35 protein-coding genes (1 of these 35 cut by a window edge) are annotated in these 41,076 nt (G+C 67.9%); 18 read left to right on the top strand and 17 right to left on the bottom strand.

Translation table 11 applies throughout. The features are described from left to right. Window positions 1–380: 380 nt before the first annotated feature. Window positions 381–989, bottom strand: a complete 609-nt coding sequence (locus IHV25_RS08070; protein WP_192534600.1) for a DUF2975 domain-containing protein — start codon at window positions 987–989, stop codon at window positions 381–383. A gap of 632 nt (window positions 990–1,621) precedes the next feature. Further along, complete coding sequence (locus IHV25_RS08065) at window positions 1,622–2,086, bottom strand: hypothetical protein (RefSeq protein ID WP_192534599.1); 465 nt, start codon at window positions 2,084–2,086, stop codon at window positions 1,622–1,624. A gap of 173 nt (window positions 2,087–2,259) precedes the next feature. On the opposite strand from IHV25_RS08065, the gene IHV25_RS08060 reads away from it, so the two are divergent. The 3 genes from IHV25_RS08060 (at window position 2,260) to IHV25_RS08050 (ending at window position 4,894) form a co-directional block, all read left to right on the top strand. After that, complete coding sequence (locus tag IHV25_RS08060) at window positions 2,260–2,967, top strand: DsbA family oxidoreductase (protein ID WP_192534598.1); 708 nt, start codon at window positions 2,260–2,262, stop codon at window positions 2,965–2,967. A gap of 253 nt (window positions 2,968–3,220) precedes the next feature. Continuing rightward, window positions 3,221–3,646, top strand: coding sequence for a DUF4870 family protein (locus IHV25_RS08055; RefSeq protein ID WP_192534597.1), 426 nt, complete (start codon window positions 3,221–3,223; stop codon window positions 3,644–3,646). A 147-nt stretch (window positions 3,647–3,793) separates the two neighbouring features. Further along, the gene (locus tag IHV25_RS08050) at window positions 3,794–4,894 is read left to right on the top strand and encodes a hypothetical protein (RefSeq protein WP_192534596.1); all 1,101 of its coding nucleotides are present in this window, start codon (window positions 3,794–3,796) and stop codon (window positions 4,892–4,894) included. 226 nt (window positions 4,895–5,120) lie between these two features. On the opposite strand, the gene scpB is transcribed toward IHV25_RS08050, so the two are convergent. From scpB to IHV25_RS08005, 9 genes are all read right to left on the bottom strand, one after another. Next, complete coding sequence (gene scpB / locus IHV25_RS10665; RefSeq protein ID WP_338048607.1) at window positions 5,121–6,335, bottom strand: SMC-Scp complex subunit ScpB; 1,215 nt, start codon at window positions 6,333–6,335, stop codon at window positions 5,121–5,123. Further along, window positions 6,332–7,342: a segregation and condensation protein A gene (locus IHV25_RS08040; protein ID WP_192534595.1), complete on the bottom strand. Its 1,011-nt coding sequence runs from the start codon at window positions 7,340–7,342 to the stop codon at window positions 6,332–6,334. Before IHV25_RS08040 ends, scpB begins: the two co-directional genes overlap by 4 nt. A 556-nt stretch (window positions 7,343–7,898) precedes the next feature. Next, complete coding sequence (locus IHV25_RS08035; protein ID WP_192534594.1) at window positions 7,899–8,594, bottom strand: site-2 protease family protein; 696 nt, start codon at window positions 8,592–8,594, stop codon at window positions 7,899–7,901. Then, window positions 8,591–9,628, bottom strand: a complete 1,038-nt coding sequence (gene nagZ / locus IHV25_RS08030; RefSeq protein ID WP_192534593.1) for a beta-N-acetylhexosaminidase — start codon at window positions 9,626–9,628, stop codon at window positions 8,591–8,593. Before nagZ ends, IHV25_RS08035 begins: the two co-directional genes overlap by 4 nt. Window positions 9,629–9,680: 52 nt before the next feature. After that, a complete protein-coding gene (locus IHV25_RS08025) occupies window positions 9,681–11,090 on the bottom strand; it encodes an SPOR domain-containing protein (RefSeq protein WP_192534592.1) in 1,410 nt (469 codons plus the stop codon). Beyond that, window positions 11,090–12,868 (bottom strand): arginine--tRNA ligase, encoded by a 1,779-nt coding sequence (gene argS / locus IHV25_RS08020; RefSeq protein ID WP_192534591.1) that lies wholly within the window; start codon window positions 12,866–12,868, stop codon window positions 11,090–11,092. The genes IHV25_RS08025 and argS overlap by 1 nt, the downstream gene beginning before the upstream one ends. 65 nt (window positions 12,869–12,933) lie before the next feature. Further along, a complete protein-coding gene (locus IHV25_RS08015) occupies window positions 12,934–14,127 on the bottom strand; it encodes a deoxyguanosinetriphosphate triphosphohydrolase (protein WP_192534590.1) in 1,194 nt (397 codons plus the stop codon). Between the two features lie 511 nt (window positions 14,128–14,638). Next, window positions 14,639–15,058 carry an RNA polymerase-binding protein DksA gene (gene dksA / locus IHV25_RS08010; RefSeq protein ID WP_192534589.1) on the bottom strand — a complete coding sequence of 140 codons (420 nt, stop codon included), beginning with the start codon at window positions 15,056–15,058 and terminating at the stop codon, window positions 14,639–14,641. Window positions 15,059–15,312: 254 nt separating this feature from the next. After that, window positions 15,313–15,759, bottom strand: coding sequence for a flagellar assembly protein FliX (locus IHV25_RS08005; RefSeq protein ID WP_192534588.1), 447 nt, complete (start codon window positions 15,757–15,759; stop codon window positions 15,313–15,315). Between the two features lie 322 nt (window positions 15,760–16,081). Between IHV25_RS08005 and IHV25_RS08000 the strand changes: the two genes are divergently transcribed. From IHV25_RS08000 to IHV25_RS07980, 5 genes are read left to right on the top strand one after another with little or no spacing between them, the layout of a single operon-like run. After that, a complete protein-coding gene (locus IHV25_RS08000) occupies window positions 16,082–17,257 on the top strand; it encodes a flagellar basal body P-ring protein FlgI (RefSeq protein ID WP_192534587.1) in 1,176 nt (391 codons plus the stop codon). A gap of 10 nt (window positions 17,258–17,267) precedes the next feature. Beyond that, window positions 17,268–17,825, top strand: a complete 558-nt coding sequence (locus IHV25_RS10570) for a rod-binding protein (protein WP_274605262.1) — start codon at window positions 17,268–17,270, stop codon at window positions 17,823–17,825. A 4-nt stretch (window positions 17,826–17,829) separates the two neighbouring features. Then, window positions 17,830–18,753 (top strand): hypothetical protein, encoded by a 924-nt coding sequence (locus IHV25_RS07990; protein WP_192534586.1) that lies wholly within the window; start codon window positions 17,830–17,832, stop codon window positions 18,751–18,753. 50 nt (window positions 18,754–18,803) lie between these two features. Next, the gene (gene flgK, locus IHV25_RS07985) at window positions 18,804–21,059 is read left to right on the top strand and encodes a flagellar hook-associated protein FlgK (RefSeq protein WP_192534585.1); all 2,256 of its coding nucleotides are present in this window, start codon (window positions 18,804–18,806) and stop codon (window positions 21,057–21,059) included. Between the two features lie 14 nt (window positions 21,060–21,073). Next, on the top strand, window positions 21,074–22,642 hold the full coding sequence (locus IHV25_RS07980) for a flagellin (RefSeq protein ID WP_192534584.1): 1,569 nt from the start codon (window positions 21,074–21,076) through the stop codon (window positions 22,640–22,642). Window positions 22,643–22,855: 213 nt separating this feature from the next. Here IHV25_RS07980 and IHV25_RS07975 read toward each other — a convergent pair whose 3' ends face one another. The 3 genes from IHV25_RS07975 to IHV25_RS07965 form a co-directional block, all read right to left on the bottom strand. Then, entirely contained in the window at window positions 22,856–23,686 is an 831-nt protein-coding gene (locus IHV25_RS07975; RefSeq protein WP_192534583.1) for a hypothetical protein, read from the bottom strand. 152 nt (window positions 23,687–23,838) lie between these two features. Next, window positions 23,839–25,326 (bottom strand): ATP-binding protein, encoded by a 1,488-nt coding sequence (locus tag IHV25_RS07970; protein ID WP_192534582.1) that lies wholly within the window; start codon window positions 25,324–25,326, stop codon window positions 23,839–23,841. 22 nt (window positions 25,327–25,348) lie between these two features. Then, window positions 25,349–26,122 carry a response regulator gene (locus IHV25_RS07965; RefSeq protein ID WP_192534581.1) on the bottom strand — a complete coding sequence of 258 codons (774 nt, stop codon included), beginning with the start codon at window positions 26,120–26,122 and terminating at the stop codon, window positions 25,349–25,351. A gap of 425 nt (window positions 26,123–26,547) precedes the next feature. On the opposite strand from IHV25_RS07965, the gene IHV25_RS07960 reads away from it, so the two are divergent. Next, window positions 26,548–27,441: a branched-chain amino acid aminotransferase gene (locus IHV25_RS07960; RefSeq protein WP_192534580.1), complete on the top strand. Its 894-nt coding sequence runs from the start codon at window positions 26,548–26,550 to the stop codon at window positions 27,439–27,441. A 108-nt stretch (window positions 27,442–27,549) separates the two neighbouring features. On the opposite strand, the gene IHV25_RS07955 is transcribed toward IHV25_RS07960, so the two are convergent. After that, window positions 27,550–28,503, bottom strand: coding sequence for a LysR family transcriptional regulator (locus IHV25_RS07955; protein ID WP_192534579.1), 954 nt, complete (start codon window positions 28,501–28,503; stop codon window positions 27,550–27,552). A gap of 474 nt (window positions 28,504–28,977) precedes the next feature. Here IHV25_RS07955 and IHV25_RS07950 point away from each other — a divergent pair, with 474 nt between their 5' ends. From IHV25_RS07950 to IHV25_RS07935, 4 genes are all read left to right on the top strand, one after another. Next, complete coding sequence (locus tag IHV25_RS07950; protein ID WP_338048606.1) at window positions 28,978–30,168, top strand: aldo/keto reductase; 1,191 nt, start codon at window positions 28,978–28,980, stop codon at window positions 30,166–30,168. Window positions 30,169–30,296: 128 nt separating this feature from the next. Continuing rightward, the gene (locus tag IHV25_RS10330; protein ID WP_197974997.1) at window positions 30,297–30,881 is read left to right on the top strand and encodes a cyclophilin-like fold protein; all 585 of its coding nucleotides are present in this window, start codon (window positions 30,297–30,299) and stop codon (window positions 30,879–30,881) included. A 98-nt stretch (window positions 30,882–30,979) separates the two neighbouring features. Beyond that, the gene (locus IHV25_RS07940; RefSeq protein WP_192534578.1) at window positions 30,980–31,711 is read left to right on the top strand and encodes a dihydrofolate reductase family protein; all 732 of its coding nucleotides are present in this window, start codon (window positions 30,980–30,982) and stop codon (window positions 31,709–31,711) included. Between the two features lie 135 nt (window positions 31,712–31,846). Beyond that, a complete protein-coding gene (locus IHV25_RS07935; protein WP_192534577.1) occupies window positions 31,847–32,590 on the top strand; it encodes an SDR family oxidoreductase in 744 nt (247 codons plus the stop codon). 323 nt (window positions 32,591–32,913) lie between these two features. Here the strand turns inward: IHV25_RS07935 and IHV25_RS07930 are convergent, their stop codons facing one another. Together IHV25_RS07930 and tyrS are read right to left on the bottom strand one after the other, a co-directional pair. Further along, entirely contained in the window at window positions 32,914–33,966 is a 1,053-nt protein-coding gene (locus IHV25_RS07930; protein ID WP_192534576.1) for a glycosyltransferase family 9 protein, read from the bottom strand. 11 nt (window positions 33,967–33,977) lie between these two features. After that, on the bottom strand, window positions 33,978–35,228 hold the full coding sequence (tyrS, locus tag IHV25_RS07925) for a tyrosine--tRNA ligase (RefSeq protein WP_192534575.1): 1,251 nt from the start codon (window positions 35,226–35,228) through the stop codon (window positions 33,978–33,980). Between the two features lie 342 nt (window positions 35,229–35,570). On the opposite strand from tyrS, the gene IHV25_RS07920 reads away from it, so the two are divergent. From IHV25_RS07920 to IHV25_RS07900, 5 genes are all read left to right on the top strand, one after another. After that, entirely contained in the window at window positions 35,571–36,155 is a 585-nt protein-coding gene (locus tag IHV25_RS07920; RefSeq protein WP_242018878.1) for a DUF3576 domain-containing protein, read from the top strand. Window positions 36,156–36,375: 220 nt separating this feature from the next. Then, a complete protein-coding gene (gene leuS / locus IHV25_RS07915; protein ID WP_192534574.1) occupies window positions 36,376–39,024 on the top strand; it encodes a leucine--tRNA ligase in 2,649 nt (882 codons plus the stop codon). Then, window positions 39,011–39,580, top strand: coding sequence for a hypothetical protein (locus tag IHV25_RS07910; RefSeq protein ID WP_192534573.1), 570 nt, complete (start codon window positions 39,011–39,013; stop codon window positions 39,578–39,580). The genes leuS and IHV25_RS07910 overlap by 14 nt, the downstream gene beginning before the upstream one ends. 2 nt (window positions 39,581–39,582) lie before the next feature. Then, window positions 39,583–40,617 (top strand): DNA polymerase III subunit delta, encoded by a 1,035-nt coding sequence (holA, locus tag IHV25_RS07905; RefSeq protein ID WP_192534572.1) that lies wholly within the window; start codon window positions 39,583–39,585, stop codon window positions 40,615–40,617. 366 nt (window positions 40,618–40,983) lie between these two features. After that, on the top strand, window positions 40,984–41,076 hold the 5' portion of the coding sequence (locus tag IHV25_RS07900) for a TerC/Alx family metal homeostasis membrane protein (RefSeq protein ID WP_274605261.1). Its footprint extends 981 nt past the window's final position; 93 of the gene's 1,074 nt are visible here — the first part of the coding sequence; it begins with the start codon at window positions 40,984–40,986; its stop codon lies beyond the right edge, outside the window.

Raw genomic sequence — 41,076 nt, 5'->3', positions numbered from 1 at the left:
TGCGGCGATCGCGCACGTTGCGGCGGGTCTGGCGATGGTGGGGACGTCGTGGTGGCACCACGTCCTGTATCCGCCCGCGAAGAAATAGGCCCCTGATCTGGGGCGCCTGTCCGGGCCGGTGCGTCCGGCCTGTCTCCCGCGGCGGCTCCCCCGTCCGGACAGCTGGCGTGACGGGGGGCGGTGTCAGCGAATATTAACGCGAGGGGCAGCGTGTCCGGACAGGGCGCTGCGCCCCTTCGCACATCCGGGGGCTTGCCGATCCCGGGTTCCTGGCGTGTGCTCACGGGGCCTGGGAGGTCCGACCGGGCGACGGGGAGGCCCGACGCTCCCGGGGCGCGGCCCGCTCAGAGGGTAGCCCGGTCACGGAGCCGGGGCCTGTCTCAGACGGGTGACGACCCGGCAGTCCGCTGTGCCCGGGCGAGTCCGGGGTGTCGTGCGGGTGCCGTTTGCACGGAGGCCCGCAGGGCCCGGGCCAGAACAACCAGGCAGACTCCGGCAAAAAGGGCGGCCAGATCCGAGGGGCCAACACTCAGGGACAGGAGCCGTTCCTCGTCCTGGAGGGTTGTCCAGGTCGACAGGAGCGGTTCACAGACAAACGTCGTCAGGGCCCAGAGCAGAAGCGCCGTCCCGAGCCTCATAAGCTGGGAGGGCGCCGCAAGCGACATGTGGCCGGTGCGTGCGATGTGCCGGAAGAGGCGTCTCAGGTGCAGAAGCCCTGAGGCCAGGACCAGAAGTGGCAGGCTGGAGATCACGACCGCTCCGGCGGTCTGCCACCAGGACAGGGAGGCCGGATCGACGGCACCCGAGGCAATCAGGCGGTCCGACAGGGCAAAGGAGAGGCCGTATCTCGCGTCGGCGGAAGCCAGGTCCGGAAGGGTCCAGGTGGCGGCGTTGAGCAGCAGCATGCCGGCAATGAGCACAGGAATCAGCAGGGACAGGAGAGCGGAGGCCAGGACGGGCCCGCGCGCGGGGCTGTGGGGGTGGGGCATGGCGTTTCGTTCCCGGTATGGAAGACGTCGGTGCCGGGGCAGTATGCTCGCCGGGGTTGTTCGTGTCCAGTTTCCGGGCCGGGAGACCGGGAGCCCCCGCGCGGCGGGCTCCCGGACTGTGGGGCGGCCTGCCATCTCTCAGGGCGTGGCGGGATCGAAAATGGCGGGCAGGCCCGGGGGACAGGCAGGCGGCAAGCCGTTTGGGGTGATCGTGGTCGGGTTGCGGGGACGGCGGGGTGGCCGTTCGGTACCGCAGGCAGGCAGGGTGACCGCTCAGGATCGCGGGGGGAGGGCGCAGACATCGGGCAGGATGCGGCCTTTTAGGACCGCGGGCGGGCACGGCGCGGACAGGGACACCAGGCGGACGGGGTCGGCATCGGGACCGCGGGCGACCTCGGCGGCACTGTCTTCGGAGCTGTGGGCGGCGGCGTGTCGCGGGCGTTGGCGACCCCGGCGGGGGCGTGTTGCTCCGACGCGTCGGGGTTCGGTGTTCTGCGAGTGCAGGCCCGCCGGTGGGTGCGTGTTGCTCCGACGCGTCGGGGTTCGGTGTTCTGCGAGCGCTGGCCCGCCGGTGGGGCCACTCTCCGGAGCCTCCGGCGGCGTGTCGCGGGCGTTGGCGACCCCGGCGGGGGCTAGAGCATGCGCATGGCCGAGAAGCCCGCCGGGTGCAGTCCCACAAAGGCCGCCTGCAGGGTTCGGGCATTTTTCTCGTAGGTGTCGCTTGCCCGCTGGAATCGGAGGTTCCTGGGGAACACATCGTTGGCCGGAGGCGCTGACGCCTCCGCCTGGGCCAGGTGGGCGTTGAACAGGGTCCGGGCGTCGGCGTTGCACAGGAAGACCGTGTCCACATAGACCCGCCCGTCCCGGGCCGGGATCTCGGGGGACACGGGCGCGGACTGGTTCTGTTTCCAGGCGCCCCAGTTGTCGTTGCGGAGGCCCTGGTCGCGCAGGGAGATGTCGCGGGAGCCCTCTGCGGCCGTAACAGGCGTGAACTCCACACTGGCGGAGGACGCGCGGACGCCGTCTCCGAAACGTGTGTTTGCTGTGTTGGCGAACCCGGTCGATGCGGGTACGATGCGCTGGGCTGCAACTGCCATGGCTCGGCCCTTTCTTCTCTGGACAGGCCGTTCCGGAGAATCTACAAAAGATCCGGTTTATTCAATTATAAATGGCAACATGTTGGGTGTCGACCGAAATTGTCGGCCCGTGTCTGTCCGGTCCGGATGTTGCGTCCTGATCGGCCGGCCACGTCAACAGGTGGGGGGTGGTCATGCTGGTTGAGTACGTTTTTGATACCGGGTGTCCCTGGTGTCTTATTGGAAAGCGCCGCTTTCAGCGGGCTCTGAAAAAGCGGCCGTCCCTTGTGGAGACGGTCAAGCTGCGGCCGTTTGTTCTCAGTCCCAACCTGCCCCGGGGCGGGCAGAGCTGGGAGAGCTTCCTTGAGGGGAAGTTCGGGGAGCCCGGGAAGGTGGCCCGTGTTCTCCAAGCGGTTGGCGAGGCGGCGGCCGAGGTGGGCGTGCACATGCGCTTTGATCTCATCACCCGGGTTCCGAACACGGTGGATTCGCACCGCCTTGTGCGCCTGGGCGAGACGCCCGAGCAGCGCGACGCGTTGGTGGAGGCCCTGTTTCGAGCGTTTTTCGAGGAGGGGCGGGATCTGACCCTCACCGGAACCCTGGTGGACATCGGCGAGGAGCAGGGGCTCGAGCGGGACGTCGTGGAGAAGCGCCTGCGCAGCGCCGACGATGTGGTCGCGGTGCTCATGGAAAGCAACCAGTGCCAGAGCCGGGGAGTCCGGGGCGTTCCCGGCTTCATCTTCAACCGCAGTGTTGCGATCTCCGGTGCCCAGGAAGAGGAGGTCTTCCTCCGGATGCTGGACACGGCCTCGGACCTGTCCGGGGTCGGCGACCCGGCGGCGGAAGGCCCCGGCCCGACGGCGGGAGGCGGCGGCCCGGGGTGCCCGGGCCACCACAGGTGAGGGGCAAACCGGCCCTGACACTCCGCGGCCCTGCGTTACCGTGACGGGCGCACGGTGTGCCCGTGCCGGAGCCCTGTGGTGGTCCGGCGTTGGGTCTGGCGGTGGGTCTGGCGCTGTCGCCTGCCTTCTGCACCGCCCAGCCCGGCTGCCCGCCCGCGGATCCGTCAGAAACGTGCGGTTGCCCCCTTTCTTCCCGGGCGATTTGTGGTACGGTTCCAGACCCTCGACACCCTTTTGCGGAAGGCCGGTTGACATGACGACACCCAGGGATCCTGAAACCCCCTCGACTTCCAACCCCGGAACGGTGAGGGGCTATGTTCTCATAGCCTATGGCCTGTTTCTGATCGGGATGCTGACAGGCGTCCTGCTGAACCTTGTCGGGCCCTGGGGCCTGGTCCTGAACCTGAGCGCCGTGGCGGGCGTCGGTGTCCTTCTGATGGCCCGGGAGGCCTCCAGGGGCACGGTCTACGAGAGCCACTCCTCCTGGCTGGTGCGCACCTTCGTGATCACCCTGTGCGGCTTCCTGGTCGCTGTGGTCCTGGCGGGCTATGAAACCACCAATGCGCTGGCGTCCCTTCTGTTCCTGCTGGTTGGGCTTTACTACATTTTTCGAGTTTTCAAGGGGTTCCGGGTTTTCATGCAGGCACGGCCCATGACCAGTCCCCGGGGCTGGATCTAGCCCGTGGTGCAGGCTGTCCCTGATCCCCTGGCGGATCGTGTGCGCCGGGCCCCTCGCCTGTCCCGGTGTGGTGGGCCCCTCCGGTCTTTTGGAGCGCCCCTCCGGTCCTTTCGGGCACCCCTCCGGTCCCTGGGCCTGTGCGGCCTTGTGGCGGCTCTTGTTGCGGGCCCGGGCGGCGAGGTGCGGGCCCAAAACGTGGCGGCCTCTCCGGCCCCCGAGGCCCAGTCCCAGTCGCGCCCACAAGCCCAGTCACAGAATCCGGCCCGGGCCCAGGTCCCGGCACGGACCCAGGCGCCCGCACGGTCCCAGGCCCGTGAGGAGATCCGGGAGATGGTGCAGGTGGAGGGCTGGTTCATTTCCGTCGAGACCGACGCCGCCGGCCGCTACTCCCACTGCCAGATGATGAACCCCTACTTTTCAAAGAAGGGCTCGGTGCTGCTGACCTTCACCCTGTCGCGGGATCTTCGCGCCCTTGCGGTGGTGGTGGATACGCCCGCGGCACCGGGGGCCGCAGCGGGGGGGACGGCGGAAAAACCTCCGGCAGCGGGGCCCGTGGCCTCGGCGATGGCGGACCCCCGGCAGGGTACCTACGCCTTTGACAAGGGGCGGGCGGTGTCCGTTCCGGCCCTGTCCCGGGGGGACGTGCTGCGTCTGGAGCTTCCGGACTGGCCGGCCTTCCGCGCGGGTCTTGCGGGGGCCAGCCGTGTTGTGTTCTCGGGTGGGGGCCGGGAGAGGACATTCAACCTTTACGGGGTTCCCGAGGCGCTCGACGCTCTGGAGGACTGCGCCAAACGCGGCGGTCTGCCTCCGCGGGTTCCCGTGCCCAAGCCGGGGACGCCGAGGGCCGCCCAGGCCGGTTCGGCGGACGTTCCCTCGGGCGCTGCGGCCGCGGCCGGTGTCGGGCCTGCGCCCGCGGCCGGTGCCGCGTCCGGGTCCGGAACCAGCGGGGGAGCGTTCCCCCCCGCCGGCGGCAAGGGACGCGGGGTGGTCCCCGGTGCCGTGACCAGCCCATCTGGCGATGCGCCCAAGGGGGCCGAGCCCCCGGTGAGTGCGGCGCCCGAGGCTGCCGGGACACCGTCCCGGGAGAGTGGGGCGGTTGCGACACCAGCCGACGGGTCTGCCGCGACCGACGGATCTGCAGCGCCCCCTTCGGAGGACAGTGCGGTGTCTTCGGGGTCCGAGGGCGGAGCCTCCGGCAGCACCCCGGCTGTGTCTCCGCCGGGCTTTGGAAAACGCCGGGGCCTCTAGTCCGGGACCTGGGGCGCCTCTGTCCCAGAACCTGCGTCGTTCCAGACCCGGAAGCTGCGGCGCGGGTCTGGGGGAGGGGTTCTCCGGTGGCCAGGGGGGGCAGCCCCAAAACCTGCGGCGCCTCTGCCCCGGAACCTGCTCAGCTTCAGCCCGGTAGCCCGGTAGCCCCCCTCTGCGACCGGCATGGGACCGGCAGGCGCGGGGCCCCCGGCGCGCGGCCGGGCGCTCAGTGTTCCTCGCTCTCCGGCACCTCGGCGTCCGCGTCCGGTCCCGATCCCGATGCCCCGGCCTTTGTGAAGCCCCGGTCCCTGGGGTCCAGGAATCCGTCGTCCTCCAGAATCAGAAGATCGTCCTCGTCCCCGTCGCGGGGACGGAGCGCGGGTGCGTCGTCGTCCGGGGCCCCGGCGCGGGCGGTATCCCTGTCCCGGAACCCGTCATCTTTGGGGTCCAGGAATCCGTCATCCTCCAGAATCAGGAGATCGTCCTCGTCCCCGTCGCCGGGACGGAGCGCGGGTGCGCCGTCGTCCGGGGCCCCGGCGCGGGCGGCCTCCCTGTCCCGGAACCCGTCATCTTTGGGGTTCAGGAACCCGTCGTCCTCCAAAATCAGGAGATCGTCCTCGTCCGGGTCCACCGGCGGCGGGCGCAGAAGGTCCAGCTGGACCGGGTCGCCGTCCGCCCCGGCCTGACCGGTCAGCACGCCGTGCTTTTCCACATCCTCCAGGGCATCGTCCGCGGACAGGGCGCCGCGCGCGCCGTAGGCGGCGAGGGCCGGGCGAACGTCGAGAAGCCCCGCAGCCCGGAGATCCTCGATCCCCGGCAGATCCTCCAGGGACTCCAGGGAGAAGTGGTCCAGGAAGGCCTCGGTCGTGCCCCACATGAGGGGCCGTCCCACGGTCTGGCGGCGTCCGCAGGGCCGGATCCAGCCGGCCTCCAGAAGCGTGTCCAGGGTTCCCTTCGAGAGGGCCACGCCTCGGATTTCCTCGATGTCGGCCCGGGTGACGGGCTGGTGGTAGGCGATGACGGCCAGGGTCTCCACGCCCGCGCGGGAGAGCTTCCGGACCTCCTCGCGCTCCTCCCTCAGCCAGCACGAGAGATCGGGGCTGGTGCGAAAGGACCAGCGCTCCCCGATGGCGACCAGTTCGACGCCCCGGCCCCGGTAGTGGTCCTGCAACTCGGTCAGCAGGCCGCCGATGTCCGTGCCCTCGGGGAACCGGGTCGCCAGGTCCGCCGGTGTGAGGGGCACGCGGGAGGCAAACAGCATGGCCTCGATGATCCGCAGGCGGGTGGCGTCGTCTGTTTCCGAAGGGACGGTGCCCGGGGCGGCGGGCGCCCCGCCCGAGGCGGCAGCGGTTATCCCCGGGGCGGGGGGCATGCCCGCGGAGGCGGGGCCAGCCGTGCCTGCGGCGGTGCGGGTGTCCGGGAGCGGGGTCTCGGGGCTCATGTCCGGGTCTCCTCGAAGGACAGGGGACGGGCGGGGTTGCGGATCTGGAGCGGGGCCCCGAAGCCGCCGTCCTGGCGGATTTCCAGCAGGCCCTGGCGGGCCAGCTCCAGGGCGGCGACAAACGTGGCGGCCACCGCCGAGCGCCGGACCAGCGGCGGCATGGCCCGGTTCGGCAGGAAGTCGTCCAGGGTCGCCCAGTCGGGCAGGGCGCCCAGCATGGTTTCAAAGCGCCTGAGGGCATCATCCACGCTGTAGAGCTCGAAGGCCTCGACGGTCATCACGGTCGGGCGCTCCCGGGCGCGCTGCATGGAGCCATAGGCGGACAGCAGGTCGTGCAGGCTGGTCTCGTAGCGCGAGCGGGTGATCACCGAGAAGCCCTGGGCCTGGCCATGACGCAGGGTGTCGAGCCCCAGGCGGGGGCGCGCCATCAGGGTGCGGCCCGCGTTCTGCATGGCCTCCAGGCGCCGGAGCTGGAACTGGAGCGCGCTGGCCATGGCCTCGCCGGAGGGCTCGTCCGTGTCGCTCGGAGGCGCCGGGATCAGCAGCCGGGACTTCAGGTAGGCAAGCCAGGCCGCCATGACCAGGTAGTCCGCCGCCACATCCAGCTGGAGGCTCCGGGCGGTGGCGATGAAGTCCAGGTACTGCTCCGCCAGCTGGAGAATGGACAGGCGCGCCAGGTCAACCTTCTGGTCCCGGGCCAGGACCAGCAGCACGTCGATGGGGCCCTCGAAGCCCTCCAGATTCAGGACAAGGGAGACGAGGGGATCCCCGCCCCCAGGGGATGCAGCGCCCGCTGGCGGGGGGCTGGAGGGGGCAGCGTGAGATACGGTGTCGCGTGGTGCAGTGTCGGGGCGGTCCGGGCCTGCAGCCGCCGGTACACCCCCGGCGGGTGAGGGCGGCTCCCCTGCCGGATCCGCCGCCACCGGTACAGCCCGGGCGCCCGACAGGGGCTCGCCCGACGGGTCCACAGCCGCGATCGCGGAGGATGGTTTGCCGGACAGGGGCATGGCCGCACTCCCTTGCTTCAGGACACAGGAACCGCTTCAACACAGCGGGGCAACACACTGGTAAAGGTGCCGGACAGGGGCCACAGGGGTGGGCAGGTGTCCCGGAGCATGGGGCCGCGCGGCATGGGCGTGCCGGGGCCGAACTGGCGCCCGCGTGCCGGTCCGTCATGGCCGGGCGGGAAAGCGTGTGGGCCGCGGCGTGTCGGGTCCACCCGCGAGAGGTCCGGGGAGCGGGCCGGCGGTCCCACACGGGGCGAGGCCTCCGGTGAGCGCGCCGGTCCTCCCGGTTGGATCCCGGATCGCCCGCAGCACGGCGGAGCGTTGCGCACCGTTATGTCCCGCGCCCGTGGTTCCGGGTTCTGCACCCGGGATTCCGGGCACGGCGGAGCCGGTCGCCAACCGTGTGCCTTTGCACCCGTCCGTGTCGGGCCCTGCGCGTCCGGCTTCCGGTCCTGCGCCGGGCGGGGGCAAGGGCAGCCCCCACCGGCAGGCGGGAGAGCCGGGCCCTGTGTCCGGAGGAGCTGGGCCCGGGAGGGTTCCCGCCCGGGGGCAGACGTCAGACGCCGGTCGCTTGCACAAGCCCCGTGAAGCTGGAGATCCCGTTCACCAGGCCGTTCACCAGCGGGACAAGAACGGTCCGGAACGGATCCACGTTCAGGCCGATGGTCGAGAACATCCAGGGAAGCAGGAACATGATCACAATGAGCAGCGGCATCCCGAAGCGCTCGATGCGGGCGTACCGGTAGGCCAGGCGCTCGGGCAGGAGGCCGATCACAATCCGTCCCCCGTCCAGGGGCGGCAGGGGCAGCAGGTTCAGAAGGGCCACCACGCAGTTGATGACGATCGAGAACGACAGCATGCTGACCAGCGGCGAGGCGACGGCATCCGGGAGCAGCACGGCGATATGGATCAGCAGCGCCGACAGGATCGCCAGAATGAGGTTCGTGCACGGTCCCGCCAGAGCCACCAGGGCCATGTCCTGACGCGGGTGCTTGAGATAGCGCCAGTCCACGGGGACGGGCTTGGCCCAGCCGAACAGGAACGGGGCGCCGATCAGGAACAGAAGCCCGGGCACCGCCAGGGTGCCGACGGGGTCGATATGGCGCACGGGGTTGAGGGACAGGCGCCCCATCAGGCGGGCGGTCTGGTCCCCCAGCCACGAGGCCACATAGGCATGGGCCGCCTCGTGCAGGGTGATGGCGATGACAAGGCCCGGGAGGATGAGCAGTGTGCTCGTCAGGAAATCGGTCATGACCGCACCGTGTCCTGTTCCAGGAGAAGGTCCAGGGCGCGCTGGGCCCCGGCGGCGTCGAAGTCGGCCGGAGCCTTCGCCCGGCGGGCCTTCGCCCGTTCCCAGCGTTCCAGGGCAGGGGCGTCCATGGGGCGGGCCGTCCGGGCCACGGCGGTCATCTCGTCCATCGCGCCGTTGCAGTGCAAGATCAGGTCGCAGCCCGCGTCCAGGGAGGCCCGGGTGCGGCTCTCCATGGTGCCGGACAGGGCCTTCATGGACAGGTCGTCCGTCATCAGCAGGCCGTCGAAGCCGCACTGCCCGCGGATGACCGAGCGGATCACCTCGGCCGAGAGGGTGGCCGGCTGCTCGCTGTCACAGGCGGTGTAGACAATGTGGGCCGTCATGGCGAAGGGGCAGTCCCGCAGGTCGGAAAACGGCACCAGGTCGCTGCGGGTCAGGTCGTCATGGCTGCAGGTGACCCGGGGCAGGGCGTCGTGGCTGTCGCACTCGGAGCGCCCGTGGCCGGGAATGTGCTTCATCACCGGGAACACGCCGTTGTCTAGCAAGGTGTCGATCACGATGCGCCCAAGGCGGGAGACGGTTTTGGGGTCGGTCGAGAAGGCCCGGTCCCCCACCACGTCATGGGCGCCGGGGTGGCGCACATCCAGAACCGGCAGGCAGTCCGTATCGATGCCCAGGGCGGTCAGATCCCGTGCGATCAGGCGGGTGTTCAGGCGCAGGGCCTCGGCCCCGGCCTCGGGGTTGCGCTCAAACAGGCGGCCGAAGACCTCGCCGGGCGGGCGCGGCGCCCAGTGGGGAGCCTTCAGGCGCTGGACGCGGCCGCCCTCCTGGTCGATCAGGATGGGGGTGTCGTCCCGCCCGGTCGTCTCCCGGAGGCTGTCACACAGGGCCCGGACCTGGGCCGGGGTGTCCACGTTGCGCCCGAACAGGATGAAGCCGAAGGGAGAAATCTCCCGGAAGAAATCCCGTTCCCGGTCCGTGAGGCGGAGCCCGGAGAGACCGGTAATGACAGCAAGAGGTGTGGTCGCAGGCATGATCTGTTCTTTCCTGTGCCCCGGTGCGTGATGGAAACGGGGGGCTCGTGTCCTAGCGGGCGACGATGCAGCCCTGGGAGCGTCTGCCGAGCTCGTCGCAGAGCGCCTTTGCGGCGGCCTCGTCCTTCAGTCCGGTGACCCGAACGCGGAAATAGGTTCCCCGCTCGGGCAGTTCGACCTGCACGATCTCGTGGGTGGCGCCGCCCAGAAGGTCTTTGTTCCGGGACTGGATCCGCTTCCACTCGGACCGGGCGGCCTCCTGCGAGCGCACCGAGACGATCTGCACGGCGGCTCCACCCCGTGCCGGGGCCGGTGTCTCCGCCCGGGGGGGCGGCGCGGCCGGGGCCGCAGCAGCAGCCGGCGGGGCCGGGGGTGCAGGGGGCGGGGCCAGAGGCGTGGGCCCCTTGGGCGCCGCTGTGCGGGCCTGTGTGCTGGCGGTTGCGGATGCGGACGAGCCCAGGTCCGTCGGGGAGGGCACATCCTCGATCACGGGACGGGGGGCCGGAACGGCCACAGGGGAGGCCCGTGTCCCCCGGGTCTCCGGGCTTGCGGCTGCCCCGGTGGCGGTGGCATCGGCTTGCGTGCGGGCGGCCGGGCCTGAGCCCGCACCCGTATCCAGGTCGAGGTCGGGAACCGGCGGAACCGGAGGCAGCGCGATATCGGCCGGTCCGATGGAGGCCGCGTCCCCGTCGTCGAAGGGGTCGGCACCGTCGTCGGTCAGGGCCGAGGCCGGGGGAATCCCCGAGGCCGTGGTGTCCGTCTCCGGCAGGGGCGGCGGTTCGGGGAAGCCCGGGTCGGCGGACGGGTCCAGGGGCTCGGTGATGGAGGGGACCGGGGTTCCGGTCAGGGTCCGGGCCTGCACCTGGGGGACCGGCGGCGGGGCCGGGAACTCGGGTTCCCTCAGGCTGTCGGCGCGGGATGCGGGCGGGGGTGCCGCCGTTTCCCCGATGCGGCCGTACACCGCGCGGTTCTGGTTCTCGATGGCCATGCCACCGGGCTCCTCGGGCCGCTCCCGGTAGGGGGAGGGGTCGGCGTTCACATGCTCCAGCAGGGCCTCGTCCCACGCGGCATCATCGCCGGTTCCGCCCAGCAGGAACCAGGCCATGCCCCCCAGCACAAGAATCCCCAGCCCGGCGCCGGTCAGCAGCGCCAGGACCGAGGTCCGCGGAGAGGAGGACAGGCCGGTGTCCGGGTAGCCGTCGGGCTCGTCCGGATTTCCGGCGTCGGCCCGGATGTCGAGGTCGTCCTCCGGATAGGGCAGCGGGTCCGCCAGGGGATGCTGCCCGCCGAAGGGCGAGAACTCGTCATGATAGGGCGTCTCGGACGCAAACGGATCGGAGCCGAAGGGATTGTTCGGGTCGGACGGACGCGGGTAGCCATAGGGCGAGGACGAGACATCTCCCGGAGTTCTGGGACGATAGGGATCTCTTTCATCTCCGCCGGGCGGGCCCTGTGCGACCATCAACGCAACTCCTCACGCGGGTGGACACCGAACACTTCGAGTCCGGAGGCTACCACCGTCGCCACCGCCGAGACAAGGGCCAGGCGGGCCAGCGACACAGAAACATTGTCCGGAACAAGGAAGCGGAGTTCCGCGTTGTCATTGCCCCGGTTCCACAGGCCGTGGAACGCCGCCGCCAGGTCTCCCAGGTAGAAGGCGATCCGGTGGGGCTCGTGGGCCACCGCGGCGCTCTCCACAAGCCGGGGCCAGCTGGCCAGAAGACGGACCAGGGCCAGTTCCTCGGGGGCGTCCAGAAGGGCGACATCCGCCTGCCGGGCCAGACCCTCGGCCGACAGGTCCGCATCCGGGAACAGCTCGGCCGCGTGGCGCAGCACCGAGCAGGCCCGCGCGTGGGCGTACTGGACGTAGAACACGGGGTTGTCCCGGGTCTTTTCCTGAACCCGCGCGAAGTCGAAGTCCAGGGTGGCGTCGTTCTTGCGGGTCAGCATGATGAAGCGGACCACATCGCGGCCCACCTCGTCGATGACCTCGCGCAGAGTGATGAAGGTGCCCGCCCGCTTGGACATGCGCAGGGGCTTGCCGTCATCCGTGAGGGAGACAAGCTGGATCAGCTTCACGTCCAGGGTGGCCCGGTTGTCGGACACGGCCTTCACCGCCGCGTTCAGGCGCTTGACGTAGCCGCCGTGGTCCGCGCCCAGAACGTTGATCAGGTTCAGGAAACCCCGGTCGATCTTGTCCGCGTGGTAGGCGATGTCAGAGGCGAAATAGGTCCAGGAGCCGTCGGACTTTTTCAGGGCCCGGTCAATGTCGTCCCCATAAAGGGTGGTCTTGAACAGGGTCTGGGGGCGGGGCTCCCAGTCGTCGGGCTTCTTGCCCTTCGGGGGCTCCAGCACGCCGGTGTAGATCAGGCCGCGCTTTTCCAGGTCGTCCAGCAGCTGGCCGACCCGGCCGTCCTCCACCAGCTTCTTTTCCGAGGTGAACACGTCGAAGGTCACGCCCAGGGCCTGGAGGTCGTCGCGGATCAGCTCCATCATGGCCGCAATGCCGAAGGCCCGGATTTCCGGGAGCCACTCGCTCTCGGGGGCGTCCAGCCAGCGGGGGCCGTCCTTCTCGAACAGGGCCTGCGCGGCGGGAACCAGATAATCGCCGCCGTACTCGATCTCCCGGCGCTCGATCATCTCGCGGAAGCCGTCCTCGGTCAGGACGCCCGCGGCCACCCGGTAGCGCTGGTACAGCGAGCGCGCGAGGTGGTCCACCTGGGCGCCCGCATCGTTGACGTAGTACTCCCGGGTCACGTCGAAGCCGGCCTTGAAGAGCAGGCGGGCCAGGACGTCACCGAAGACGGCGCCGCGGCCGTGGCCCACGTGCATGGGGCCGGTGGGGTTGGCGGAGACGAACTCGACGTTGACCTGTTCCTTCGCTCCCATGGTGGAGTTGCCGTAGGCGGTTCCGGCCAGCAGGATGTCCCGCACGCTGCCCAGCCACACCGAGGGCTTCAGGCGCAGGTTGATGAAGCCCGGTCCGGCGATCTCCGCACTCTCGACCATGGCCGTGGCGGCCAGGTGCTCCACCAGAAGCTCGGCCAGCGCCCTCGGCGCGAGGCCCGCGGGCTTGGACAGGACCATGGCCGCGTTGGTGGCCATGTCCCCGTGGGACGGATCCCGGGGCGGCTCCACCGTGATGCGCGAGAGATCCAGGTCCTTCGGCAGGGCGTCCGTGTTCTGGAGAGCGGTGAGAATATCGGTGATAACGTGTTTGACCGAACTGAACAGGTTCATGATTGCGGGTTCTTGCTTTCGAAAATGGGGGCGCGCCGGGGGCTTTCGAGGTCTTTCCGGGTGTCTCAGGTGCGCTCAAACGGGTCGAACAGGCGGGCGTGCTCGTCAAGGGCAAAGCGGTCGGTCATGCCGGCGATGTAGTCGCAGGCTGTCCGCGCTGTGACCGCATCCCCCGGATCTCCGGCCCGGGCCCGCCAGTCGGGGGCCAGAAGCCGGGGCTCGTTCAGGAAACAGCCGAACAGCTCCCGCACGACGCGGCGTGCCTTGCTGGTCATCCGGTTGACCCGGTAGTGACGGTAAAGGTTGGTAAACAGGAACTCTCCCAGCTCGTCGACCGCAGCCCTCATCCTGGGACTGAAGGCAATGACCGGCGCCGGGTGGTTCCGTATAGCGCATGGGCTTTTCGCACTCAAGGCGTCAAGACGGGCGCGGCTCTCGCGGGTGACGTCATCGATCATGAGGCCGATCAGCCGGCGGATGACCTCGTGGATCAGGCGCGAGCGCGAAAGGCCCGTGTATTCGGCGCGCACGCTTCGGAAAATCGGGCCCACAAGGGCGACGTCCTCCGCCTTCCCGATGTCCACGAACCGGGCGCGCAGGCCGTCGTCCAGGTCGTGGGCGTTGTAGGCGATGTCGTCCGAAAGGGCCGCCACCTGGGCCTCGGCGCCCGGGAAGGTGTGCAACTCGAGGTCAAAGAGTGCGTTGAAGGCCGTCACGCACGGAGGCACCACGCAGCCCTCCGGGGCGAGGGGGCCGCACAGGGGGCCCTTGTGCTTGACCAGGCCCTCCAGGGTCTCCCAGCACAGGTTCAGGCCGTCGAAGTCCGCGTAGCGGTGCTCGAGCGAGGTGACAATCTTCAGGGACTGGGCGTTGTGGTCAAAGCCGCCGAAGGGGATCATGCACTCGTGCAGGGCATCCTCGCCCGCGTGTCCGAAACAGGTGTGCCCCAGGTCGTGGGACAGGGCCAGGGTCTCGGTGAGATCCTCGTTCAGGCCCAGGGTCCGGGCCAGGGAGCGGGCAATCTGCGCCACCTCGAGGGAGTGGGTCAGCCGCGTGCGGTAGTTCTGCCCGACCGAGTCCACAAAGACCTGGGTCTTGTAGCTGAGGCGGCGGAAGGCCGAGGAGTGGAGAACGCGGTCACAGTCCCGGCGGAAATCGCTGCGGAAGCGCGCGGGGCTTTCCGGGTGCAGCCGGCCACGGGGGCTGGTGTGCGGGACCGCATAGGGGGCAAGGGGGGCCTGGGGCGCGCCGGTGCTCATGGGCAGATCCGAAGGGCCGGAGGGAGCCGCCGGGGGGCGGCGGAAGGGGGGGCGCGGAGGGGCAGACAGGGCGCCGTCGGGCGAAGGGCGCGCTGCGTCGTTGAGCGCGGGGCGCTATGGGTCGTTGAGCGCGGGGCGCTATGGGTCGTTGAGCGCGGGGCGTGATGCGTCTCAGAGAGCCGTGGGCGCGGGGCGCGATGCACAGAGGGATGCGGCGCGTGATGGGCTGCCAGGCACGGCCTGCGCCGGCCGCCATGCGTCGTTGAGCGCGATGCGCGATGGGTCTTTGCGCGCCGGGCGCGATGCGCCGGGGAGCACAGGATGTCCGGGCGATCCGAGATCGGGGCCGGGTCGCAGGGCGTTCGGGCCGGGGAGCGATCGGGCGGTATCGGAGGGGGTGTGGGGCGGAGCATGGTCCTGTGTTTTTCGGCAGGCCGGGCGGAATGCAGGGCAGACAGGGCGGGCTCCTGTCCGGGGTCGCAGTCCCGACCGGGCGGTGCGGTTGCGTGGATCAGTCCTGCCGGTAGACCCGCTCCCGCCGTTCGTGGCGTTCCTGGGCTTCCAGCGAGAGGGTGGCGACAGGCCGGGCCTCAAGACGCTTCAGGCTGATGGGCTCTCCCGTCTCCTCACAGTAACCATAGGTTCCGTTGCTGATCCGCTCAAGGGCGGCGTCGATCTTGGCGATCAGCTTTCGCGCCCGGTCCCGGGTCCGGAACTCGAGGGCGCGGCCGGTCTCGGTGGTCGCACGGTCGGCCAGGTCCGGTTCCTGAATGCCGCCGTCCTGGTGAAGGTCCAGAAGAGTTTCCTCGGACTCGCGCACCAGGTCGATCTTCCATTTCAGGAGCTTCTGTCGGAAGAACTCCTTTTGCTGGTCATTCATGAAAGGCTCGTCGTCGCTGGGCACGTAGTCCGGGGGTAAAGTGGTATCCATCGTGAAAGTCCCCTAGTTTTTCTGTGCGCAGGATTGCATTGGAGTATCAGGACGCGTGATGCAAGGTGGCGCACTACCTGTTTCAAGTGCTCGCTGGCGACGGTCGGGCCTGGTCCCGAACGGTTCTTGGTCTTGTCAGTCCCCGGAAGGGGGCTTTTTCGTCGCAGGCGAGTATGGTCCGGGGCCAGTGGCGCCGCGGGCGCCGACTATATAATACCGGGCATGGAGGCTCGGCAAGGCTCAAATTTCAGTTATTACGCTTCCATTTTTGCGAGTTCAACTTCGGCGCGCAGTGTTATTTCATCCAGAATGACCCGCAGGGGTCCGTCTGTAGTGTGCTCCTGTCTTTGGCGCAGGGCGTGGGTGATCCGCTCCAGTGTCGCGCGGGGGACGGTTCCGCTCAAAAGGGAGACCCGAAGGGCGTCCAGGTCGTCCAGAAGATCCTCGCCCCAGCGGACGGCCTGCCGGGCCCGGGCGGACCGGTCCCCCGTGGGGGCGACGGCGTCCACCTCCTGGAGCGCAAGAAGGGCGCCCAGCCCGTGAACGGGCACAGCGGTGTCCACCGCCGGAGCAAGGTCCGCGGCCTCATTCACAACGGTGTTCAGGACGCTTCCGAAGGCCGGGCCGGAGCCCGGGGACGGGGCAGAGCGCGACGGCGCACTTTTCTGTGTGCCCGTGTTGCGAAGGGTGGGAACGCGCATGCGGGGCCTCCAGGATCCGAAAAGCCGTCTGGTCCATGGCGCCAGCGGCGGGACTGGTGTTATTATAACGACAGCCTTGCGTGCAAGAAAGGTGAATTGCTTGCCCTCCACCGGGCAGAAAGTGCCGGGCGGCCAATGATTCCGGGGGATACGCGCTGTGAGGGGCGGAGTCCGGGTCCGGGACTCGGCAGTCCCCGGGATTGCGTGTGTTGGCGCGGTTCTTGCATCGGGTTCATGAATGGCCGCTTGGCCGGTGTCCGGAGGTCCGGGCCCCGGGCCTGCGGCATGTCTGAGGCCAGGGAAACCAGGGAAAGGGGTCGGGATGACACGAGGAAAGGATGCACCCGGGCGGCTTGCGCAGCGGTTCTGCGCGGGCCTTCTGAGTCTGGCCCTGGTGCTTGGCCCGCTTCTGACGCTGCCCGCGCCGGCCCATGCGGCCTCGCGCATCAAGGATATTGCCGACTTCGAGGGTGTCCGCTCCAACTATCTGATCGGCTATGGCCTTGTGGTGGGCCTTCTGAACACGGGCGACGACCTCAAGAAGAAAGACCCCTACACGCTGGAATCCGTCATCTCCATGCTGGAGCGCCTGGGCCTGTCCACCCGGCCCCTGGAGGGCGCCAAGAGCCAGATGGACTCAGGAAACGTGGCCGCGGTCCTGGTGACCGCCACGCTGCCCGCCTTCGGACGGCAGGGCAGCCGGATTGACGTGACCGTCAGCGCCCTTGGAACGGCCACCAGCCTGATGGGCGGAACCCTTCTGGTCACCCCCCTGATCGGCGCGGACGGCCAGGTCTACGCTGTCGCCCAGGGCAAGCTCCAGGTCGGGGGCTTTGCCGTGGCCGGAGCGGCGGAGACCATCCAGAAAGGCGTCCCCACCAGCGGGCGCATCCCCAACGGAGCCATGATCGAGCAGGAGGTTCCCTTCGACCTTGCCAACATGGAGGCGGTCCGTATCTCGCTGCGCAACCCGGACTTCACCACCGGGCGGCGCATCGCCCAGGCGGTGAACGCCTTCCTGGGCGTGGAGGTGGCGACCCTTCTGGATCCGGGTACCGTTCATGTGCCCCTGCACGGGCGCTACCAGAACCGGGCGGTGGACTTCTTCGCGGATGTGGAACAGCTTCTGATCGAGCCGGATCTTACGGCCCGGGTTGTGATCGACGAGGCCACCGGGACCATCGTCATTGGCGAGAACGTGCGCATCAGCACGGTGGCCGTGGCCCAGGGGGCGCTGACCATCCGGGTGACGGAGACCCCCCAGGTGTCCCAGCCCACGCCGTTCAGCCTGGGCGGGGAGACCGCCGTGGTCCCCCGGACTGACATTCAGGTGGATGAGCAGAGCGACCGGCGCCTGGCCGTGGTCAACAGCGGTGTCAGTCTCCAGGATCTGGTGGACAGCCTGAACGCGCTCGGGGTCGGGCCCCGGGACATGATCACCATCTTGCAGGCCATCCGCGCATCCGGCGCGCTTCAGGCCGATATCGAGGTCATGTAGGGAGGGGCCGATGGGCGACGATCTTTCAACCCGCTACGGGCCGAACATGGCCCTTCTGGAACAGGCGATGGCCGGGCGCGCGGCCCGGGGCGCCTCCGGCGGCGCTGTGCTGTCCGGATCCCGGGGGCCCGGCGCCTCCGCATCCGCGCCCTTTGCGGTGTCCGGCGCCCCGGACGCCTCGGGCGTGGCCGACAGCGCGCGCACGCCGTCCTTTGCCCGGGTGCTTGCGGATGGCCGCGGTCCCGCGGTCCAGTCCCGCCCGGGCCGGAGCCTCCCCCAGGTCGCGGCCCAGGATCCTGCCCGGGATCCCGCTCACGCGCGCTACACCCCGGAGCAGATCGAGGAGGCCCGCCGGACGGCCCAGGAGTTCGAGGCGTTTTTCATCTCCCAGATGCTCCAGCCCATGTTCCAGGAGCTGAACTCGGAGCCTCCGTTCGGCGGAGGGAACGCGGAACGGATCTGGCGGTCCATGATGGTGGACGAGTACGGCTCCATGATCGCCCGCAACGGCGGCGTTGGCATTGCCGATGCCGTGATGCGGGAAATGCTGAAATCACAGGAAGTCTGATGCCATGGCCAAGCAGGAAACACCCTCTCCCCGCCGGAGCGCCCTGAGACGCAAGGACGCCTCCGCCTCCGAACGGAGCCCGGGCCGCCTGTCCGCCACCCGGACCTCCGGTGCCCCGGATGCCGAAGACACCGCGGCCGGATCCCGGGAGGCCCCCGCTGCGGCGGCGGCCCCGTCCCGCGCGGCCTCGGGAACCCGGTCGGGGGCATCCTCGCTGCGGGCGTCCCGAAGCGATGCCCAGCCCATGCGCCGCTCCCGCGATGCGGCCTCCCCATCGGCCTCCCGGGCCGCAGGGGCTGCGCCCGCATCGGAGCGGGCCGGATCCCGCACGCCGGCCCGGCCCCGGAACGCATCCGGCTCCGGCGCGGCGACCCCCGCAGCCGGGAAGGGGGGAGCGGCTCCCCTCGTGTCCCGGACTGACAAACCGGGGATCAGGCCCCTGCCTCCCACACCGGTGGCCCGGCCCGCGTTCGACCGCAGGCTTCCGGGCTCGGTGGACGTGCATGTTGAGGATCTTCTGAAGTCCCTGGCCCGCCTGTATGACGTGCTGGTCCAGGAAAACGAGGCCCTGGCCCGCATGGATGTGCGCACCGCCCAGTCCTGCCTGGAGGAAAAGGAGCGCGCCACCCTGGACTACCGGCGGAACCTTCTGGCGGTGCACCGCAATCCGGGCCTGCTTCTGAACCTCGAGGAGGACCAGAAGGCTGCCATGCGCCGGGCGGGCGAGGCCCTCAAGACCGTGTCCGAGGAAAACTGCCGGCGCCTTCAGGCCGGGATGGACGCCATCGGATACACCATCGAGAGCGTGTTTCAGGCGGTGCGCGAGTATGTCGTCGAGCATACCGCCAGCTACACGGAGGAGGGCACGGTGGAGCCCAACTTCACCTCGTCCTCGGACAAGTCAATCAGCGTGAACAGGACTCTTTGACAGGGCTGCCCTGTCTGGTTTTTTGGGGATGAAACGGGAGGAACCCGGTAATGGTACTCAGTCTGGCACTCAATTCGGCAACGAGCGGTCTTGGCGCCTCGCAGAAGGCGATCGAGACGATCTCCCACAACATCACGAATATCAACACGCCCGGCTATACGCGCAAGATCTACAGCACCAAGAGCCGGGTGTTCGACAACGTGGGGCAGGGCGTCGCCAGCGCGGGTATCATCCGCCACGTTGACGAGGCCCTGAACAAGGCGATCCGCTCCCAGATGTCGGACCTCGAGTACCTGCGCCAGAGCAACTCGTACTTCACGCGCATGCAGAACCTTCTGGGGACCACGGGCAGCCAGTCGTCGTTCGCCCACCAGATCGGGCGGCTCGCGGCGGCAGTCCAGCAACTGGCGGACCAGCCCCAGGAAGCGTCCATGCAGATCGGGTTCAAGCGCGCGGTCGAGGACGTGGTCTACCAGTTCAACACGGTGGGCAAGGCCCTGGACACGGTCCGTGTCGAGGCGGACCAGGACATTGCGGGCGCCATCGAGCAGGTGAACATGTGCGTCAACAACATTCACCTCCTGAACCGCGAGATCGGCAAGGGCCTGTCCACCAACCGGGACATCACCAACCTTCTGGACCAGCGGGACTACCAGCTTCAGCTTCTGAACGAGATGGTCGAGGTGGACTCGTTCGATCTCGGGGACGGCACGCTGGGGATCTACACCAAGGGGGGCACGCCGCTCCTGGACGCCCAGCCCTACCGCCTTGTGCACTCGGCGGTGACCGGAGCCGGGCCCGCGGACACCTACGCCGGCGGAGGCTTCGGGGCCATCACGGTCGTGGACACAAACGGGGCGCCTCTGGACTCCACCCGCATCGGGCCCAACCAGGACATCACCAAGGACATGAAGGGCGGGCGTATCGGCGCCGCCATCGAGCTGCGCGACAAGACCGCGGTGGACTACCAGGCCCAGATGGACGAGCTCTCGGTCCAGCTCCAGCAACTGATGAACCAGATCAACAACCGGGGCACCTCGTACCCGACGATTGTCAGCTCCATGCAGGGGTCGCGGGTCTTCGCGGGGCCCGACGTGTCCACCATGGTGATGGGCCAGGAGGCCAACACCCGGGTGGTGATCCTGGGGCAGGACGGCAAGGAGATCGTCTCGAAGGACATCAGCGACATTGTTGCGTCCAAGACCTCGAAGGACATCCACGATCCGGCCAACGCCCCCACCGTGCGGGAGGTCGCAACGGCGGTCGAGGAGTGGCTCCGGGACGCGCGGCCGGGCGGTGGAGGCTTCCCGGACGCCGAGTTCCGCTGGGATGACAAGACCCGGACCTTCAATCTGGACCTGAAAAGCAACGAGGCGTCCATCGTCTTCCATGACTACAACTCCCAGAAGGCCAGCGAGGACGTGGCCATCGAGCTGTCGGTGAACGGACAGGCGCCCTCGGAGAGGGACATCAAGGGGTTCTCGAACTTCTTCGGGTTCAACGACATTCTCGAGCGCTCCGGGACCGAGTACATCTACGACAGCGGGATCCGCTCCGAGGGCTGGCGGGTCAGCACCTCCGGGTCTCTGTCCTTCTACGTCGCCAACAATACGGGGGGGCTCACCCTTCTGGGGGGCAAGACCCTGTCGGTCGGAGCAAACGACACCCTGGCCACCATTGCGGACCGGATCAACCAGGACCCGGATTTCCAGGGCAAGATCAAGGCCGAGGTCATTCCGGAGGGCGGCGGCTACCGCCTGCGCATCAAGAACAAGGAGGGTGACGACATGATCGTCACCCAGGGCGCCGGAGAGACGGTCCTGGACCAGCTTGGCATGAAGCGGGCCAACGTGGGGGCGGCCGGGAGCCTGAGGCTCAACCCGGTTCTGGCGTCGGAGCCCGAGCGGGTGTCCCGGGGCGACCTGGGCTACAACGCGGACACGGGCCTGTGGCGCTCCGAGGGCGAGGGGGGCAACACGACCCTGATCGCCATGGAGCGGGCCCTCAAGGCCGGGGTCGATTTCCCCTCGACGGGCGGTCTGACCTCGGGCAAGCGGACGGTCCAGGAGTACGCGTCCCTGATCATGTCCTACAACTCGACCCAGGCGAATGACGTCCAGAACCGCTATCTGTACGCCACAGACATGGTCAACCAGCTTCTGGTGGAGCAGGGCGACATCAGCGGAGTTGACATGAACGAGGAATTCGCCCAGCTGATTATATGGCAGAAGATGTTCCAGGCGTCGGCCAAGGTGGTCTCCGCGACGACCGACATGCTGGATTCACTCCTGGCGATGAAGTCCTAGGGAGGACACGTAAAATGGCTGTTACCTTCTCCACCCGCGTCGGATCCTACGCCCAGAACAGTTTCATGATCTCGAACCTGAGCCGCATGCAAAAAACCATGGCGGACCTCCAGGTGCAGCAGGCAACCCTGCTGAAGAGCCAGCAGTACACCGGCATCGGCGTGGACACCTATCGTCTGGTGAACATGGAAACCCAGGTCACCAAGATCGACACCTACTACACCACCAACCAGAACACGACCCTGTCCGTCAAGCTGATGACCCAGGCCGTGGAGTCCATCGACAGCGATCTGAGCAACGCCATTGCAGCGCTGAAGGAGTTCAACTCCCTCAACATCACGCCGGGGAACCTGAACAAGGACCAGCAGGCCAAGCTGGACCGGGCCCAGGAGGCCGCGTTCAGCGCGCTCCAGGGGCTGGCCGAGTCCCTGAACAGCACGGATGACGGCTCGAAATACCTGTTCTCCGGCGGCAAGTCCGACACCGCGCCGGTGAAGTTCGCCTACTCCAGCCTGAAGCAGTTCCAGGCCGACTGGGACGGCAAGACCATGATGGTCCCCCAGTCGCGCACCGCGGACATGAACGACTTCCGCCACATCGGGGTGATGACGTTCCGCAAGGATCTCACCGAGGCCACTGCTGCGGGTTACGTCGTCCCGGACAACCTCACGGACCTGAACACCAAAAACAAACTCGGCGCGATCGAGTTCCCCAACGGCGCCAGCAACCCGCCGGTTCTGGAGGATGTGACCATTCCGGCCGGGCAGACGGTGACGAACAAGACGTTCGAGATCGCCAACGCGGGCGATGTGAAGGCCGGGGATGTTCTGCGGGTCCAGGGTGGCGACGGCAAGGTCTATCAGGTGACCGTCGACAAGGTGGACGGCGACGGCAAGACCATCACCATGAAGCGCGACGGTGCGGTTCCCGACGGCGTGGGGGTTTCATCGGTGGAGAAGGTGAACCTGCCCCAGGGCATCGTCAGTGTGACCGGCGCCGGCCTGAACACGGGGGACTACCGGCTTCTGGATGTGTACAAGGATGCGAGTGGCAACGCATGGATGATTGTTGATCCGCCTCCGGGAGACCCGGGCACCTCCACCACCGCGGCAACCCTCGAGCGCAACATTTACTACCAGGGCGACGAGCTCTCCACCAAGTACAATCTCTCGGAAAACCGGACCCTCGAGGTGGGCGTCAACGCCAAGGACGCGGCGTTCGAGAAGGCCTACCGGGCCCTGGCCCTGGTGGCCATGGGCAACCTGGAGAACGACCCGGAGCGCGGCAAGGAGGCCATGGACCTTCTGAACGACGCCCGGAAGCACAATCCCAAGTGGCCGGAGGAGGAGGCCAGCGATCTCCAGAGCGTGGGCTCCCGCCTGTCCCTTGACTACGCCACGGTTCAGAACACCATGGAGTCCCAGAAGAACACCATCAACTACCTGACCTCCGCCGCCAACGACATCAAGGGTGTGAACAGCTATGACGTGGCCGCGCAGATTACGGCTCAGCTCACGTATATGCAGGCCTCCTACGCGGCGTTCGCCATGGGTCAGCAGCTGAGCCTGGTGGACTACCTCTGATCCAGGGTGCGGCTCTCCGGCTCTTTCGGCCTGACGCACCGGGTGCGTATGACGCCCGGCAGGCCGGGCGGACTTTGGGGAGCCGGGGCCTGCCATGCAGACACAGGGGCCCGGCCATAGTGCCGGGCCTTTTTTTGTGGCCCCATGGGCGCCAGGTACCGGGTGGGGCCGGGCGAGGACGGGGGCGGACCGGTTGTCTGGCTGCGCGGGATGTCAGGCGGGCGCCGTTGGTGAGGTCTCTGTGCGCTCCCCGCCGGTGATGGCCTGAGCGGTGGTGGAGGCGCCGGAGCCGTCGGAGTCTCCAGTTCCCTGGGATTGGGACGCCTGGTGCCCGGGGTCTTTGGAATACTTGATTGCATGCTCCAGCAGGGCAATGATCTGATCGGGTTTTTCTCGTAACAAGGATGCGATAAATGCAAAAATATAAATCCCGCCGAGAATAGCAACAAGAGGCAAGAAAACAGATTCTAATCGTCCATTGATCAGTTTATCTGCTGATATTGCCAGGGCAAAAAAGGCGGGGAAAAGGCCAATTTTCGGGAATTCACCGATCAGAGGCAAGATGAGCCTGTCGAATCTGGACCACGTGTGGCGATATTGAAGGAGTCCATATTCCAGGGTTTCTTTATCAATTCCCTGTAACCTGTTGACGATGGCTGCATATTTATGGAGTGAGAATTTATAATATAAAATTACTCCCTTGAGTGGGTCTTTACGGCTCTTCCATTCCTCAGACAAAAATAAAATTAATACTAATGACGGGTAGGCTATTGTTGTAATTGCAGCGATATATCCAGATAAAACGAGAGTGTCTCTAAGCCAGTTTGTAGGTGATGTGCTTGTTACGCCATAATATAAAGCGAACACAGATGGGATAAAAAATATTAAGGCAGTAAAAATAGTTGAATTTATTAATATAAATTTTTTTCGTGGTGAAAAAATGTCTTCAGGTTTGTATTTAATAGAACTTCTGGCCTCCTCCAGGATCTCAAACAGTTCGTCCAGCTTGTTTTGCTGCAGCATGATTTTTTCTCCCTGATCCATGCGTCTTTTTCGTTTTTTTCGCGGTGGGCAGCCGGGCCGGCGGGGCGTGGCTGTCCTGACATGCCGGGGCCGCCGGGGCGGTCCCCTTTTCCCGTTTCAAACCGTCAGCGTCCCGACATGCCGGGGCGGATGCCCGGTTCCGTTCCCACAGGTCAGAGGGGGAAGCGGATCCGGGCTCTCAGGCCCCCGGGGGGGCTGCTTTCCAGAAGGATGTCGCCCCCCATGGACCGGGCGCTGTCCCGGGCGATGGTCAGCCCCAGGCCCGTTCCGCCGGTCTTCGGGTTGCGCGAGCCCTCGAGGCGGACGAAGGGGCGGAAGACCTCCTCGCGCCGGTCCGGGGGAATGCCGGGGCCGTCGTCGTCCACCAGCACCTCGGCGTGGCGCCCGCGCAGGCCGACGCGCACGCTGGCCTTGGTTCCGTAGCGGACGGCGTTTCCGATCACGTTGGACAGGCAGCGCTCGGTGGCGTGGGGCTTGAGGGTGAGCACCACCGGGCCCGGGGCGTGGACCTCGATTTCGCCGCCCGCCCGGCGCACCTTGGCGGCGATGCTCTCCGCCAGCGCGACCAGGTCCACGGGCTCGCTGTCCTCGAGGGCGTCGCTCTGGGCGAAGGCCAGGTAGCCCTGGATCAGGCGCTCCATCTCGGCGATGTCCTCCTCCAGCTCGCGGGCGCCCTCGTTTTCCTCCATGAAGGCCAGCTGGAGGCGCATGCGGGTCAGGGGTGTGCGCAGGTCGTGGCTGACCCCGGCCAGCATCTCGGTGCGCTGGGTGATCTGGCGCCGGATGCGGTCGCGCATGCGGATGAAGGCGGTTCCAGCCTTGCGGACCTCGAGGGCGCCCCGGTTGGGGAAGTCGTCCACGTCCAGCCCCTTGCCGAGGGCGTCGGCGGCGCTGGCGAGCCGGCTGATGGGGCGGATCTGGTTGCGCATGAACAGCCACGCCACCGAGAACAGCACGAGGGACGACACAATCATCCAGACGATGAACACATAGACGGTGCTGGAGAACAGCCGCTTGCGGGGGATAAGGATTTCCACAAGATCGTCGGGAAGCTCGAGGTAGAGGACCAGGGTCTTGTCGTTCAGGACGCCGACGTAATAGGGCACGGTGCCGCGCTCGCCCAGGGCGGCGTCCAGGGCCTGGGTGAGGGTGCGGACCACGTAGGCGTCCTCGGTGAGAGCGCCGGTCGGGTTCTTGTAGGGCTTCACCCGCTCGCTCCCCGGGGGCAGGATCCGGATGCCCATCTGAAGGTGCACGCCCGCCAGATTGAACAGCTCGGCCCGGATTTTGGGGTCATCCGTCCGCTGCAGGGTGTCGGCAACCAGCGCCACCTCTGCCGCCACCGACGAGTTCAGGCGCATGCTCATGGTCTCCCAGTGCCGGTCGAAGAAGAACTGGGCGGTGGCGACCTGGAGGAGCACAAGGGGCGTGACGATGATCAGCAGCGAGCGCCCCATCAGGCTTTTGGGCATGATGGCGCGAAAGCCGCGCCCGGCGGGAGAGAACAGCCGGGCGTACACGCGCCTCAGCTGGCGCAGGGCCTCGGTGGCCCGGCGCCGGAGCGAGGGCGCCGGCGAATGCGGCGGCGAGGGGGGCGGTGCCGCGGAGTCTGGCGGGGAGGGCGGGGGGGAGGGGGCCATGCGGTCTCGTGTCCTGTTCCGTTCAGTCCGTCACCAGTTGGTAGCCCCGGCCCCGGACCGTGCGCAGGTACCGGGGCGTGCGGGAGTCACCCTCCAGCTTCTTGCGCAGGCGGGTGACCTGCACGTCAATGGCCCGCGGTCCGCCCTCGGCGCCGGTTCGGGTGGCCAGATCCTCCCGGGAGACGATCGCGCCGGGGGTTTCTGCCAGAACCCGCAGGAGGGCCAGCTCGGCGGTGGTGAGGTGCACGGGTCCGGAATCATTTTCCAGAACACCTTTCTCGACATCGAAGCGGCACTCCCCGAGCCGCAGCACCGACGGATCGTCGTCCGCCCCGGCCTCGGCCCCCGTCCGTGCCGGATCCCGGGTCCGGCGCAGGATCGAGGCAATGCGCAGCAGAAGCTCCCTCGGGTGGAAGGGCTTGGGGAGGTAGTCGTCGGCACCGGCCTCGAAGCCCTGGATCCGGTCCTCCGCCTGGCCCATGGCCGTCAGCATGAGGATGGGGACATCCGAGCCCTCGCGCACGAACCGGGTCAGGGACAGGCCGTCCTCGCCGGGCATCATGATGTCCACAATCAGCAGGTCGAACCGGAACAGGGACAGGTGGACCCGTGCGGTGGCGGCGTCCGGGGCGGTGCTGACCAGGAAGTCGTGTTCCTTCAGGTAGCGTCCGATCAGGGACAAGATCCGCTCGTCGTCGTCAATCACCAGGACGTGGGGCCGGGGCTCCGGCGGTTCGGCCCGCTCCGGCGCGGTGTCCTCCCGGGGGGGCGGGGGAGGCAGGGGGCTGTCGGTCATGCGGTCCCTCCACTGCGGACGGGGCGCGCCACGTGCCGTTTACCGGGTCCGGCGCGTCGGGCGGGTCTCGAGTCGGCCTGTTCTCCCCCCGGTTCTGAGCCCCCAACCCCCTGCCAGGGTTTGTTTCCCATGACGGAGGCGGGCGCCGGGGTGTCGTGTTTTTGCGGGCCGGAGGCTCTTGCGGGGGCACAGGGGCGCGGGAAACCGGGCCCGGGGGCCCGAGTGCCCCCGGAGCCGGAAAAAGATCCCGTTCCGTTTTTCAATTCTGTCATGGTCCCCGACGGCCTTCCCGTATTCTTGACAATGAAACAACAGCAATGGTACGGCTTGGGGTGCCAAAATGGAATAAAAACGCTTTGGTCGGCGTGGCTCGCCGCTTTGCAGACCCGCCCATTCCCTCACCGCTCATATGAAGGTCCGTTCCGATGTCTCTCCTCCCGTTTGACGACCGCGATGGTGTCATCTGGTTCAACGGGGCGCTGATGCCCTGGCGCGATGCGAAAATTCATGTTCTGAACCACGGACTGCACTACGGCAGCTGTGTGTTCGAGGGAGTACGGGTCTACAACAACAAGGTTTTCCGCCTGACCGAGCACTCGGAGCGGCTTCGCCAGTCCGGCCGGGTTCTGGGCATGGACCTGCCGTACACCACCGAGGAGCTGGACCGGGCGACCCTGCAGCTTCTGGAGGCCAACGGCATTGCGGACGGCTATATCCGCCCGGTGGCCTGGCTGGGCTCCGAGGTGATGGGCGTGTCCTCCCAGGGTGCGCGGACCCACGTGGCCATCGCCGCCTGGGTGTGGCCGACGTACTTCTCCATGGAGGCCCGCATGAAGGGTCTTCGCCTGGTGACGTCGTCCTGGCGCCGCCCGGCTCCGAACACGGTTCCGTACCGGGCCAAGGCGTCGGGTCTTTACATGATCTGTACCCTGTCCAAGGCCGAGGCCACCGAGAAGGGCTATGACGATGCCCTGATGCTGGACTGGCGCGGTCAGGTGGCGGAGAGCACCGGCTCGAACATCTTCCTGGTGATCGACGGCCGTCTGCACACCCCGACTCCGGATTGTTTCCTGGACGGCATCACCCGCCAGACGGTGATCGCGCTGGCCAAGCGCCGCGGTATCGAGGTGATCGAGCGCGCCATCATGCCGCAGGAATTCGCGGACGCCCAGGAGGTGTTCGTCACCGGCACCGCCGCCGAGGTCACCCCGGTGGGCTCCATCGACGACTACATGTTCACGCCGGGCCAGATCACCGCGACCCTGATTGCCGACTACGAGAAAGAGGTCGGAAGCAGCATCGCGCCGGCGTCGGCCTGACGCCCCGGAGCCGCCCGGCCGCCCCCTCGGGGCCGGCAGCAGACGGCTCTATGAGACGGTATCCACAGCATGCAGGCCCGGGGGCGATCTCCGGGCCTGTTTGCGTTTTCAGGAGGGTGGTGGATCGGGGATTGTATCGGCTGGGGTGGCGGCAGGCCCCACGGCCCCGCCCGCAGGCAGGCGCAGGGCGTTCACGACCAGCGAGAAGGCGGGGGAGGGCTGGCGCCGGCTCGGGTAGTACAGGTAGTACCCCGGGAAGGGGGCGCACCAGTCCTCCAGCACCCGGACAAGGCGTCCGTCCTCCAGAAGCGGCCCGAACTCGTCCTCCGGCAGGAAGGCGATGCCCAGCCCCGCGACGGCCGCGTCGACCATTCCCGGGGGCGTGTTGAAGACAAGCTGCCCCTCCACCCGGACGTTCAGTTTCCGGTCGCCGCGCTCGAACTCCCAGGCATAAAGGCCGCCCGCGCTTTGCAGACGCAGGTTGATGCAGGTGTGGTGCGTCAGGTCCGCCGGGGTGCGGGGCGGGGGGTGTGCTGCGAAATAGGCCGGAGAGGCCGCCGCCACCATCTGGAGCGGCGGGCCGATGGGCAGGGCAATCATGTCCCGGTCGATGGTGTCGCCCAGGCGCACGCCCGCATCGAACCGGTCGGCGACGATGTCCCGGAACCCGTAGTTGATATCAAATTCCACCCGGATGTCCGGATAGTCCTTCAGGAGCGGGGTCAGGCGGGGCAGAAGGATCCCGCGTATCACTTGTTCTCCCGCCGTGATCCGCACCGTGCCCGCGGGCTTGTCGCGCAGGGCCGTGAGCAGGTCGAGCTCGGCAGTGATCTCGTCGAAGCGGTGGCCGATGGCGTTCAGGAGCCGCTCCCCGGCGGCGGTGGGCGAGACACTCCGGGTGGTGCGGGTCAGGAGCCGGATCTCGAGCCGGGCTTCCAGCCCCCGGATGGCCTGGCTGAGGGCGGACTGGGTGACGCCCAGAAGGGATGCGGCCCGGGTGAAGCTCCGCTCCCGCGCCACGGTCACGAAATAGAGAAGATCCTTCAGGTTGTTCTTCACCATGGGTTTGGTCCTGGTGCCTCCCCGGGGAGGCGCGGGTGGGGGCGAGACCGGCAGGCCGGGAGAGCCCGGGGCCGGCAGGCCGGGGGCTCGGGCACCCGGGTGTGGGCCGGGGCGGTGAGACGGCGGTGGTCGGGCGAGGCTCCGGCCCGGGGCCGGCAGATCCGGAGGTTTGGGCGGTGGCCGGCCCCCGGGGGGCGAGGCCGGAAGCCGCCCCGGCTGGTGGTTCTGGCGTCCGGGAAGGCATACACCGGGAGCTTGCACCGGCTTCCCGGGCCCAATTCATTAGCTATGATTATAAGCTCGTTAAGCATTCATTAGCTAGTGCCTGATGCTCTCCTGCCCCATTCTTTTTCCCAGAACACACAATGTCGGCGCGGGTGTCTGCACCCGGTGCGGGCAGAGTCCCAGAGACAGGCGGGCTGTCACCCCCGGGGTCTCCCGCTGGCGCTGGCACAGGGACGAAAGGTACAGCACATGAGCACGCAAAATCAGGACACAGGCCCGACCCGCGAGGGATCCGGGGCGGCCGCCAACCGGCGCGGGTTTTTGAAGGCTGCGGGTGCGGCGGCGTTGACTGCCGCACTTCCGACGGGCGTGGCGTCGTTTGGCGCCCCCGCCGGAGCCTCCGCTTCCGGTTCGGCCGGTCCGGCTTCGTCGTCATCCTCGGGGACCATGGGCACCCGGATGCTGGGCGGGCTGCAGGTCTCGGAACAGGGGTTCGGTTGCATGAGCAACAGCCCCGGCCACTACGGTCCCGGGGTTGACCGGGCCACGAGCCTCCGGCTGATCCGCGAGGCGTTCGAGAGCGGTGTCACGTTCTTCGACACCGCCGAGGTCTACGGTCCCTATGTCAACGAGGAGCTGGTGGGCGAGGCTCTGGCGCCGGTGCGTGACCGGGTGGTTCTTGCCACCAAGTTCGGGTTTCGCATTGATGGCACCAACGGCCTGGACAGCCGTCCCGAACGCATTCGCCGTGTGGTCGAGGAGTCCCTGCGGCGCCTGCGGACCGACCGGATCGACCTTTACTACCAGCACCGCGTGGATCTGACCGTGCCCATCGAGGACGTGGCCGGCACCATCCGGGATCTGATCCAGCAGGGCAAGGTTCTGCACTTTGGCCTGTCCGAGGCAAGCGCCCGGACCATCCGCAGGGCCCATGCGGTCCAGCCCGTGACGGCGATCCAGACCGAGTACTCGATCATGGAGCGCAGCGTGGAGCACAACGGGGTTCTTCAGGTCTGCGAGGATCTGGGGATCGGCTTCGTGCCCTGGGGGCCTCTGGGGCAGGGATTCCTGCCAGGCACCCTGCCTCTGGACGTGCAGGCGCACTTTGATCCGGCCCTGGACCTTCGCACAACGTTTCCGCGCTTCAGTCCGGCGGTCCTTCAGGCGAACCAGCCTGTGTTGGATGCTCTCCAGGTCTTTGCCGACCGGAAGGGGGCGACCCGGGCCCAGATTGCCCTGGCCTGGCTTGCGGCCCGGAAGCCCTGGATCGTCTCCATTCCGGGGACCACCAGCCCGGATCACCTGCGGGAGAACCTGGGGGCCGTCGGTGTGACCCTGACGCCCTCGGACATGGCGGACATCGAGACGGCCTTTGCCGCCATCACAATCCATGGCGGGCGCATGGATGCCCGGCAGATGGCGCAGATTGGCCAGGACTGATCACCCACGTTTGCCCGGTGCATGTGCAGCAGGCGCCCGGACCGGAGCGGAGGCCGGGCCCCCGCACCCCCGCACGGGGCGCCGGTCCTCCCGAACCCGTTATCCCTCCGCAGGAAAGGCCCCTCCCAATGAGTGCCCAAACCATCCTGAACCGAGCTCTTCCGGGTGATCCTGCCGCCCGTCCCGCAGGCGCCCCTGTGGCGTCCGGGATGCGGCTGGCGGGCGCGGTTTTATGCGCCCTTGGGCTTGCGTCGGGGTGTGACGCTCCCGCGGGCACCGGATCGGAGGGCGGGTCCGGTACCGGGGCGCACTCCAGGGCGCACAACGGCTCCCACGACGGCCCCCGTGGGGCGGGCGCACCGGCAGGCGGTCTGTGGATGACCGTTGGCGGGCATCGGTTTTCCGTCACTCTGGCGGACACGGATGCGGCCCGGGCGTTCGAGGCGCTGGTACCCCTGGTTCTGAAGACCCGGGATCTGAACCGTAACGAGAAATACGGTGACCTGCCCCGGGCCCTGCCCCGGGCGGATCATCGGCCCGGTCAGATCGAAACGGGTGATCTCATGCTCTGGGACGGCGGCACGCTGGTGCTTTTCTACCGGACCTTTGAGTCCACCTGGCCCTACACCCGGCTGGGGCGCGTGGATGACCCCGCGGCCCTGGAGCAGGTTCTGGGTGGCGGCGCTGTGCGCCTCGAGTTCCAGCGGAAGTGACCTGGGTGTCTTCCGTTTTTCATTTTCCCGGAGCCCCGGACGATCAACGACCACCGGTCGGATCCGTTCAGGGATCAACGTTATAAAAGGTCAAGGCTATGAAGAAACCTTATGTTATTATTCACACCCTGACGTCACTGGAAGGCAAGATCAACTCCATCGCCGTGCCGGAGTTCCGGTCCGCGGCCCGGCAGTACGAGCAGCTGGCCCTTCATCCGGACACCCAGATCTTCAATATCCGGGGGTATCTGAACGGTCGGGTCACCACCGACGACAACACCACCTTCTACCGGCCGCCGGATCTCAGGCTCGATGCCGCGCCGGTTCCGGAGGGTGACTTCATCGCCGAGCCCGATGCGGCCATGTACTACGTCTCGATCGATCCGAACGGGCGACTGGGCTGGCAGGACACCGTGGTGGACTACGGGGGCGTTCGGGCCCACGTGATTTCGGTGCTGACGGAAAAGGCCGGCAACGCCTACCGGGACATGCTCCGGCGCCACGGCATCTCGTACATCATCGCCGGGGAGGAGCGCCTGGACAACGCCCTGGTCCTGCACAAGCTCTACACCCTCTTTGGCATGGACCGGGTCATGATCGGCGGGGGCGGCGTTCTGAACTGGTCGTTCTTGCAGGCGGGCCTGGTGGATGAGGTCAGCGTCCTTCTGGCGCCGATTGCAGACGGATCGCCGGACTCGCCGCGCCTGTTTCAGGCGAGGGAGCCCTACTGCAGTGTCGGCCCCCGGTCCTTTACCCTGATCGAGGCGCGCCCGCTGGAGGACAGCTCGCTCTGGCTGCGCTACCGGGTCAATCCGGCGCCGGCCGCGTGACACCTGGCCCGGCAGGGGGGGCGCAACACGGCCCTCCGACCGGCGGCCCCACCCGGTCCGGGGGACCAACGCCCCCGGGACGGGGGCTCACGGGGGGCAGCGGATCACAGAGTTTCACAACAGGGGAGACCCATCATGATCAAGGACAAGGTTGTTATCGTTACCGGAGCCTCGTCGGGCATCGGCGAGGCCACGGCCCGGCTGCTGGCGGAGCGCGGTGCCCGGGTTGTCCTGGGCGCGCGGCGGGAGGAGAACCTGGAGCGCATCACCCGGGAGATCCGCCAGAACGGCGGGCAGGCCGTCTTCCAGGCCCTGGACGTGACCCGCCCCGAGGACTGCGAGAGCATCGTCCAGCTCGCCCGGTCCGCGTTTGGCGGCGTGGATGTCCTGTTCCTGAATGCGGGGCTGATGCCGCTCTCGCCCCTGTCCGCGCTGAAGACGGACGACTGGCACCGCATGGTTGACGTGAACATCAAGGGAGTGCTGAACGGCGTGGCCGCGGTTCTGCCCGTGTTCCTTGCCCGGAAATCCGGGCACATCATTGCGACCTCGTCGGTGGCGGGGCTCAAGGCCTATCCCGGAGGGGCGGTCTACGGGGGCACGAAATGGTTCCTGCGGGACTTCATGGAGGTTCTGCGCATGGAATCCGCCATGGAGGGCAGCAATATCCGCACCTCCACGATCTATCCGGCGGCCATCAACACCGAGCTCCTGACAACCATCACCGGGAAGGAGACCCTCAAGCAGATGACCGCGCTCTATGAGCGGTATGGCATCTCGCCGGACCGGGTCGCCAGCGTCGTGGCGTTCGCGATCAGCCAGCCCGAAGACACCACCGTCAGTGAGCTGACGGTCGGGCCGACGACCCAGCCCTGGTAGGGTTCGGGGAGGTGCCGGAGCCTGCGGCCACGGGATGTTCCCCGGGGGCCGTGTCGTCCGGCCTTGACCCTGCACAGCGTCACCGGGTGTATGCCGTCTGCGCCGGTGCGGGTCTTGCCCCCGCACTGGTTCGCCTGGCGTTCACCGACTGCGCTGGCGCGGGTCTTGCGCCCGCACCCTGTCGCCCGGTGTTCCCCGTCGGGAGGGGTGCAAAGGCGTGTCCCGGAACCCTGCCAGCTGCACCGCCCCGGGATGCACCCATGTGCCCCGGGGCGGATTTGTTCAGGCCCGTGAGGCACGGATGTACCCCGGGGCGGGTTTGTTCAGGCCCGTGAGGCCAGGAGCGGCTGGCCGGGCTGGAGTGCTGCCAGGGCATCAAGAACCGCCTGCACCGGAATGGCGTCGATGCGCCCCTCGAAGGTTTCCGCGGCCACCCCGAAATCCTCGGGGGCGAGGGAGACAGCGTAGGGCAGGACCGGCGCATATTTCTTGCGCACGAACTGCCCCCGGGTGAGGAACACCATCGCACTGGCGCCCAGAGCCGCGATATGGGCCGCGCCGCCGTCGTTGGCCACGACCCCGGTCATGCGCCGGGCGAGGGCAATGCTCAGGCCCGGACCGGCCCCGGCCGCGGCCGGGTCTCCCAGGGGGTAGAGGGCATCGGGCAGGGCGGCGCGCAGGGGCGCCTCCAGATCCCGGTCATCGGGGCCCAGGGCAAACACCGGCGTGAAGCCGCGGGTGCGCTCGTGCAGGGCGACGGCAATCACCCGCTCCAGGGGCCAGCGCTTGTAGAGCGTTCCCGCACCCGGGAAAAATCCCATGTAGCGGCCCTCGTCAGGCAGCAGGTGGCGGGCCAGCTCCAGTGTTTTCGGATCCTTCAGCACGAAGGGGCCCGGCTCCAGGGGCGTTCCGGCCACCAGGGAGGCCCAGCGCATCATCCGCTCCCGCAGAAGGGGCGGATCCTTGCGCCCGTCCGCCGGACGCCGCGCGGACAGCCGGTAGCCAAGCGCCGGAGACACAAACAGGTCGCTGTGCAGGCGCAGGCGCAGCCACAGCGTCCGCTTCAGGAAGCGGCGCAGGTCAAGGATGGCACCGAAGCGGGTGGAGAACAGCTCCGCGGGCGCAGGCGTGTGGCCGGGAAGCCCGGGCTCCAGCGTCCACAGATCGTCGATCAGGCCGCTGGTGAGGGACCGCAGGCTGGTGGCATAGGCGGTACGGGTTTCCGTAAGCCAGACAAAGCGGGCCTGCGGGAAGACCGAGCGCAGGCCCTGCAGCATGGGCAGCTGCAGGGCGCCGTCCCCGAAGGCCTCGCCGTTCGAGTAGAACAGGACGCTTTCGGGCGTCCTGTCCGGGCCGGTTTTCCGGAAAAGGGCCACCGGATGGGGCCTCAGGCGGTCCGCACGAGGGCGTGACGCTTCTTGCCCGCCGACAGCTTGATGGCGCCGTCGCGCAGGTCGGCGGCGGTGAGGGTGCGCCCCGCATCGTCCACCAGCTCGTCGTTGATGCGCAGGCCGTTCTCGGAGATGAGGCGCTTGACCTCCTTGCCCGAGGTGGCGAGGCCGCTCTGGCGCATGATCTCGGCCAGCGGGATGCCCGCGGCCAGAGCCCCCGCGTCCACCGTCACGGTGGGCAGATCCTCGCCGGTGGTGCCTTCCTCGAAGACCCGGCGGGCCGTGTCCGCCGCCGCAAGAGCCGCCTCCTCGCCGTGGGCAAGGCGGGTGGTCTCGTGGGCCAGGATCTTCTTGGCCTCGTTGATCTCCGATCCGCCCAGAGCCTCCAGGCGACGGATTTCGTCCATGGGCAGCTCGGTGAACAGGCGCAGGAAACGGCCCACGTCCGCGTCCTCGGTGTTGCGCCAGAACTGCCAGTACTCATACGGGGAGCGCTGCTCGGCGTTCAGCCACACGGCGCCCTGGGCGGTCTTGCCCATCTTGGCCCCCGAGGACAGGGTGATCAGCGGGCTGGTCATACCGAACAGCTGGGTGCCGTCCACGCGGCGGGCCAGCTCCACGCCGGTGACGATGTTGCCCCACTGGTCCGAGCCGCCCAGCTGGAGCCGCATGCCCACGCGCCGGTTCAGCTCCAGGAAGTCGTAGGCCTGGAGGATCATGTAGTTGAATTCCAGGAACGACAGGTTCTGCTCGCGATCCAGGCGGCTCTTCACCGAGTCCATGGAGAGCATGCGGTTGACCGAGAAGTAGCGCCCGATATCCCGCAGGAACGGGATGTACGCCAGCTCGTCAAGCCAGTCGGCGTTGTTGACCATGCGGGCGTCCGTGGGGCCCTCGCCGAAGGTCAGGAATTTCTCGAAGACCTGGAAGATGCCCCGGACGTTGTCCGCAATGATCTCGTCGGTCATGAGGGGGCGGGCCTCGTCGCGGAACGAGGGGTCTCCGATGCGGGACGTGCCGCCGCCCATGAGCACCACCGGCTTGTGTCCCGTCTTCTGGAGCCAGCGCAGCAGCATGATCTGGACCAGGGATCCCACGTGGAGGCTCCGGGCGGTCGCGTCAAAGCCGATATAGGCCGTGACGGATTCGGACGCCATCAGGGCGTCCAGGGCCTCCAGATCGGTGCACTGGTGAAGATAGCCGCGCTCCTGCGCAAGGTTCAGAAATTCGGACTTCCGTGTCGTCATCGGAGGAACACCCACCCCTGGTCTGTGATGTGATATCGGTGAGGCGATATCTGTGGTGACACGATATCGGCAAGGCGATACCGGTGATGTGATAAAGGACGTGCATGCGGAGCGGCTCGGCACCGCGCACGGTTCCGCCGTTGGCCTTACCATACTCCGGGATCGACGGCAACGCGCGAGGGGGGCGCACTTCGCTTTTTCGATGCGGCCGGCGGGCGCCTTTTTCCTAAAAACCTGTTGAAGGGGCCTCGCGGATGTGGAAAACCAGAGTGTCTCCCGGTATGGTTGGGGCCTTGAAGGCTCTGTTTCCAGCGAAAACGATACAAAGGCGGTTTATACGAAATGAGCGAACCGATGATCCAGAAGGCGTGCCGCCCGAAAGGCCGCATGGCCGTCGCCGTGATCGCAGCCGGGCTCCTTGCGCTTGGTCTGTCGGCGTGCGAGGGCTCGAAAGCTGTCTATCCCGACCGCGGCCCGGGAAACAAAAAAGACCGCGAGATGATCGATCCCGCCAATCCGCCGCCCCGGGACAGCGTCTTCGGCGAGGGCGGACTGGACCTGTTCGGCTCCGGCGGCCAGAAGAAGGCCGAGGGCGGCAGCGCCATTGGCGTGAACAGCTTCCTGTGGCGCGCCTCGCTTGACACCCTGGGCTTCATGCCCCTCAGCTCGGCCGATCCGTTCGGCGGTGTCATCATCACCGAGTGGTACTCGCCGCCCGAGTCCCGGCACGAGCGCTTCAAGGCCAACGTCTACGTCATGTCCCGCCAGCTGCGGGCGGACGGGGTCCGGGTTGCGGTGTTCCGCCAGGTCCAGAACGACAAGGGGGCCTGGGTGGACGCGGACGTCAGCAAGTCCCTCTCCACCGAGATGGAGAACACCATTCTCACCCGCGCCCGGCAGCTTCGCCTGGCGGTGATCGCCGACTAGGGACGGGCCGGCCGCTCCGGGAGCGTGCTCCCGGGGCCGGTGTCCATCCCGTCGGGATGTGCGGGCCGCTCGGCGGTCCTGTTTTCGGGGGTGTCCGGTTTTTCGGGGAGAGCCGGGCGGCTCCTGTTTTTCATGGTGTGTGGTGCGCGCGGGTTTCCCCTGCGGGCCGCCCGGTGCGGTCGCTTGCGCGTTCCTGTCAAGTTCGGGAAGGTTCGCTCTGATGGCGTCCGAAGACAGCTATTCGTTTCGGGAAGTTGAGGCCAGGTGGCAGGCTCTGTGGGCCGATCGCAACGCGTTTGCGGTCAGCGAGGACACGTCGCGTCCCAAGTACTATGTCCTGGAGATGTTCCCCTATCCCTCCGGACGCATTCACATGGGGCACGTGCGCAACTACACCCTCGGGGACGTGGTGGCCCGTTTCCGGCGCGCCCAGGGCTACAACGTTCTCCATCCCATGGGGTGGGACGCCTTCGGCCTTCCGGCAGAAAACGCGGCAATCGAGCGGGGCGTCCATCCGGCGGTCTGGACCCGCAAGAACGTTGCGGACATGCGCGAGCAGTTCCGGCCCATGGGGCTGTCCATCGACTGGAGCCGCGAGTTCGCCACCTGCGACCCCGAGTACTACAAGCACGAACAGAAGATGTTCCTGGACTTCCTGAAGGCCGGTCTTGCGTACCGCAAGGAGTCCTGGGTCAACTGGGATCCGGTGGACCTGTGCGTCCTCGCCAACGAGCAGGTGGTGGACGGCAAGGGCTGGCGTTCGGGCGCTCCGGTGGAGCGGCGCCGTCTGGACCAGTGGTTCCTGCGCATCACCCGGTACGCCGAGGATCTGCTCCAGGGCATTGAGGAGCTGGAGCGCTGGCCGGACAAGGTCCGCCTGATGCAGACCAACTGGATCGGCCGTTCGGTGGGCGCCCAGTTCCGGTTCGCCATCGAGGGCCGCGAGGACGGCATCGACGTCTTCACCACCCGCCCGGACACCCTGTTCGGGGCCTCGTTCTGTGCGATTTCGGCCAACCACCCCCTGGCCGAGGATCTGGCCCGGACCAACCCCTCTGTGCGGGAGTTCATCACCGAGTGCGGGCGCATGGGCACGTCCGAGGCGGACATCGAGAGCGCCGAGAAGAAGGGCTTCGATACGGGCCTGCGGGTGTTCCATCCGTTTGTGGAGGGGGTGACCCTTCCGGTCTACATCGCCAACTTCGTGCTGATGGATTACGGCACCGGCGCCCTGTTCGGCTGTCCGGCCCACGACCAGAGGGACATGGAGTTCGCTCGCAAGTACGGCCTGCCTGTGAAGGCGGTTGTGGCGCCGAAGGACCAGGATGCGCAGGCGTTCGCCGCCGCCCTGGAGGCCTCCGACGAGGCCTATACCGGGGACGGCGTGGCCATCAACTCGGGCTTCCTGGACGGGCTGCCCGTGGCTGAGGCCAAGGCCGCCGCCATCGATCGCCTGCGGGAGCTGGGCGCCGGGGACGGCGTCGTCCAGTACCGTCTGCGGGACTGGGGTGTGTCGCGCCAGCGCTACTGGGGCTGCCCGATCCCCATCGTCAAATGCGACTGCTGCGGCATGGTTCCCGTTCCCGAGGACCAGCTTCCGGTGGAGCTGCCCGAGGACGTGGATTTCAGCGTGCACGGCAACCCGCTGGAGCATCACCCCACCTGGAAGCACACCACGTGCCCGGAATGCGGCAAGCCCGCCCTTCGGGAGACGGACACCCTCGACACGTTCTTTGAGAGCTCGTGGTATTTTGCGCGCTTCTGTTCGCCCCACGCCTCGGACCGGGCCTTTGACCGGACGGCGGTGGACTACTGGCTCCCGGTGGACCAGTACGTGGGCGGTGTGGAGCACGCGGTCCTGCACCTTCTGTACTCGCGCTTCTTTACCCGCGCCCTCAGGGACTGCGGCTACCTGGGCGTTGCCGAGCCCTTCGACGGCCTGTTCACCCAGGGCATGATCTGCCACGAGACCTACGAGGTGGAGACCAACGGGGAAGAGCCGGCCACAGAGGCGGCGACCACGGAGGGGGCGGCCACGGAGGGGTCGAGCAAGTGGGTCTACCCCGAGGACGTGGAGCAGCGTCCCGACGGCTCCCTGATCCGCCGCACGGACGGGAAACCCGTGATCCGCGGGCGCTCCATCAAGATGTCCAAGTCCAAGAACAACACGGTGGATCCGAACGGCATCCTGGAAAGCCACGGTGCGGATGCGGCCCGCCTGTTCATGCTCTCGGACGTGCCTCCCGAGCGGGATATGGACTGGTCCGCCGCCGGCATCGACGGGGCCTCGCGCTATCTGGGGCGCCTGTGGCGTCTGGCCTCCCACCCGGCGTTTGACCTCGGGGCTCCGGGCACGCCGGTGCCCGACACCCTGTCGCCCGCGGCCGAGGCCCTGCGGCGCCAGACCCACCGGACCATGGCGGGCGTGACGGCGGATCTGGAGAAGTTCCGCTTCAACAGCGCGGTTGCCCGGATCCGGGAGCTGACCAACGCCATCGCGTCGCTGGATCCGGCCACCCCCGACGGGGGTGTGGTGGCCCGCTTTGCCCTGGAAACGGCGGTGCGCCTGTTTGCGCCCATGATCCCCCACATCGCGGAGGAGGTCTGGGCGACCCTGGGGCACGACACGCCGCTGGTGTTCTCGCCCTGGCCCGTCTGGGATGAGGCGTACCTCCAGGAGGAGACCGTCCAGCTGGCGGTCCAGGTGAACGGAAAGATGCGCGGAACGGTCGGGGTGCCCCCGGGATCGGATCAGGACACGGCTCTGGCCGCGGCTCTGGCCCTGCCCACCGTCCAGGCCCAGGTGGGGGACAAGCCCCTGCGCAAGGTCATCCTCGTGCCGGACAGGATCATCAATGTCATCGTCTGATGTGAAACGACGGGCCGTGCTCGGCCTGCTGGCGGGAGCCCCCCTTCTTCTGGGGGGCTGCGGGTTCCGTTCGGCCCTGACGACGCGCCCCGGCGCGGGCGGGACGGACTCGAACCTGACCCTGGTCGAGCACGTCTACGTCCATCACATCACCTACCGGGACGGCAGCGGCTCCGAGCGCACCGTCCACGACCTCTACAACGCTCTGGTGGACCGCTTTGGCGAGCCGGAGCGTCCGGCCTTCTCGCTGCGCAGTTCCTATGAGCGGCGGTCCTGGTCCTCGGGTGTGAGCATGACCGACCGCTCCAGCCGCTGGACGGTTCAGGGGACTTTGGCGTTCTCCCTCTTCGCCCTCAATCAGGAGGGGCAGGCTCCGCCGCGCCTCCTGTTCCAGGGGCAGGAGGTCTCCTGGTCATCCTTCGACCGTATGGACTCGCCCTTCTCCGACCGGATCGCCGAGCGGGAGATGGATCGCCAGATCGCCCTGCGGCTGGCCGATCAGGTCTTCAACCGCGTGGTGGCCTGGATTGCCCGGGCGAACGAGGGGCGGGGCTGAGCATGGAGCTGAAAGGCGCAGCTGTTGCTTCGTTCCTGAAGCGGCCCGACCCGGCGGTCCGGGCCGTTCTCGTTTATGGGGCGGACGTGGGCCTGGTGCGCGAGCGCATCGAGGCGCTGGCCCACACCGTGGTGGACGACCTGTCCGACCCCTTCCGGGTGACCACCCTGACCGGCCCGGATCTGGTGAAGGAGCCCTCCCTTCTGCCGGACGAGGCCTCGGCCTTGTCCATGATGGGCGGGCGGCGCCTGGTCCTGGTCCGGGATCTGAGCGACCAGCACACGCGGCTTCTGAAGGACTTCATTGAAAACCCGGTGGGGGACGCGCTGGTCCTGTTCCAGGCAGGCTCGCTTCTCAAGGCGTCGTCCCTGCGCAAGCTGTTCGAGGGCTCGAAGACCGCCGCCGCCCTGGCCTGCTACGCGGATGAGGGCCGGGCCCTGGAGGCCGTCATCCAGGAGATGTTCCGTGACCAGGGGGTCAGCACTGAGGCCGAGGTTCTGGCCTTCCTGTGTGACCACCTGGGCTCGGACCGGGCCCTGACCCGCTCGGAAATTGGCAAGCTCCTGACCTATATAGGCTCCGCCCGGACCGTCACCCTCGAGGACGCCCGGGCCTGCGTGGGCGACACGGCGCGCCTGGGGCTGGATGACCTGTGCAGCGCCACCGCCGGCGGTAACCCCTCCCTCGCCATCCGGACCCTGCTGCGCCTTCTGGGGGAGGGCACGGCCGGTGTGGCCGTGGCCCGGTCGCTTCTGCGCCATTTCTCCCGGCTTCAGCTTGTGGCCGGACAGGTCGCCGAGGGGCGCTCGCCCGAGCAGGCCATGGGGCTTCTGAGGCCCCCCGTGTTTCCCTCCCAGGGGGCGGCGTTCCGCGCCCAGGTGAAGAGCTGGTCGGCGGTCCGGCTGATGCAGGCCCTGGACCTGATCCAGGAGGCGGAGTGCGAACTGAAGACCACCGGCGTGCGCGAGGCTCCCGTTCTCGAGCGGCTGGTGCTGCGCCTTGCGGGCAGCGCCTCGTCCCGGGGGCGCGCGGGCTGAGCTCCCGCCGCCGGGGTGCCCCGGCCCGGGCGTGGCCGGTCGTGCGGGATGTATCCGGTTTGCTGGCGGGCCGTCAGGTCGGTCGGGTAGGATGGTACGGGCCGGGGCGTTTCCCGGGATTGCGAGACCTGATTTACGTTGCATTTCTGTTAGTTTCCGTGCGGGGGCGGGGTGCCGCCACCTCCCGGCTTGACGCTGGGTGCCGGACGACTTTATCTGTCCCCCACGATCTCCGGTTTCCGTCCGTCGCTCTGTGCGCGGCGCGGGCGGACCACACTGTGCAGGAGCCCGGTGCCCGGGTCCGGGGGTCTGCCCCCGGCGGGACGACGCTCCGCCCCCTGTCCTGTCTGAGAAAAAGGCCTCCCCATGGTCCAGAGCGTATCCGCCGAGACTGCCGCGTCCGCCATGACGTCCCACTTCGGCTTTCCCCTTGAAACCCTCGGGATTTTCGTCTGTGTC

This window comes from Phaeovibrio sulfidiphilus (genome assembly GCF_014861485.1).
Classification (GTDB): Bacteria; Pseudomonadota; Alphaproteobacteria; order Rhodospirillales; family Rhodospirillaceae; genus Phaeovibrio; species Phaeovibrio sulfidiphilus.
This window is presented reverse-complemented; position numbering and strand designations above follow the sequence as displayed.

Excerpts from the sequence above, each read along its gene's own strand:
- IHV25_RS08070 (WP_192534600.1), bottom strand. The coding sequence starts at position 989 with ATGCCCCACCCCCACAGCCCCGCGCGCGGGCCCGTCCTGGCCTCCGCT.
- flgK (WP_192534585.1), top strand. The coding sequence starts at position 18,804 with ATGGTACTCAGTCTGGCACTCAATTCGGCAACGAGCGGTCTTGGCGCC.
- tyrS (WP_192534575.1), bottom strand. The coding sequence starts at position 35,228 with ATGACGACACGGAAGTCCGAATTTCTGAACCTTGCGCAGGAGCGCGGC.
- IHV25_RS08040 (WP_192534595.1), bottom strand. The coding sequence starts at position 7,342 with ATGCCCCTGTCCGGCAAACCATCCTCCGCGATCGCGGCTGTGGACCCG.
- IHV25_RS07965 (WP_192534581.1), bottom strand. The coding sequence starts at position 26,122 with ATGACCGACAGCCCCCTGCCTCCCCCGCCCCCCCGGGAGGACACCGCG.
- nagZ (WP_192534593.1), bottom strand. The coding sequence starts at position 9,628 with ATGCCTGCGACCACACCTCTTGCTGTCATTACCGGTCTCTCCGGGCTC.
- IHV25_RS08060 (WP_192534598.1), top strand. The coding sequence starts at position 2,260 with ATGCTGGTTGAGTACGTTTTTGATACCGGGTGTCCCTGGTGTCTTATT.
- IHV25_RS07975 (WP_192534583.1), bottom strand. The coding sequence starts at position 23,686 with ATGGATCAGGGAGAAAAAATCATGCTGCAGCAAAACAAGCTGGACGAA.
- IHV25_RS10570 (WP_274605262.1), top strand. The coding sequence starts at position 17,268 with ATGGGCGACGATCTTTCAACCCGCTACGGGCCGAACATGGCCCTTCTG.
- argS (WP_192534591.1), bottom strand. The coding sequence starts at position 12,868 with ATGAACCTGTTCAGTTCGGTCAAACACGTTATCACCGATATTCTCACC.
- IHV25_RS07980 (WP_192534584.1), top strand. The coding sequence starts at position 21,074 with ATGGCTGTTACCTTCTCCACCCGCGTCGGATCCTACGCCCAGAACAGT.
- IHV25_RS07950 (WP_338048606.1), top strand. The coding sequence starts at position 28,978 with ATGAGCACGCAAAATCAGGACACAGGCCCGACCCGCGAGGGATCCGGG.
- IHV25_RS08015 (WP_192534590.1), bottom strand. The coding sequence starts at position 14,127 with ATGAGCACCGGCGCGCCCCAGGCCCCCCTTGCCCCCTATGCGGTCCCG.
- holA (WP_192534572.1), top strand. The coding sequence starts at position 39,583 with ATGGAGCTGAAAGGCGCAGCTGTTGCTTCGTTCCTGAAGCGGCCCGAC.
- IHV25_RS07955 (WP_192534579.1), bottom strand. The coding sequence starts at position 28,503 with ATGGTGAAGAACAACCTGAAGGATCTTCTCTATTTCGTGACCGTGGCG.
- IHV25_RS07910 (WP_192534573.1), top strand. The coding sequence starts at position 39,011 with ATGTCATCGTCTGATGTGAAACGACGGGCCGTGCTCGGCCTGCTGGCG.
- dksA (WP_192534589.1), bottom strand. The coding sequence starts at position 15,058 with ATGGATACCACTTTACCCCCGGACTACGTGCCCAGCGACGACGAGCCT.
- IHV25_RS07920 (WP_242018878.1), top strand. The coding sequence starts at position 35,571 with ATGAGCGAACCGATGATCCAGAAGGCGTGCCGCCCGAAAGGCCGCATG.
- IHV25_RS08065 (WP_192534599.1), bottom strand. The coding sequence starts at position 2,086 with ATGGCAGTTGCAGCCCAGCGCATCGTACCCGCATCGACCGGGTTCGCC.
- IHV25_RS08000 (WP_192534587.1), top strand. The coding sequence starts at position 16,082 with ATGACACGAGGAAAGGATGCACCCGGGCGGCTTGCGCAGCGGTTCTGC.
- IHV25_RS08025 (WP_192534592.1), bottom strand. The coding sequence starts at position 11,090 with ATGGTCGCACAGGGCCCGCCCGGCGGAGATGAAAGAGATCCCTATCGT.
- IHV25_RS07940 (WP_192534578.1), top strand. The coding sequence starts at position 30,980 with ATGAAGAAACCTTATGTTATTATTCACACCCTGACGTCACTGGAAGGC.
- IHV25_RS08035 (WP_192534594.1), bottom strand. The coding sequence starts at position 8,594 with ATGACCGATTTCCTGACGAGCACACTGCTCATCCTCCCGGGCCTTGTC.
- IHV25_RS07990 (WP_192534586.1), top strand. The coding sequence starts at position 17,830 with ATGGCCAAGCAGGAAACACCCTCTCCCCGCCGGAGCGCCCTGAGACGC.
- IHV25_RS07960 (WP_192534580.1), top strand. The coding sequence starts at position 26,548 with ATGTCTCTCCTCCCGTTTGACGACCGCGATGGTGTCATCTGGTTCAAC.
- IHV25_RS07935 (WP_192534577.1), top strand. The coding sequence starts at position 31,847 with ATGATCAAGGACAAGGTTGTTATCGTTACCGGAGCCTCGTCGGGCATC.
- IHV25_RS08005 (WP_192534588.1), bottom strand. The coding sequence starts at position 15,759 with ATGCGCGTTCCCACCCTTCGCAACACGGGCACACAGAAAAGTGCGCCG.
- IHV25_RS08055 (WP_192534597.1), top strand. The coding sequence starts at position 3,221 with ATGACGACACCCAGGGATCCTGAAACCCCCTCGACTTCCAACCCCGGA.
- IHV25_RS07970 (WP_192534582.1), bottom strand. The coding sequence starts at position 25,326 with ATGGCCCCCTCCCCCCCGCCCTCCCCGCCAGACTCCGCGGCACCGCCC.
- IHV25_RS10330 (WP_197974997.1), top strand. The coding sequence starts at position 30,297 with ATGAGTGCCCAAACCATCCTGAACCGAGCTCTTCCGGGTGATCCTGCC.
- scpB (WP_338048607.1), bottom strand. The coding sequence starts at position 6,335 with ATGAGCCCCGAGACCCCGCTCCCGGACACCCGCACCGCCGCAGGCACG.
- leuS (WP_192534574.1), top strand. The coding sequence starts at position 36,376 with ATGGCGTCCGAAGACAGCTATTCGTTTCGGGAAGTTGAGGCCAGGTGG.